General features: G+C 66.0%; 49 protein-coding genes and 1 riboswitch (2 of these 50 running past the window's edge). Of the genes, 24 read left to right on the top strand and 25 right to left on the bottom strand.

Translation table 11 applies throughout. From position 1 onward, the window contains the following. Positions 1 to 1,762 carry the 3' portion of a patatin-like phospholipase family protein gene (locus tag BMX85_RS25735; protein WP_090325578.1) on the top strand. The gene continues 518 nt to the left of window position 1, outside the view, so only the last 1,762 of its 2,280 coding nucleotides appear in the window; the start codon falls outside the window, past its left edge; it ends in the stop codon at positions 1,760 to 1,762. A gap of 40 nt (positions 1,763 to 1,802) precedes the next feature. Here BMX85_RS25735 and BMX85_RS31460 read toward each other — a convergent pair whose 3' ends face one another. The 12 genes from BMX85_RS31460 to BMX85_RS25795 all read right to left on the bottom strand — a co-directional run bounded on the left by BMX85_RS31460 (position 1,803) and on the right by BMX85_RS25795 (position 13,739). Next, positions 1,803 to 3,440, bottom strand: coding sequence for a methyl-accepting chemotaxis protein (locus tag BMX85_RS31460; RefSeq protein WP_090325581.1), 1,638 nt, complete (start codon positions 3,438 to 3,440; stop codon positions 1,803 to 1,805). Between the two features lie 48 nt (positions 3,441 to 3,488). Beyond that, positions 3,489 to 4,139 (bottom strand): hypothetical protein, encoded by a 651-nt coding sequence (locus BMX85_RS25745; protein WP_143068074.1) that lies wholly within the window; start codon positions 4,137 to 4,139, stop codon positions 3,489 to 3,491. Between the two features lie 362 nt (positions 4,140 to 4,501). Next, the gene (locus tag BMX85_RS25750; protein WP_090325585.1) at positions 4,502 to 5,248 is read right to left on the bottom strand and encodes a helix-turn-helix domain-containing protein; all 747 of its coding nucleotides are present in this window, start codon (positions 5,246 to 5,248) and stop codon (positions 4,502 to 4,504) included. 181 nt (positions 5,249 to 5,429) lie between these two features. Then, positions 5,430 to 5,636, bottom strand: a complete 207-nt coding sequence (locus BMX85_RS25755; protein WP_090325587.1) for a hypothetical protein — start codon at positions 5,634 to 5,636, stop codon at positions 5,430 to 5,432. A 14-nt stretch (positions 5,637 to 5,650) separates the two neighbouring features. Then, positions 5,651 to 6,991: an ATP-dependent protease ATPase subunit HslU gene (hslU, locus tag BMX85_RS25760; RefSeq protein ID WP_177196887.1), complete on the bottom strand. Its 1,341-nt coding sequence runs from the start codon at positions 6,989 to 6,991 to the stop codon at positions 5,651 to 5,653. Continuing rightward, positions 6,988 to 7,530 carry an ATP-dependent protease subunit HslV gene (hslV, locus tag BMX85_RS25765; protein WP_090325589.1) on the bottom strand — a complete coding sequence of 181 codons (543 nt, stop codon included), beginning with the start codon at positions 7,528 to 7,530 and terminating at the stop codon, positions 6,988 to 6,990. Before hslV ends, hslU begins: the two co-directional genes overlap by 4 nt. Positions 7,531 to 7,610: 80 nt before the next feature. Continuing rightward, complete coding sequence (locus BMX85_RS25770; RefSeq protein ID WP_090325591.1) at positions 7,611 to 8,927, bottom strand: STAS domain-containing protein; 1,317 nt, start codon at positions 8,925 to 8,927, stop codon at positions 7,611 to 7,613. A 177-nt stretch (positions 8,928 to 9,104) separates the two neighbouring features. Then, on the bottom strand, positions 9,105 to 9,551 hold the full coding sequence (gene dksA / locus BMX85_RS25775) for an RNA polymerase-binding protein DksA (protein WP_090325594.1): 447 nt from the start codon (positions 9,549 to 9,551) through the stop codon (positions 9,105 to 9,107). A gap of 113 nt (positions 9,552 to 9,664) precedes the next feature. Next, positions 9,665 to 10,744 carry a CobW family GTP-binding protein gene (locus BMX85_RS25780; RefSeq protein ID WP_090325596.1) on the bottom strand — a complete coding sequence of 360 codons (1,080 nt, stop codon included), beginning with the start codon at positions 10,742 to 10,744 and terminating at the stop codon, positions 9,665 to 9,667. 158 nt (positions 10,745 to 10,902) lie between these two features. Continuing rightward, complete coding sequence (xerC, locus tag BMX85_RS25785) at positions 10,903 to 11,838, bottom strand: tyrosine recombinase XerC (RefSeq protein ID WP_090325597.1); 936 nt, start codon at positions 11,836 to 11,838, stop codon at positions 10,903 to 10,905. Between the two features lie 11 nt (positions 11,839 to 11,849). Next, the gene (locus BMX85_RS25790; RefSeq protein WP_090325599.1) at positions 11,850 to 12,518 is read right to left on the bottom strand and encodes a DUF484 family protein; all 669 of its coding nucleotides are present in this window, start codon (positions 12,516 to 12,518) and stop codon (positions 11,850 to 11,852) included. A gap of 162 nt (positions 12,519 to 12,680) precedes the next feature. Then, positions 12,681 to 13,739: a porin gene (locus BMX85_RS25795; RefSeq protein WP_090326093.1), complete on the bottom strand. Its 1,059-nt coding sequence runs from the start codon at positions 13,737 to 13,739 to the stop codon at positions 12,681 to 12,683. Between the two features lie 461 nt (positions 13,740 to 14,200). Here BMX85_RS25795 and BMX85_RS25800 point away from each other — a divergent pair, with 461 nt between their 5' ends. After that, on the top strand, positions 14,201 to 15,787 hold the full coding sequence (locus tag BMX85_RS25800) for a tetratricopeptide repeat protein (RefSeq protein ID WP_090325601.1): 1,587 nt from the start codon (positions 14,201 to 14,203) through the stop codon (positions 15,785 to 15,787). A gap of 32 nt (positions 15,788 to 15,819) precedes the next feature. Here the strand turns inward: BMX85_RS25800 and dapF are convergent, their stop codons facing one another. From dapF to BMX85_RS25815, 3 genes are read right to left on the bottom strand one after another with little or no spacing between them, the layout of a single operon-like run. Further along, a complete protein-coding gene (dapF, locus tag BMX85_RS25805) occupies positions 15,820 to 16,683 on the bottom strand; it encodes a diaminopimelate epimerase (RefSeq protein ID WP_090325603.1) in 864 nt (287 codons plus the stop codon). 10 nt (positions 16,684 to 16,693) lie between these two features. Beyond that, positions 16,694 to 17,572 carry an LpxL/LpxP family acyltransferase gene (locus BMX85_RS25810; protein WP_090325605.1) on the bottom strand — a complete coding sequence of 293 codons (879 nt, stop codon included), beginning with the start codon at positions 17,570 to 17,572 and terminating at the stop codon, positions 16,694 to 16,696. Next, on the bottom strand, positions 17,569 to 18,423 hold the full coding sequence (locus BMX85_RS25815) for a lysophospholipid acyltransferase family protein (protein WP_090325607.1): 855 nt from the start codon (positions 18,421 to 18,423) through the stop codon (positions 17,569 to 17,571). The genes BMX85_RS25810 and BMX85_RS25815 overlap by 4 nt, the downstream gene beginning before the upstream one ends. 199 nt (positions 18,424 to 18,622) lie before the next feature. On the opposite strand from BMX85_RS25815, the gene metK reads away from it, so the two are divergent. The 4 genes from metK to metF all read left to right on the top strand — a co-directional run bounded on the left by metK (position 18,623) and on the right by metF (position 22,739). Beyond that, positions 18,623 to 19,789, top strand: coding sequence for a methionine adenosyltransferase (gene metK / locus BMX85_RS25820; RefSeq protein WP_090325609.1), 1,167 nt, complete (start codon positions 18,623 to 18,625; stop codon positions 19,787 to 19,789). A gap of 179 nt (positions 19,790 to 19,968) precedes the next feature. Then, a riboswitch (S-adenosyl-L-homocysteine riboswitch) is annotated at positions 19,969 to 20,037 on the top strand. A 26-nt stretch (positions 20,038 to 20,063) separates the two neighbouring features. Then, positions 20,064 to 21,491, top strand: coding sequence for an adenosylhomocysteinase (gene ahcY / locus BMX85_RS25825; RefSeq protein WP_090325611.1), 1,428 nt, complete (start codon positions 20,064 to 20,066; stop codon positions 21,489 to 21,491). A gap of 77 nt (positions 21,492 to 21,568) precedes the next feature. Then, positions 21,569 to 21,919, top strand: coding sequence for a phage holin family protein (locus BMX85_RS25830; RefSeq protein WP_090325614.1), 351 nt, complete (start codon positions 21,569 to 21,571; stop codon positions 21,917 to 21,919). Further along, on the top strand, positions 21,912 to 22,739 hold the full coding sequence (gene metF / locus BMX85_RS25835; RefSeq protein ID WP_090325616.1) for a methylenetetrahydrofolate reductase [NAD(P)H]: 828 nt from the start codon (positions 21,912 to 21,914) through the stop codon (positions 22,737 to 22,739). The genes BMX85_RS25830 and metF overlap by 8 nt, the downstream gene beginning before the upstream one ends. A 47-nt stretch (positions 22,740 to 22,786) precedes the next feature. Here the strand turns inward: metF and BMX85_RS25840 are convergent, their stop codons facing one another. Next, positions 22,787 to 23,329: a 5-formyltetrahydrofolate cyclo-ligase gene (locus BMX85_RS25840; protein WP_090325618.1), complete on the bottom strand. Its 543-nt coding sequence runs from the start codon at positions 23,327 to 23,329 to the stop codon at positions 22,787 to 22,789. A gap of 119 nt (positions 23,330 to 23,448) precedes the next feature. Between BMX85_RS25840 and BMX85_RS25845 the strand changes: the two genes are divergently transcribed. The 11 genes from BMX85_RS25845 (at position 23,449) to dsbD (ending at position 35,452) form a co-directional block, all read left to right on the top strand. Then, on the top strand, positions 23,449 to 25,443 hold the full coding sequence (locus tag BMX85_RS25845; RefSeq protein ID WP_090325620.1) for a lytic transglycosylase domain-containing protein: 1,995 nt from the start codon (positions 23,449 to 23,451) through the stop codon (positions 25,441 to 25,443). 34 nt (positions 25,444 to 25,477) lie between these two features. Beyond that, positions 25,478 to 26,194, top strand: a complete 717-nt coding sequence (locus BMX85_RS25850) for a glutathione S-transferase family protein (RefSeq protein WP_090325622.1) — start codon at positions 25,478 to 25,480, stop codon at positions 26,192 to 26,194. A 5-nt stretch (positions 26,195 to 26,199) separates the two neighbouring features. Next, entirely contained in the window at positions 26,200 to 27,435 is a 1,236-nt protein-coding gene (locus tag BMX85_RS25855) for a multifunctional CCA addition/repair protein (protein ID WP_090326097.1), read from the top strand. Beyond that, the gene (locus tag BMX85_RS25860) at positions 27,432 to 28,109 is read left to right on the top strand and encodes a GNAT family N-acetyltransferase (protein WP_090325625.1); all 678 of its coding nucleotides are present in this window, start codon (positions 27,432 to 27,434) and stop codon (positions 28,107 to 28,109) included. Before BMX85_RS25855 ends, BMX85_RS25860 begins: the two co-directional genes overlap by 4 nt. A 94-nt stretch (positions 28,110 to 28,203) precedes the next feature. Next, entirely contained in the window at positions 28,204 to 28,593 is a 390-nt protein-coding gene (gene mrtJ / locus BMX85_RS25865) for a JDVT-CTERM system glutamic-type intramembrane protease MrtJ (protein WP_229210669.1), read from the top strand. A 42-nt stretch (positions 28,594 to 28,635) separates the two neighbouring features. Then, positions 28,636 to 30,774, top strand: coding sequence for a choice-of-anchor D domain-containing protein (locus BMX85_RS25870; protein WP_090325629.1), 2,139 nt, complete (start codon positions 28,636 to 28,638; stop codon positions 30,772 to 30,774). A gap of 12 nt (positions 30,775 to 30,786) precedes the next feature. After that, the gene (locus tag BMX85_RS25875) at positions 30,787 to 31,281 is read left to right on the top strand and encodes a TlpA family protein disulfide reductase (RefSeq protein ID WP_090325631.1); all 495 of its coding nucleotides are present in this window, start codon (positions 30,787 to 30,789) and stop codon (positions 31,279 to 31,281) included. Beyond that, positions 31,278 to 31,493 carry a DUF4266 domain-containing protein gene (locus tag BMX85_RS25880; RefSeq protein ID WP_090325633.1) on the top strand — a complete coding sequence of 72 codons (216 nt, stop codon included), beginning with the start codon at positions 31,278 to 31,280 and terminating at the stop codon, positions 31,491 to 31,493. The genes BMX85_RS25875 and BMX85_RS25880 overlap by 4 nt, the downstream gene beginning before the upstream one ends. Positions 31,494 to 31,506: 13 nt before the next feature. Next, entirely contained in the window at positions 31,507 to 32,679 is a 1,173-nt protein-coding gene (locus BMX85_RS25885; RefSeq protein ID WP_229210670.1) for a DUF3570 domain-containing protein, read from the top strand. Beyond that, on the top strand, positions 32,673 to 33,572 hold the full coding sequence (locus BMX85_RS25890; protein WP_090325635.1) for an FAD:protein FMN transferase: 900 nt from the start codon (positions 32,673 to 32,675) through the stop codon (positions 33,570 to 33,572). The genes BMX85_RS25885 and BMX85_RS25890 overlap by 7 nt, the downstream gene beginning before the upstream one ends. Continuing rightward, entirely contained in the window at positions 33,569 to 35,452 is a 1,884-nt protein-coding gene (gene dsbD / locus BMX85_RS25895) for a protein-disulfide reductase DsbD (protein WP_090325638.1), read from the top strand. Before BMX85_RS25890 ends, dsbD begins: the two co-directional genes overlap by 4 nt. Here dsbD and BMX85_RS25900 read toward each other — a convergent pair. From BMX85_RS25900 to BMX85_RS25910, 3 genes are all read right to left on the bottom strand, one after another. After that, the gene (locus BMX85_RS25900; protein ID WP_090325640.1) at positions 35,449 to 35,688 is read right to left on the bottom strand and encodes a hypothetical protein; all 240 of its coding nucleotides are present in this window, start codon (positions 35,686 to 35,688) and stop codon (positions 35,449 to 35,451) included. The genes dsbD and BMX85_RS25900 overlap by 4 nt on opposite strands. Then, entirely contained in the window at positions 35,685 to 36,140 is a 456-nt protein-coding gene (locus BMX85_RS25905; RefSeq protein ID WP_143068075.1) for a DUF6932 family protein, read from the bottom strand. The genes BMX85_RS25900 and BMX85_RS25905 overlap by 4 nt, the downstream gene beginning before the upstream one ends. Before the next feature lie 157 nt (positions 36,141 to 36,297). Next, positions 36,298 to 36,819 carry an Lrp/AsnC family transcriptional regulator gene (locus BMX85_RS25910; RefSeq protein ID WP_090325644.1) on the bottom strand — a complete coding sequence of 174 codons (522 nt, stop codon included), beginning with the start codon at positions 36,817 to 36,819 and terminating at the stop codon, positions 36,298 to 36,300. 125 nt (positions 36,820 to 36,944) lie between these two features. On the opposite strand from BMX85_RS25910, the gene hppD reads away from it, so the two are divergent. Both hppD and BMX85_RS25920 read left to right on the top strand, forming a co-directional pair. Further along, complete coding sequence (hppD, locus tag BMX85_RS25915) at positions 36,945 to 38,075, top strand: 4-hydroxyphenylpyruvate dioxygenase (RefSeq protein ID WP_090325647.1); 1,131 nt, start codon at positions 36,945 to 36,947, stop codon at positions 38,073 to 38,075. 128 nt (positions 38,076 to 38,203) lie between these two features. Continuing rightward, positions 38,204 to 41,779: an indolepyruvate ferredoxin oxidoreductase family protein gene (locus tag BMX85_RS25920; RefSeq protein ID WP_090325649.1), complete on the top strand. Its 3,576-nt coding sequence runs from the start codon at positions 38,204 to 38,206 to the stop codon at positions 41,777 to 41,779. A 104-nt stretch (positions 41,780 to 41,883) separates the two neighbouring features. Here the strand turns inward: BMX85_RS25920 and BMX85_RS25925 are convergent, their stop codons facing one another. Beyond that, positions 41,884 to 44,517 carry a molybdopterin-containing oxidoreductase family protein gene (locus BMX85_RS25925; RefSeq protein ID WP_090325651.1) on the bottom strand — a complete coding sequence of 878 codons (2,634 nt, stop codon included), beginning with the start codon at positions 44,515 to 44,517 and terminating at the stop codon, positions 41,884 to 41,886. A gap of 1 nt (position 44,518) precedes the next feature. Next, complete coding sequence (locus BMX85_RS25930; protein WP_177196889.1) at positions 44,519 to 45,250, bottom strand: 4Fe-4S dicluster domain-containing protein; 732 nt, start codon at positions 45,248 to 45,250, stop codon at positions 44,519 to 44,521. 170 nt (positions 45,251 to 45,420) lie between these two features. Here BMX85_RS25930 and BMX85_RS25935 point away from each other — a divergent pair, with 170 nt between their 5' ends. Beyond that, complete coding sequence (locus tag BMX85_RS25935; protein ID WP_229210671.1) at positions 45,421 to 48,114, top strand: TonB-dependent receptor plug domain-containing protein; 2,694 nt, start codon at positions 45,421 to 45,423, stop codon at positions 48,112 to 48,114. A gap of 47 nt (positions 48,115 to 48,161) precedes the next feature. On the opposite strand, the gene BMX85_RS25940 is transcribed toward BMX85_RS25935, so the two are convergent. Further along, positions 48,162 to 49,373 (bottom strand): MFS transporter, encoded by a 1,212-nt coding sequence (locus BMX85_RS25940; RefSeq protein ID WP_090325657.1) that lies wholly within the window; start codon positions 49,371 to 49,373, stop codon positions 48,162 to 48,164. 104 nt (positions 49,374 to 49,477) lie between these two features. Here BMX85_RS25940 and BMX85_RS25945 point away from each other — a divergent pair, with 104 nt between their 5' ends. From BMX85_RS25945 to BMX85_RS25955, 3 genes are all read left to right on the top strand, one after another. Continuing rightward, a complete protein-coding gene (locus BMX85_RS25945) occupies positions 49,478 to 50,389 on the top strand; it encodes a LysR family transcriptional regulator (protein ID WP_090325659.1) in 912 nt (303 codons plus the stop codon). Between the two features lie 60 nt (positions 50,390 to 50,449). After that, the gene (locus BMX85_RS25950) at positions 50,450 to 51,958 is read left to right on the top strand and encodes a S41 family peptidase (RefSeq protein ID WP_090325661.1); all 1,509 of its coding nucleotides are present in this window, start codon (positions 50,450 to 50,452) and stop codon (positions 51,956 to 51,958) included. A gap of 82 nt (positions 51,959 to 52,040) precedes the next feature. Beyond that, positions 52,041 to 53,822, top strand: a complete 1,782-nt coding sequence (locus tag BMX85_RS25955) for a M14 family metallopeptidase (RefSeq protein ID WP_090325663.1) — start codon at positions 52,041 to 52,043, stop codon at positions 53,820 to 53,822. Between the two features lie 94 nt (positions 53,823 to 53,916). Here the strand turns inward: BMX85_RS25955 and ttcA are convergent, their stop codons facing one another. Genes ttcA through BMX85_RS25970 form a run of 3 tightly spaced genes read right to left on the bottom strand, consistent with a single transcriptional unit; the run spans position 53,917 to position 56,123 of the window. After that, on the bottom strand, positions 53,917 to 54,876 hold the full coding sequence (gene ttcA, locus BMX85_RS25960) for a tRNA 2-thiocytidine(32) synthetase TtcA (protein ID WP_090325665.1): 960 nt from the start codon (positions 54,874 to 54,876) through the stop codon (positions 53,917 to 53,919). Between the two features lies 1 nt (position 54,877). Further along, positions 54,878 to 55,276 carry a dihydroneopterin aldolase gene (locus BMX85_RS25965; RefSeq protein WP_090325667.1) on the bottom strand — a complete coding sequence of 133 codons (399 nt, stop codon included), beginning with the start codon at positions 55,274 to 55,276 and terminating at the stop codon, positions 54,878 to 54,880. Between the two features lie 43 nt (positions 55,277 to 55,319). Further along, the gene (locus BMX85_RS25970) at positions 55,320 to 56,123 is read right to left on the bottom strand and encodes an SDR family oxidoreductase (RefSeq protein WP_090325669.1); all 804 of its coding nucleotides are present in this window, start codon (positions 56,121 to 56,123) and stop codon (positions 55,320 to 55,322) included. A 61-nt stretch (positions 56,124 to 56,184) separates the two neighbouring features. Here BMX85_RS25970 and BMX85_RS25975 point away from each other — a divergent pair, with 61 nt between their 5' ends. Next, positions 56,185 to 57,299, top strand: the 5' portion of a protein-coding gene (locus tag BMX85_RS25975; protein ID WP_090325670.1) for a class I SAM-dependent methyltransferase. 37 nt of this gene lie beyond the right edge of the window; only the first 1,115 of its 1,152 coding nucleotides appear in the window; it begins with the start codon at positions 56,185 to 56,187; its stop codon lies off the right edge, out of view.

Below are 57,299 nucleotides of genomic sequence, written 5' to 3' on the forward strand. Positions count from 1 at the left end.
GACGCGGGTGCTGCCGCATGGCGCGCGCGACAAGCCGGTCGACCTGCTGCAGCTGCCGTTCCGCTCGGTCGCCTCGGACCTGGTCACCGGCGAGCTGGTGGAGTTGCGCGACACGCCGCTGTTCCTGGCGATGCGCGCCTCGCTGGCGGTGCCGGGCGTGTTCGCGCCGGTGCGCGTCAACCAGCGCCTGCTGGTCGACGGCGGCCTGGTGCGCAACCTGCCGGTCGACGTGGCGCGCGAGATGGGCGCCGACATCATCATCGCCGTCAACGTCGGCACCCCGCTGGCGCAGGAGAAGGAACTGGTCAGCGCGGTCAGCGTCGCGCAGCAGATGCTGCAAATCCTGACCGAGCAAAACGTGCAGCGCTCGCTCAAGGAGCTGCGCCCCGGCGACATTTTGCTGGCGCCGGACCTGGGCGGCATCGGCTTCCTCGATTTCGGCAGCCACGACCGCGCGATGAAGGAGGGCGAGGCGGCCGTGCGCACCATGAGCGACAGGCTGGTGCAACTGGCGCTGCCGGAGGCGCAGTACGCCGCGTATGAGACCAACCGCCTGTCGGCGCCGGTGCCGATCGACCAGCCGGTGCGGCTGGCCAAGCTGGAGGTGGCCCCGAGCGGACGCATCAACCCGGAGGCGCTGGCCGTGCAATCGGGGCTCAAGGTCGGGCAAATGATCACCAGCGAACAGGCGCAGCGCGCGGGCAACCAGCTGTTCGGACGCGGCGACCTGGCGCGCGTGGAGACCGAGATCCGCGACGACCAGGACGGCCGCAGCGTGCTGATCAAGCCGACCGAGGCCGACTGGGCGCGCAGCCGCCTGCGCATCGGCCTGGAATTGAACAGCGACTTCACCGACAACAACGCCTACGAGCTCAAGGTCATGCACGTGCTGTCCTCGCTCAACGACTGGGGCGCTGAACTGCGCACCGTGGCGCGCGTGGGCACCGAGCGCGTCATCGGCACGCAGTGGTGGCAGCCGCTGGGGGCGGGGTCGCAGTGGTATATCGCGCCCGAGTTGCAGTACGGCTCGTCGGCGTTCGACGTGTTCGATTCGTCCGGCTTCCGCCAGGCGCGCTTCGGCTACAACGCCAAGAGCGTGTCGGTGGCGCTGGGCCGCCAGCTGGGCAACTGGGGCGACGTGCGCTACACGGCGGTGCGCCAGACCGTCACGTCCCAGCGCACCATCCCGCACGACGCGACCGACGTGCGCGAGTCGCAAAACGTCGGGGTGTTGTCGTTCAATGTCGACAGCCTGGACACGGTGGCGTTCCCGACCCGCGGCACCTTGTTCAACGTCGAACTGCAGCGGCTGATGACGCGAGGGCGCGACGGTCCGGTGCCGGCGCGGCAGAGCGTGCAGGCGTTGAAGGCGTTCAGCTTCGGCAGCTGGGCCGGGCATGTGTATGGCGAGTGGGCGCGCAACCAGGGCGGCGCGGCGCAGTCGGCGCTGGGCGGCTTCCTGCGGCTGTCGGGCACCACAACCGATTCGATCCTGGGCAGCCGCACGGTCCTGGGGCGGGTGGTGATGGCCAAGCGCATCGGCGTCATGCCGACCGCGCTCGGCGGCGACGTGCGGCTGGGCTTTTCGCTCGAGACCGGCGCCGCCTACGGGCCGGACAATCCGCTCAAGGTGGGGTCGCTGAAGCACGCCGCCAGCGGCTTTGTCTCGGTCGACACGCGCTTCGGGCCGCTGTACTTCGGCTCCGGCGCCACCAAGGCCGGCGACAGCAGCATGTATCTGTTCCTGGGCCCGATCTGGTGACGGCCAGGGCCGGCTGAGCCGGCCCGGCAACGGCGCGCCCTTACGACAGCAGCGCCCGCTGTGGGATGGCGGGGGACGCCGGCCGCCGGCGGGCGCCACTATGGACCGCCGCGCCCGCGTGCAGCTTGAACGCGCCGACCACCTCGGACAGGGTGTTGGCCTGCTCCTGCAGCGAGCCGGCGGCGGCGGCCGCCTCCTCCACCAGCGCCGCGTTGGCCTGGGTTACGCCATCCATCTCGGAAATCGCGGTGTTGATCTGTTCGATGCCGGCCGTCTGCTCGACGCTGGCCGAGGCGATCTCGGACACGATGCCGGTGACCCGGGCGATCGAGTCGACGATGTCGGCCATCGTCGCGCCGGCCTGGTCGACCAGCCTGGCGCCGGCGTCGACCTGCTCGACCGAATCGCTGATCAGCGTCTTGATTTCCTTGGCCGCCGCCGCCGAGCGCTGCGCCAGGTTGCGCACTTCGGACGCCACGACCGCGAAGCCGCGCCCTTGCTCGCCGGCGCGCGCCGCTTCCACGGCGGCGTTGAGCGCCAGGATGTTGGTCTGGAAGGCGATGCCGTCGATGACGCCGATAATGTCGACGATCTTTTTGGACGCGGCGTTGATCGAGGCCATGGTGTCGACCACCTGCGCCACCACCGTGCCGCCCTGCACCGCGACACCCGACGCCGAGATCGCCAACTGGTTGGCCTGGCGCGCGCTGTCGGCGTTCTGCTTGACGGTGCTGGTGAGCTCCTCCATCGACGAGGCGGTTTCCTCCAGCGCGCTGGCTTGCTGTTCGGTGCGCGATGACAGGTCGAGGTTGCCGGTGGCGATCTCGGTCGCGCCGGCGTTGATCGAATCGGTACAGTCGCGCACCTGGCCGACCACCCGCACCAGGCTGTCGCGCATCGTTTTCATCGCGTACATCACGCTGGCGCCGTCGCCGGCCTGCACCCGCACATCGACCATCAAGTCGCAGTTGGCGATGCGGCCGGCGATATCGCTCACTTCGCCTGGTTCGCCGCCGAGTTGTTTGAGCAGGCCGCGCGTGATCCACACGGTCAGCGCGCCGGCCAGGGCGAGGGCGATCACCAGCATCGCCGTGATCGCCCGCACGCTGCCGGCGTGGCGCGCTTGTGCGAGCGCGTGCACATCACGGACCGCGCCATTGTTGTAGGCGGCCAGCGCGTCGATCTTCGTGCCCAACTCGTCGAAGGCCTTGCCGGACACGTCGCGCGCCTGGGTCGCGATGGCGGCGCCGCCCTGGCCGGGGCTGGCGCGGGCGGCCGCCAGGGTTTTGCCGTGTTCGGTGTAATACAGGCCGATTTGCCGGGTCAGGTCGGCAAACGCCGCGCGCTCCGTATCGTTATCGATACGGCGGGCATACTCCTGGACGTTTTTATCCACTTCCGCGCGGTATTGCTGGGCCGATTTCTCCTCGCCCTGCAATTGCTGCTCATTTTGCGCGAGAGTATAGTTGAGCTCGCTTTCACGCATATTATTCATGTCGTCATTAATATCGTTTATGATATTCATGCTCGGCAATGCGTCTTCCACCAGGCTGGTTTCCACATCGCTCATGTTGTTGAGCTGATAGATCGCGAAGCCGCCGAGGATCACACTTATGATGAGTCCGCTCCCGGCGATGATGCCGATACGCTTGCCGACAGATAAATTAATAATAGACATCGCGATGATCCTTTTTCCGCTTGATACGCATGAGTGGAGATTAATTTTTTAGAATGCAAGTTTCAGGCCGATGGTGGCTTGCCGGGTGTTGGCGCCGTTGAATTGCGCGCCGAGGGAGCCATCGACAAACAAGCGTTCCGGAATCAGTGCCCAGCGAGCGGCAAGTTGCGCCCACGGCGCGCCCCGGTCGTCGCCGAAGATCTCGCCCATCAGGTCGACCGGGCCGACGGCGCCGCGCCGCTCCAGCGCGAGCGCCCAGATCGTCTTGTCGCCATGGGAAGAGGTCGTGCCGACCCAGCCGACATTGGCGTGGACCAGCCATTGGTCGTGCGGAACGCTCAGCACGGCCTTGATTTCGGTCGCCTCGTGGCGCAGATGGTCGACATGCTTGCCGCCATACGCCGCGTAGGCGATGGCGATGCCGGCGCGCTCGTCGGTCAGCGTGCGCAGCGCGGTTTTGCCGCTCACCGCGGCCACCGTCGCATGGCCCGGGTAGGTCTTTTCCCTGCCGGCGCCGGCGTTTAGTTGGGTCTGAAAACCGGTGCCGCAGCCTAATTGCCCCCATATCAGGTTCAGATCGGGCCGTTTGAAACGTGCGATATAGCTTTCAATTTCGCAGGCGCCCGCGTCCAACACGCCGGCATCCTCGGTCACCAGCGGGCGACCGGCCCAAGCCGCCGGCAGGTGAAGAAAAAACACGGCGATGGCGGCCGCGCGCAAACCCCGGCGCGCCGATGGCATTAAGCGAAGTAATATCGGATCGATATTTTTAAACATATATCAAAAGGCTGGGATTTTATGCAATGTGGTCAAGCCATTAATAACGGCCTTATTACCATCTAATCTGCAAGTTAATGCCGTGAAGAGGCGTCTTCGAATAAAAGAAGGTACAGGATAGGATGCGGATTTTAAATAAGTTTCTATCGGGACTTATTTAATCGGTGTTGAAACGGCGGTTTTGTGTAGGTGTGGAGCAACATCGGGACGATGGGAGGGGGAGGGGACCGGCGGCGGCGGCCGGCCATGGTCGCGCGGTCGGCGACGGTAGGGCGGGGAGGGGGTCAGGGCCGGGCAGGCGCCCGACGCAGCGCCGTGAAGGCGGCAAATTCCCATGAGCGGAAGCCGACCAGCAGGGTAAAACCGTCGCGCTCCTGCGGCGCCAGCTTGCGGTCGCCCTGGTGCAAGCGCGCCAGTTCGCCGGCCAACTGCTGGATGCGGCCGACCAGCTCCTGCGCGCTCGGCAGCGACAGCCGCGCGGGCAGGCACAGCAGGGTTTCGCCGGCGCCGTCGAAGCTGCCGCCGAAGTAGTCGGCCACCGCGTGCTCGCGGAAAAATTGTTGTACCGGGCCGTCCGGCAGCCAGCGGAAGGCGTTCGATACGCGCAGGCGGTAGCGGTTCATCGGCTTGAGTTCGATCACGCCAAGACGGTCCAGCTCCGCCAGCAGCATGATGCATTCGGGTTCGGTCAGGTCGTAGGTTTCCAGCACCTGCTCCACGGTCCAGTGGCCGAGGCAGCAGATCGCCATCAGCAGCAAATGCGGCTGCGCCAGCAGCGATTTTTCCTGGGTCAGGGTCAGCGCGTCGGCCTGCGGCGTGGCGTCGGCGGCGCCGCGCAGCACGTCCTCCATCGCCACCCCGGCCGCCTTGCAGATCTGCGCCAGCCGCGACAGCGACATGTCCTGCTGGCCGAACATGCGCTTGACGCTGGACTCGCTCATGGCGATGCGCTCGGCGAGCATTTTGTAGGTGACGCCGGCGGTCCGCATCTGGGTCCGCAGCACCTGCAACAGCAATTCCGGTGAACTCATAGATACCTTGACAAATCGGCTAGACAGCACGGGAAAGGTATCGTAGCACGGTACTTGCCGTGCTGAAAAGTAGTTCTTGGAACAATCAATTAGTACATGGGCACGATGTGGAGGACGATGGGGTCATTGCCCGAGAGCGGGCGCCACCACAGGCGCCCGCCGACGGTATCACTGCGCTATTTCACAGATCTTCCGGGTCCGGCTTGAGCTTGGCCTTGGCCAGCAGGCGCTTGGCGGCCTGGCGCTCGGCCGCCGCCGGTTTGGCGTGCGGGCCGGCGCCGCCGGCGCGCGCCTTGGCCGCCAGCGCCACCGGGTTGCGCGGCGGCTTTTGCGACGGCTCGACGCGGATCGTCATCTTCTGCCGCGTCGACAAGGCCTTGTTCGCCATCGCCGGCCCCCTTGTTACAACACGTAGCGCGACAGGTCTTCGTTGACCGCCAGCGCGTCGAGCCGCTCGTTGACATAGGCCGCGTCGATCGTGATGACCTTGCCGCCGTCCTCGCTGGCGGTGAACGACAGTTCCTCCAGCAGCTTTTCCATCACCGTGTACAGGCGGCGCGCGCCGATGTTCTCGGTGCGCTCGTTGACCGAGTAGGCGATCTCCGCCAGCCGGGTGATGCCTTCCGGTGCAAACTCGATGGTGACGTTCTCGGTCGCCAGCAGCGCCTCGTACTGCTTGGTCAGGCAGGCGTCGGTGCTGGTGAGGATGCGCTCGAAATCGGCGATCGACAGCGACTCCAGTTCGACCCGGATCGGGAAGCGGCCCTGCAGCTCCGGGATCAGGTCGGACGGATTGGCCAGGTGGAACGCGCCCGACGCGATGAACAGGATGTGGTCGGTCTTGATCATGCCGTACTTGGTGTTGACGGTGGTGCCCTCGACCAGCGGCAGCAGGTCGCGCTGCACGCCGGCGCGCGAGACGTCGGCGCCGCCCACTTCCGAGCGCGAGGCGATCTTGTCGATCTCGTCGAGGAACACGATGCCGTTCTGCTCGACGTTCTGGATCGCCTTCTGCTTCATCTCGTCGTCGTTGACCAGCTTGGCGGCCTCCTCGTCGATGAGGAACTTCATCGCCTCCTTGATCTTGACCTTGCGCGCCTTCTTGCGCGCGCCGCCGATGCCGGAGAACATCGACTTGATCTGCTCGGTCATTTCCTCCATGCCGGGCGGGGCCATGATTTCCATCTGCGGCCCGGTCTCGGCCAGTTCGATCTCGATTTCCTTGTCGTCCAGCTCGCCCTGGCGCAGCCGCTTGCGGAAGGTCTGGCGGGTGGCGTCGCCGGCCGGGGGCGCGTCCGCCGGCGTGGCCTGGTGGAAGCCGAAGTCGCGCGCCGGCGGCAGCAGGATGTCGATCACGCGGTCCTCGGCGGCGTCCTCGGCGCGGGTGCGCACCTTGGCCATTTCGGCCGAACGGGTCTGCTTGATGCCGATGTCGATCAGGTCGCGGATGATGGTGTCGACGTCGCGCCCCACGTAGCCGACCTCGGTGAACTTGGTGGCCTCGATCTTGATGAACGGGGCGTCGGCCAGCTTGGCCAGGCGGCGCGCGATCTCGGTCTTGCCGACGCCGGTCGGGCCGATCATCAGGATGTTCTTGGGCGTGATCTCGTGGCGCAGCGGTTCCTCGACCTGCTGGCGGCGCCAGCGGTTGCGCAGCGCGATGGCGACCGCCTTCTTGGCCTTGCCCTGGCCGACCACGTGCTTGTCGAGTTCACCGACGATTTCATGGGGAGTCATGTTCATGCTGGTTCCAGTGTTTCAACGATGTGATTCAAGTTGGTGTAGATGCACAGCTGCCCCGCGATGGTCAGTGATTTTTTGACGATTTCGGCGGGCGACAGTTCCGTGTTTTCCACCAGGGCCTTGGCGGCGGACTGGGCATAGGTGCCGCCCGAACCGATGGCGCCGACGCCGTCCTCGGGCTCGAGCACGTCGCCGTTGCCGGTGATGACCAGGGTCGACTCGTGGTCGGCCACCAGCAGCATCGCCTCCAGGCGGCGCAGCACGCGGTCGGTGCGCCAGTCCTTGGCCAGCTCGACCGAAGCGCGCAGCAGGTTGCCCTGGTGTTTTTCCAGCTTGCCCTCGAAGCGGTCGAGCAGCGTGAAGGCGTCGGCGGTGCCGCCGGCGAAACCGACCAGCACCTTGCCCTGGTAGACCTTGCGCACCTTGCGGGCCGTGCCCTTCATGACGATGTTGCCCAGCGTGACCTGGCCGTCGCCGCCGAGGGCGACGTCTTTGCCGCGGCGCACGCACAGGATGGTGGTACCGTGAAATTGTTCCATATTGACCTCAGAGTGATGACGCGAACTGCTTCAAGACTGAAAAGTGGGGCTGGAAACCGGAATTGCAAGTTGGTACGAAATTAGTACTTGTGCGGGTAGAGCCGGGCGATGTCGGCGTAACCGAGTAATCTTAACAGGGCCGTGACCAGATGGTTCACGTCGCGGAATTCGATTTTCCGGCCGGCGGCGGCGAGCGGCTGCAGGCAGGCGTGCAGGCCGATCGCCGCGGGATAGTCGATGCGCAGCAGCCGCGAGCAATCGAACACGATGGTCCGGTACTGGCCGGCGTAGTGGTCGATGGCGGGCAGCAGGGCGCCGAGCTGGGTTTCCATGACGGCCGGCAGCATGAAGCGGTCGGGCGAGGCCGGCGCGTGCTGCGCCGGCGCCATCGCCACCTTGTGCGGGGCGGCGAACGACGGCGGCGACACCTCGAAGGTGACGCAATAGTCCATGCCGGTTTCCTCGAATTCCTTTTCGCGGTTGAGCAGTTGCAGCAGTTCGAGCAGCAGCAGCCACGGCCCCTCGGTATCGTCGGGGCGGCCGATGGCGATGCCGGCGCGGATCTGCGCGGCCAGCTCTGCCGCGCCGACCAGGATCAGTTCGCGCTGCTGCGCCTGCAGCCGGCGCAGCGCGTCGAGCAGCAGCCAGCAGGCCGGCGCCTCGATGTCGGTGACGCGCTGGAATTCAAGCCGCAGCACCGGGTGCCGGTCGGCCAGCCGCAGCAGGTCCTCGAGCCGGCCGGCGATGTGGTCGCCCAGCACGCCGCTGAACGTGGTGGTCGGCGTCACGCCGGCCCAGCCGGGCGCGCCGGCCGCCGGGCCGGCCGCCGCGCGCCACGACGGCGGCGAGGTTTCGAAGGTGCTGACGTAGTCGATCGACAGGTTGTCGAAGCGTTCCTGACGGCCATCGGCCTGGTACAGGTCGAACAGCATCCACCAGACGGTGCGGTCCTGGCCGGCGCCGGCGGCGATGCTGTCGGTCAGCATCTGCTCGGCCGCCGCGCTTTGGCCGTTGGCGTAGAGGATGGCGATTTCCTCGACCACCGGCGCGCTCTGCGCCGCCACCGCCGCCTGCGGCAGGTCGTCGTCGCGCAGCAGCAGGGTGGTGGGGAGCTCGCCCGGCGCATCGGCGTCGGCGCCGCCGGACCGGGCCGGGCGCTGGCGCTGGCTGCCCCAGGCCGGTTCGGGCTCGTTGAAGATGTCGAACGCCATCGCCGATTCGATGGCGTCGATCTTCATGGCGGTGGCGCGGGCGATCTCGCGCTGGCGCGCCTGCTGGTGCTGGCGCGCGGTTTCGCTGTTGGCGGCCAGCCGCGCGGCGTCGTCGTCGCCGAGCGGGTCGGGCGCCTGGTCCGGGCGCGGCTGGTCGGGTTTCTTGAATAGCGAAAACAGTCCCACGCTTTCCTCGTTGTCGTCGGCGCAGGCCGTGTCAGCGTAGTGTAGCGGAAGGGAAAGGGGATGCTCGTTACGGATGGGAAGGGTGTGCGGCCGGCACGCAAAAAAAGCGCGTAAAAAAGCACGCGGCGAGCGCGTGCTTTCTGGCGTGCCTACGCGGCCGGCCGGCCGGCGGGCGTGTCAGTCGCCGTACAGCTTCTGTTTCAGTTCGCGGCGCTGTTGCGCTTCCAGCGACAGGGTGGCGGTCGGACGGGCGATCAGGCGCGGGATGCCGATCGGCTCGCCGGTTTCCTCGCACCAGCCGTAGTCGCCGCCGTCGATGGCGACGATCGACTGCTGCACCTTCTTGAGCAGCTTGCGCTCGCGGTCGCGGGTGCGCAGTTCCAGCGCGTGTTCCTCTTCGATCGTGGCGCGGTCGGCCGGGTCCGGTACGAGCACGGTTTCGCGCAGGTGTTCGGTGGTTTCGCCGGCGTTTTTCAGCAGCTCTTTCTCAAGGGCTTGCAGCTTTGCTTTGAAAAATGCCATTTGCGCCGGATTCATGTAATCCTTTTCATCCATCTTCAGAATTTCTTCTTCGGTCAGGACGCGGTCGGCGGCGGCGGGGGTCGATTTATTAGTTTTGGTCATAACTTCGCTTACCTTCGATACGACAGAGTTTTCAAATTAATCAGCCCGGATTTCGTGGCACTTACCGTGGCATTTAAGTAGCAATTTAGCCATCCCCACAAAACCCGGATAGTTTATACCAGACATTGTTCCAAACCGCTAATAAAGATGTCTTTTGGCAGATTTTTACCTATAAACACCATTTTGCTGCCGCGAACGTCGTTTTCTCCCCATTTCGCCCCCAGATCGCTGCCCATGATCTGGTGCACGCCCTGGAACACCACCTTGCGGTCGGCGCCCTGCATCAACAATACGCCTTTGTAGCGCAGCATGCGAGGACCGTAGACATTTACCAGCCCGCCGAGGAATTCGTCCAGCTTGGCGGTGTCGAACGGGCGTGTGCTTTTGAACACAAAGGCGGCGATGTCGTCGCTGTGGTGGCCGTGGTGGTGATTGTGGTCGTGGCCGTCGTGAGCGTGGCCTTCATGGCCGTGATCGTGGCCGTGATCGTGGCCGCAGTGCTCGTCGTGCACGTGGTCGTCGTCGTGGACCTGGTCGGTCGCCAGGAAATCGGGGTCGAGCTCCAGCTTGTCGTTCAGGTTGAAACCCTTGAGGTCGAGCACGTCGGCCAGCGGGGCGCGGCCGAAATCGGCCTTGCCGATGGGCGCGCGCGGATTGATGCGCTTGAGGCGCGCGGTCAGCGCCGCCAGCTGCGCTTCGGTCACCAGGTCGGTCTTGGACAGCAGCATCTTGTCGGCGAACCCGACCTGGCGCTGCGCTTCCTCGTGCTGGTCTAGCTGGTCCATCGCGTGGCGGGCGTCGACCACCGTGACCACCGCGTCCAGCATATAGTGGGTGCCCACTTCCTCGTCGACGAAGAAGGTTTGCGCCACCGGGCCCGGATTGGCCAGCCCGGTGGTCTCGATGACCACGCGGTCGAACTGCAGCTCGCCGGCGGCGCGCTTTTGCGCCAGGCCGGTCAGCGCCACGATCAGGTCGCCGCGCACGGTGCAGCAGATGCAGCCGTTGTTCATTTCGACGATCTGTTCGCCGCTATCCTGGACCAGGATCTCATTGTCGATGTTTTCCTGCCCGAACTCGTTTTCGATGACGGCGATGCGCATGCCGTGCTGTTCTTGCAAGATGCGATTGAGCAACGTCGTCTTGCCGGCGCCGAGGAAGCCGGTCAGGATGGTGGTGGGGATCAATTCCATGTTCTAGCAGCCTGGGTCTGGTGGTCGGGAACCCCATATGGGGGTCCTCTGCAAAATTGCAATCGGCCGATTATGCCGGAATTTCAATTGTGCTAGCAATTGGTCCGATTGAGCGGTGTCAGTACGGCCTGGATTTACCGCCTGGCGTCGTGCCGCGCCTATTTGACCTTGGCGCGCGGATGGGCCTTGTCGTACACCTCGGCCAGATGCTGGAAATCGAGGGCGGTGTAGACCTGCGTCGAACTGATGCTCGAATGGCCCAGCATTTCCTGCACCGCCCGCAAGTCGCCCGACGATTGCAGCACGTGCGAGGCGAACGAATGGCGCAGCATGTGCGGGTGCACGTGCACCGGCGCGCCGCCGGCCACGCCGTGGGCCTGCAAGCGCTGCTGGATCACGCGCGGCGAGACGCGGCTGCCACGGGTGCTGACAAACAGCGCGTCGCCGCCGTCGGCCGGCGCCGGGCGCACGCCGAGCCATGCCCGCAGCGCGTCGAGCGCGGCGGCGCCGACCGGCACCACGCGGCGCTTGTTGCCCTTGCCGGTGACGATCACCTCGCGGTTGTCGAGGTCGACCCAGCCCAGCGCGTCCTTGCCGGCGGTCAGGTCCAGGCCGGCCAGCTCGGACACCCGCAGCCCGCTGGAATATAACAGTTCGAACATCGCGCGGTTGCACAGGTCGGCCGGTTCGGCGCCGGTGCCGGCGCGCGGCGTGGGCGGCGCCACCAGCCGCACGGCGTCGTCGACCGACAGCGCGCGCGGGAGGGTTTTGGCGCGCTTGGGCGCGCGCACCCCCTGGACCGGGTTGGCCGACAGCGCGACCCGTTCGCCGAGCCACCCGAAAAATCCGCGCCAGCTGGACAGTTTGCGCGCGATAGAGCGCGGATCGAGGTCTTTTGCGTGCAGTTTGGCGGTCAGCCGGCGGACCAGCGACTGGTCGATGCCTTGCCAGTCGTGGCCGTCCGACAGCGCGGCCAGTTCGCGCAGGTCGCGCGCGTAGGCGGCGGTGGTGTGCGCGGACAGCTTGCGCTCGGTGCGCAAATAGCCGAGGTAGGCGTCGATCCAGGCCAGTTTGCCGTCCGGTTCGGCGCCCATCGTGTCGCCCGTCAGGCCAGCAGCCAGGCCAGCGCGGTGCTGGAGGTTTCGCCGATGTGGACCAGGAAATCGGTCGCCATCAGCGAGGTGAAGCGGGTCGGATCGGCCGAGCCGAGGATCAGCAGGCCGAAGGCGTTCTTGTTGCCCGGCTTGCGCAGCGGGATGATCACGGTGGAGGTGATGCCGGAGGCGTCGTCGAGCCAGCGCACCGCTTCGAAGTCCTTGTTGGTGCCGCAATACGGTGCCATCAGGCTGTTGGCGAAGATGCGCGCGTCCTCCGACACGCCCTTGACGAACCATTCGCCGTCGTATTCGCGCTCGGTGTCCCAGATGCGCAACGTCACCTGCGGCACGTCGAACGCCGACTTCAGGCCGCTGACCACCGAGTGTGGCATGGACCCCACATCTTCGGCCTCCAGCAGCACCTTGGTCCAGCGGTGGAACTTGTTGGCGATGGCTTCGTTTTCGGAAGCCAGGCGCATCAGGTTGCTCATGCGCAGTTCCAGCGCCTTGTACTTGTCGCGCAACACTTCCATCTGCCGCTCCTGCAGCGAGACGGCGCGGCCGGTGATGGGGCTGGCCAGTTTGATTTCACCGAGTAAGTCGGCGTGTTCTTCGAAGAAGTGCGGGTGCTCTGTCAGGTATTGCGCGACAAGCGTGGAATCCAGTGGGACGGTCATGGGTACTCTATCTGCAAGGTTGGGGCTCGTCCCACATTTTAACCGACGCGCGGCTTTGTACTGAACGAAAACTGCACCACGCGCGGCGCGAAAAAAAACGGACAAGGTTGCCCTTGTCCGTATCCCCAACGTCACACCAGCGGTTCTTGTCGACCGCGAAGTTTAGAAGTTGTGATGTATGCCGAGACTGTAGAAATTAAACGTCGCGGCGGGGGTGATCTTTTTGCGGGCCGCGTCCACGTACAGATAGGTGCGCGCCGACAGGTTGTAGTCGTAGCCGATCGAGACTTGCTTGGTCTTGGCGATGTTCGGATTGTTGGCCTGGTTGTCCGGTTTTTTCTGGCCGTAGCCGGCGCGGATCATGCCTTGACCGATGTTGTAGTTGGCGCCGACCAGCCATGCCTTGGTTTCCGGATTGATCAACACGCTTTCTTCCTGGTCCTGCTTTTGATACGAGCCCATCAGCTTCAGCGCCGGGATCGGCTTGAACGACGCGCCGACCGACCACAGCTTGGTGTCGACGGCGTTGCGCTCATAGGCGCCGTAGGCGGCGAACGGGCCGGTGGTGGCGGTCGCGCTGAGCGAGTACGGCACCACGGCGGCCATGCTGTTGGCGGTGAACTGCGGCGCCAGCGCGGTGCCGCGGCCGATGATGACGGGGCCGTTGTTGGCGTCCTTGGAGGCCACGGTGGCGTTCAGCTGGAAGATGCCGCCGATCACCGGGGTGTTGTAGAACACGGCGTTCGAGAAGCGGTTGGCCGAGTTGCCCGGCGCGCTCAGCGGATCGCTGGTGTAGCCGGCCACTTGCAGGTCGGTCTGGTAGCCGGCGGTGGCCGGCATGCCGCTCCATGGCTCGAAGGCGGTGCTGGTTTCCTGGAACGCGGTCAGGCCGCGGCCGATGCGCACGGTGCCGAAGCCGCCCTGCAGGCCGACCCGGCTCTGGCCCTGGAACAGGGGGCGGGTGGTGTTTTCGATCACGCCGGTGTCCGGCTCATAGCGGATCTCCAGCTGGAACAAGGCCTTGAGGCCGTTGCCCAGGTCCTCGACGCCGCGGAAACCCAGTTTGTTGTTGTCGCGTTTGCCCACCATGGTGGAGGTGTTGCCGGAGTTGGTGCGCTTGGAAAGGCCTGCATCCAGAGTGCCATAAATGGCGACGGACGATTGCGCGGATGCAGCGCCGAACGCGCCCATGAGTGCCACGGTCACTAAAGATTTTTTGATCATTTGAGTTATTCCTTTTCAGAGAAAATCGTACAAAGGTCTAATGCTTTCCGGCCGCTTCGTGTTCCCCGGTTGGATCGAACCTTAATGGCTGACCGCAACAAATGCGCTGGAATGGTCGACTATGGCGGCTTGTTTGTGTCGAAAGCAGGTGAATCGCGGCTTCCTGTTGTATTTTCGAAACGCTTGATTGGCCGTTCACAAGCCGCTCCCTTGGCCTTGGCCGTCACAGGGTCTAACCTGCTATGGGTGCATTATTTCTTTTCATGAAAGCATCAAAACAGTTCCAGCGTACAGGGGCGGCAGGGGGTTCGAGCTTGTGGCAGATCAAGCGGCCGCGCATTATGTCTAGGATGTGGCGTCGATGGCACGCTACACTTGGAGGCTCATGGTGATCCGGCCCGCCTGGCGACGGTGCCGCTGCACCGCCCGCTTCGATAAATCACATTCATAGTGAGACGATGGCAAATCGAGAAGAGTTAGGGATCATACGGGGCGCCCGCGCGGGAGACGCGGTCTGCCAGTTAGCGTTGGGGAAGCTGTATCTGTTTGGCGGCGCCAGTCTTCCTTTGAGCTTGCCGACGGCCCTGCACTGGCTCAACCGCGCCGCGCTGCAGGACCAGGACGAAGCCTGGATGCTGATCGGTAGCTACGTCCCTTTCGAACACGCCCAACATTGCCTGCCCGCCGTGCTGTCGTGGTACGACCGCGCCTACGACGCCGGCGTCCAGCAGGCCGGTGTGGTGCTGGCGCAACTGGTGCTGAACCAGTCGGCGCGGCACGACGGCGCCGAAGTGCCCCACCATGCGCGGCTGCGCGACAAGGCGCTGCTGGCGCTCGACGCGGCCGCCCGCTCCGGCTCGGCGGAGGCGCAATGGCTGCTGGCCCAGCAGGGCGGCGCGCCGGCGGCCGCCGCGGCGCAGGCGTCGGCGCCACCGTCGGCGCGCGCCGGCCGCGGCGCGCGCGCGCCGGCCAACCGCGCCGCCCGCCACGCCTGGACGCACACGGCCGACCACGACATGGCGGCCCACTACGCGATGCTCGACGAAGTCTGGCACGGCGCGCGCGATGTGTTTTTACAACGGGCGCTGCCGCCGCTGCGCACGCTGCTGGCGGACGCGCCGTACGACGCCGAGGCGGCGCGGGCGGCGGATTGGCCGCTCGGCCCGCAACAGCTCACTTTGCTTTCACGCTGCGCCAGCCTGCTCGACAGCGCGCCCGAGTACGAAGCCGAACTGCGGCAATGCCGCGAACTGGCCGCGCATGGCGGCGAGCGCTGCGCGCAGCTGGCGCTGGGCCTGTGGTTCGCGCGCATGGACAGCGGCGGCAAGCGGCAAACCAACGGCATCGCCGCCGTCAACTTCAAGCGGGCGATCCGCTGGCTGACCCTGGCCGGCGAGCAGGGCCTGGCCGACGCCTGGTTCGCGTTGTCGCGCATTTACCTGAAGCCGGAGTTCTCGCAGCGCTGCGTGGCCGAAGCCTTATGCTATCTGGAGCGGGCGGCCGAAATGGGCCACTGCGGCGCCCAGCTCGAATGCGGCATGTACGCCTGGCGCAACCGCCGCAACGATGAAAACAGCGACGTGCGCGCGGTCTACTGGCTGCAAAAGGCGGCGGCGCAGGGCTGCGACGAGGCCGACGCGGCGTTGCAGCGGATCGCGCAATCGCCGAAGGAGTCCGGCTGGACCGGCAGCATCGCCGGCTGCGTCACGCGCGAGCTGACGGTCAGCCAGCCGTTGCTGGCGGCGCGGCTGGAGCTGGCCGAACTGTTTGGATTGAGCCGGGCCGAGGCGCTGCTGCTCGATGTCAAGGCGGCCGACCAGGGGCATTGCCTGGTGGTCGATATCCGCGCCAGTTACGGGCGCAGCAAGCGGCGCCTGATTTTGCTGCGCACCGCCCGCGAGCGCCAGGCGCTGGACCGCATCAGCCGCTTGTTCGACGCGCTCGACGGCGGCCCGGATGGGCCGGAGGGCAATTACCGCCAGCGCTTGTACCGCCTCAAGACGTGGTTGCCGGCGGCGGACGGCGACGACTTGTTGGCCGCGTAAGGGGCCGCGCCGCCCGATCGCCGGCCGCCCGGTTAAATTTCCATCTCGCCTTCGAACACCGTCACGGCCGGGCCGGTCAGCAGCACCGGCTGGCCTTCGCCCGCCCAGCTGATCGACAGTTGGCCGCCGCGGGCGTCGACCCGCACCGGGCTGTCGAGCAGGCCGCGCGCGATGCCGGCCACCACCGCCGCGCAGGCGCCGGTGCCGCAGGCCAAGGTCTCGCCGACGCCGCGCTCGAACACGCGCAGCTTGACGTGCCCGCGATCGACGATCTGCATGAAACCGGCGTTGACCCGGTTCGGGAAGCGCGGATGGTGCTCGATCAGCGGACCGGTCAGTTCCACCGGCGCGGCGTCGACGTCGTCGACTACCTGCACCGCGTGCGGATTGCCCATCGATACGGCCGAGATCAGCACGCTTTCCTTGGCGCCCGCCAGTTCCAGCACCAGCGGCCACAAGCTGGCGCCGCCCTGGCGTTCAGCTTGCAAGCCTTCGGCGTCGAACGGCACGCGCGCGGGATCGAGCACCGGCGGGCCCATGTCGACGGTGATGCTGCCGTCCGCCTCCAGCCGTGGCGCGATCACGCCGGCCTTGGTTTCGACGGTGATGCTGCGCCGGTCGGTCAAGCCTTTTTCCGAGACGAACTTGACGAAGGCGCGCGAACCGTTGCCGCACTGTTCCACCTCGCCGCCGTCGGCGTTGAAGATGCGGTAGCGGAAGTCGCAACCCGGCTGCGTCGGCTTTTCCACCAGCAGGATCTGGTCGGCGCCGACGCCGAAGCGGCGGTCGCCCAGCAGCTTCCATTGCGCCGCCGTCAGGTCGATCTGTTGGTTGATGCCGTCGATGACCACGAAGTCATTGCCGGCGCCGTGCATCTTGGTGAATTTGAGTTTCATCGTCTATCTTCTACCTGGAACGTTGGTACAGCGAGGGCTCGCCGTTGGGCCGCGTCTTGAAGCGCTTATGGGTCCAGAAATACTCGGACGGCGCTTCGCGCACCCTTTCCTCGATGAACTCGTTCATGCGGCGGGTGGCGGCGACCATGTCGGGACCCGGGTAATTGTCCCACACCGGATAGAACTTCACACGATAACCTTGATAGTCGGGCAGGAAGGTGGCGATCACCGGCATCACCTGGGCGCCGGTGGTGGCGGCGATGCGCGCCGTGGCCGTCAGGGTGGCCGCCTGGATGCCGAAGAACGGCACGAACTCGGCATCCTTCTCGCCGAAGTCCATGTCCGGCAGCATGAAGTAGGGCAGCTTGTCGCGCAAGGCGCGCAGGATGGGCTTGATGCCGTCCTGGCGGGTGAACAGCTTGACCGGCTTGAAGCGCGCGCGGCCGGCGCGCAGCACCTTGTCGAACACCAGGTTCTTTTGCTGCACATACATCGACGAGGCGCTGGCCACCATCGCGATCGACGCGCCGGCCACGTCCAGGCAGACGAAGTGCGGGCACAGCAGGATGGTCGGCTGGGCCGTCATCTCGGCCACCGGCACCGGGCCGGGCTCGACGCGGATCAGGCGCCGCAGGCGCGCCTCGGAGGCCCACCACAGGATGCCGCGCTCCCACACGCTGCGCGAGTACGCCTGGAAATGGCCGCGCGCGATGGCGACCCGTTCGGCCTCGGTCAACTCCGGCATGCACAGGCGCAGGTTGGTCAGCGCGATGTGGCGGCGCGAGCGCAGCGTCATGAACAACAGGCTGCCGGTGAGCTTGCCGACCCGGCCCAGCAGCGGCAGCGGCAGCCAGTGCAGCAGCCACATCAATCCCAGCAGCAGCTTCATGCCCGTCCTCCCGCCGCGACCGGCGCGGCGATGCCGGCCGGCACCTTGTAGCGGTTGTAGCTCCAATAATATTGCTCGGGGTTGCGGGCGATCAGCCGTTCCATGGCGGCGTTGATGGCGCGCGCCTGCTCGGCCGTGCTGCCGGCCAGCGAGCCGTCGAACGGCACGAAGCGCACCACGAAGCCTTTACCGCCGGGCAAGCGCTCGGCGTAGGTGACGATGATGGTGGCGTCGCCCATCTGCGCCAGCTTGGCCGGCAAGGTCATGGTGTAGGCGCTGCGGCCGAAGAAATCGGCCCACACGCCTTCGCCCTCCTGCGGCACCTGGTCGGGCAGCACGCCGATCGGCTTGCCCTTTTTCAGGAACTTGGCCAACATGCGCACGCCCGACATATTGGCCGGCGCCAGCAGCAGGTTCTTGCGCGCGCGCGCGCCCTCGACCAGCGGCTTGAGCGCCGCCTGTTTCGGCGGGCGGTACATCACCATCAGCTCGGTGCGCAGCGCGATTTCCTGCGCGACGATCTCGAAACAGCCCAAGTGTGGCGTCAGGAACACGATCCCGCGTCCGGCGTCCAGTTCGGTTTGCACCAGCTCCCAGTTCTCGGCGTGGGCCAGGCGCGACACCCGCGCGGGCGACGCACACCAGACAAAGGGCAGCTCGACGATGCTTTTTCCGGCCTCGGCGATGGCCGCCGACAGGTGTCCCGTATAGCCGGCCAGGGCCATGTTCTCGCGCATCCGCCGACGATGCGATGGAGAACACAGATAAACCAGCCAGCCGAGCGCGGCGCCCACCGCGTGCAGCAGCGGCAGCGGAAAGATCGATAAAAAGCGGAAAAGATAAACAAGCATGAAGTGAAATCGTCAATATCAAGGAACGTTCGGCTGCTGTTGCTATAGCCAAAATTTTTTTAAGAAGCGTAAAATACCACGTATGCAGTGCCCGCTGAGTTAACAGACAACTTGCGAAGCGGAATATAAATATCGCTAAAGCGTCGCAAGCCGTATTGGGTGAGCGACAACCATTCTCAACCAGTATCAGGAGCTTGCGATGTCAAACGATTATCTTTTCACTTCCGAATCCGTTTCGGAAGGCCATCCGGACAAGGTCGCCGACCAAATCTCGGACGCCATTCTGGACGCCATCCTCGAGCAGGACCCGAAAGCGCGCGTCGCCGCCGAAACGCTGTGCAACACCGGCCTGGTGGTGCTGGCCGGCGAAATCACCACGCACGCCAACGTTGATTATATTCAAGTCGCGCGCGAAACCATCAAGCGCATCGGCTACGACAACACCGACTACGGCATCGACTACCGCGGTTGCGCGGTGCTGGTGGCCTATGACAAGCAGTCGCCCGACATCGCGCAGGGCGTCGACGAGGGCGCCGGTATCGACCTCGACCAGGGCGCCGGCGACCAGGGCCTGATGTTCGGCTACGCCTGCGACGAAACGGCCGAGCTGATGCCGGCCGCCATCCACTACGCGCACCGCTTGGTCGAGCGCCAGTCGCAGCTGCGCAAGGACGGCCGCCTGCCGTGGCTGCGTCCGGATGCCAAATCGCAAGTCACGCTGCGCTACGTCAACGGCCGTCCGGTCGCGGTCGACACCGTCGTGCTGTCGACCCAGCATGCGCCGGAAATGCAGCACAAGCAGATCGAAGAGGCGGTGATCGAGGAGATCATCAAGCAGGTGCTGCCGCGCGAATGGCTGGTCGACACCAAGTACCTGGTCAACCCGACCGGCCGCTTCGTCATCGGCGGACCGCAGGGCGACTGCGGCCTGACCGGGCGCAAGATCATCGTCGACACCTACGGCGGCGCCAGCCCGCACGGCGGCGGCGCCTTCTCCGGCAAAGACCCGACGAAGGTGGACCGTTCGGCCGCCTACGCCGCGCGTTACGTCGCCAAGAACGTCGTCGCCGCCGGCCTGGCGCGCCAATGCCAGGTGCAGGTCAGCTACGCCATCGGCGTGGCGCGGCCGATCAACATCACGGTCTATACGGAAGGCACCGGCGTCATCCCCGACGACAAGATCGCCGCGCTGGTGATGGAGCACTTCGACCTGCGTCCGAAGGGCATCGTGCAAATGCTCGACCTGCTGCGTCCGATCTACGCCAAGACCGCCGCCTACGGCCACTTCGGCCGCGAAGAGCCGGAATTCACGTGGGAGCGCACCGACAAGGCCGCGGCCCTGCGCGCCGCCGCCGGCCTGAACTAACCCCCCCGCCGGGGTCAAGTCTGTCATTCGGACACAAGCTCGAGCGTGGAAGGTCTTCTGCGCTTGAGGCCGTGTCCGAATGACAGACTTGACCCCGGGGTTTGTTGCTTGAACATCCGTTGACCCGGCTTATTTCTCCCCGCGTGTGGCGATCCGCGCCGAGGTGGTGCTAAAATGCACCTTCCGAGGAGCGTTGCGACGAATTCCCCATTCGCCAGGCTCGGAATTTGCAACCGCGCTCACGTTACTTTTTTCTAACTGAAAGGAGGGCGTGATGAACGCCGTACTCAAATCCGCACAAGACTACCTGGTCGCCGATATTTCCCTGGCTTCCTGGGGTGACAAAGAAATCCGCATCGCCGAAACCGAAATGCCAGGCCTGATGGCGATCCGCGAGGAATTCGCCGCCGCCCAGCCGCTCAAGGGCGCGCGCATCACCGGTTCGCTGCACATGACCATCCAGACCGCCGTGCTGATCCAGACGCTCGAAGCGCTGGGCGCCAAGGTCCGCTGGGCGTCGTGCAACATCTACTCGACCCAGGACCACGCCGCCGCCGCCATCGCCGCCGCCGGCACCCCGGTGTTCGCCATCAAGGGCGAGACCCTGGACGAGTATTGGGACTACACCCACCGCATCTTCGAGTGGCCGGCCGACGCCGCCGGCAACGCCGTCTACTCGAACATGATCCTCGACGACGGCGGCGACGCCACGTTGCTGCTGCACCTGGGCGCGCGCGCCGAAAAAGATATCTCGGTGCTGGCCGCGCCCAGCTCGGAAGAGGAGATCTGCCTGTTCAACGCCATCAAGGCGCACCTGGCGATCGATCCGGCCTGGTACTCCAAGCGTCTGCCGCAGATCATGGGCGTGACCGAGGAAACCACCACCGGCGTGCACCGCCTGTACCAGATGCACAAGGACGGCAAGCTGGCCTTCCCGGCGATCAACGTCAACGATTCCGTCACCAAGTCGAAGTTCGACAACCTGTACGGTTGCCGCGAGTCGCTGGTCGACGGCATCAAGCGCGCCACCGACGTCATGATCGCCGGCAAGGTCGCCGTCATCGCCGGCTACGGCGACGTCGGCAAGGGCTCGGCCCAGGCCATGCGCGCGCTGTCGGCGCAGGTGTGGGTCACCGAAATCGATCCGATCTGCGCGCTGCAGGCGGCGATGGAAGGCTACCGCGTCGTGACGATGGACTACGCCGCCGAACACGGCGACATCTTCGTCACCTGCACCGGCAACTATCACATCCTGACCGAGCAGCACATGCTGGCCATGAAGGACCAGGCCATCGTCTGCAACATCGGCCACTTCGACAACGAGATCGACGTCGCCGCGCTGAAGAAGTACACCTGGGAAAATATCAAGCCGCAAGTCGACCACGTGATCTTCCCGTCGGGCAAGCGCATCATCCTGCTGGCCGAAGGCCGCCTGGTGAACCTGGGTTGCGGCACCGGCCATCCGTCGTACGTGATGAGCTCGTCGTTCGCGAACCAGACCATCGCCCAGATCGAGCTGTTCGCCAACACCGACAAGTACCCGGTCGGCGTCTACGTGCTGCCGAAGCACCTGGACGAGAAAGTGGCGCGCCTGCAGTTGAAGAAACTGAACGCGCAGCTGACCGTGCTGACCGAAGAGCAAGCGGCCTATATCGGCGTGACGCAGCAAGGTCCGTACAAACCTGACCACTACCGTTATTAATCCGGCGGCGTGAGGCGGGGCCGGCGTGTGCCGGCCCTGTTTTTTATTGAGCTAATTTTTTGCAGCGAGACTTAGTTATGCGTCTGGTCCTTACCTGGTTAATCAATGCGGTTGCCCTGCTGGCAATTCCCTACCTGATGCGTTCTGTCGATGTCACAAGCATAGGCGCAGCCCTCGTCGCGGCTTTCGTGCTGGCCCTTGTAAACACCCTGATCCGCCCCGTGCTGTTGCTGTTGACCCTGCCCGTGACGATGTTGTCGCTGGGACTGTTTATCTTCGTCATCAACGGCTTCATGTTCTGGCTGGTGGCGCAATTCGTCGACGGCTTCCACGTCGATAGCTTCCTGTCGGCGATCGGCGGCGCACTGCTGTACAGCGTGATTTCCTGGGCCCTGTCTACCCTACTTTTGAAGAACGCAGATGACTAGTCATAATTTCAGTATCGAATTCTTTCCGCCGAAGACGGCGGAAGGGGCGGAAAAGCTGCGCGCCACGCGCGCCAAGCTGTCCGAACTGAAACCCAAATATTTTTCCGTGACCTTCGGCGCCGGCGGCAGCACGCAGCGCGGCACCCTGGACACGGTGGTCGAAATCCTGGCCGCCGGCGAGGACGCCGCGCCGCACCTGTCGTGCGTGGGCGGCACGCGCGAGTCGATCCGCGCCATCCTGGCCGAATTCAAGTCGCACAACATCAAGCGCATCGTCGCGCTGCGCGGCGACCTGCCGAGCGGCTACGGCGCGGCCGGCGAATTCCGCTACGCCAACGAGCTGGTGGAGTTCATCCGCCAGGAGACCGGCGAGTGGTTCCACATCGAAGTGGCGGCCTATCCGGAGGTGCACCCGCAGGCCAAGTCGCCGCGGGACGACCTGCTGGCGTTCGAGCGCAAGGTCAAGGCCGGCGCCAACGCCGCCATCACGCAGTATTTCTACAACGCCGACGCCTACTTCCAGTTCGTCGACCAGACCCGCAAGCTGGGCATCGACGTGCCGATCGTGGCCGGCATCATGCCGATCACGAACTACACGCAGCTGATGCGTTTTTCCGACATGTGCGGCGCCGAGATCCCGCGCTGGGTGCGATTGAAACTGGCCAGCTACGGCGACGACACCGCGTCGATCAAGGCGTTCGGCCTCGATGTGGTGGCGCAGCTGGGCGAGCGCCTGCTGGCCGGCGGCGCCCCGGGCCTGCACTTCTACAGCATGAACCAGGCCGCGGCGACGACGGCTTTGTGGCAACGCCTGGTGTGACGGTGGGGTGGCGCTGAGGCGACGGCGATGCGGCCATCATGGCCGCGTCACCCGCCGCTCTCGGTGACGACGCGGTCCAGCGCCACATCGTGCGCGTCGCCGTCGAACTGCACTTCCAGGCAGCTGTACGCGATGCCCACCGTTTGCGGACGCGGCGCGCGCGCCAGGGTGCGGTCGTAAAACCCGCCGCCATAGCCCAGTCGATAACCTTGCGGGTTGTATCCCAGGCAAGGCACCAGCAACGCCGGCGGATACGCCGCCGCCAGCCGCAACTGCGCCGGCACCGCCACCCCCATCGCGTCCTTGACCATCGCCTCGCCGATGCGCCAGTCGGCGAATTCCAGCGCCGCGTGCTTTTCCACCACCACCGGCAGCAGCAGCCGCGCGCCCAGGCGCGCCAGTTCCGCGTAGGCCGGCTGCAGATCCGGCTCGTCGCGCAACGGCCAGTACACGCCCAGCGCCGCCGGCCGCGCCGCGCGCCACCACGCGATCACCCGCGCGCCGATGGCGTGGTCCCAGGCCGCCCGCGTGGCCGGATCGAGCGCGCGCCGCGCGGTCAGCAACCGCTTGCGCAAATCGGCCTTTCGCATGGCGGGCGGGGCTGTTCGTTCGCTCGCGGCACGTGGTATTCTAGGGTCGCTGGTCATGGATTCATCGCCGGTCATGGATTCGGTTGTCGCTTCGTACACTGCTTAAAGAGAGTTTCACATTGATTTCCGCTTCGAAATGGATTGCCGGCGTCGCCGTCGTGGCCTGGGTTGCGTTCAACCCTACTTATATGTCGGTGGCCCACGCCGAGGACATCGGCGCCGAGACCAAGCGCCAGGACGACGCCTTCCTGCTGATGCGCGACGCGGTGCGCCAGGACGACACGGCCAAGGTGGATTTCTACGCGGCGCGCCTCGCCAATTATTCGATTCCCTCGTATGTCGATTATTATCGGCTCAAATCGCGCCTGAAGGACGTCCCCTACGCGGAAATCCGCGATTTCATGAAGCGCTACGAAGGCCAGGCCATCGTCGACCGCCTGCGCAACGACTGGCTGCTGGACCTGGGCCGCAAGCGCGATTGGGCCACCTTCGACGAGCAGCTGCCGCTGTTCGTGCTCAACGATGACACCCAGGTCAAATGCTACGCGCTGCAATCGCGCGCGCTCAAAGGCCAGAAGGTGGCAGACGAGGCGCGCGCGCTGCTGACCTCCCCGGCGGTCTACGGCGAACCCTGCGCGGGCCTGATCGCCACCCTGTTCCAGACCGGCCAGTTCGACGCCAACGACCTGTATGAGCAACTGCGCCTGGCCGGCGAATTCAACGCCACCGGGCAGGCGCGCCGCATCGTCGCCCTGCTGGGCGGCCCGGAGAAAAAGGCGGTGCAGGCGGTCGACACGCCGGCGCTGGCGCTGGCCAAGGGGCCGGGCGGCGGCCGCACCGAACACGAGATCTTCGTGGTGGCCGTCGGCCGCATGGCCAAGACCAGCGTCAAGCTGGCGGCGCTGGCGCTGGACAAGGCCTCATCCCAACTGACGCCGCTGGAGCGGCAGGAAGGCTGGGCGGCGATCGCGCTGCAATCGTCCTATTCGCTCGACACCGACACGGCGGAGTACTGGCGCCGTTCGAACGGCGCCAGGCTGTCGATCGACCAGATCCAGTGGAAAACACGCATCGCGCTGCGCGCCGGCGACTGGCGCCAGGTCAAGGCCAGCATCCAGGCGATGCCGGCCTCGCTGCGCGACGATCCGGCCTGGATCTACTGGATGGGCCGCGCGCTGATGGCCGAAGCCGGCGTGACCAGCCATCCGGCCGGCGAGGCCGAGCGGCTGTTCCGCAGCATCTCCGACCAGCCCAATTTCTACGGCCAGCTGGCGTTGGAGGAAACCGGCAACCTGGTCACCATCCCGCTGCCGGGACTGCCGATCACGCCCGCCGAAACCGCGGCGATCGCCGCCAATCCCAACTTCCAGCGTTCGCTCAAGTTCTTCGGCATGCGCCTGCGCTTCGAGGGCACCCGCGAATGGAACTGGGGCCTGCGCGGGCTGGACGAACGCGGCTACCTGGCCGCCGCCGAATTCGCGCGCCAGCACGAGATCCTCGACCGCATGGTCAACACCTCGGACCGCACCCGCATCCAGGTCGATTACACGCAGCGCTTCCCGTCGCCGCACCACGACGTCATGCATCCGGCCACGCAGACCTTGGGTCTCGACAAGGCCTGGGTGTATGGCTTGATGCGGCAGGAGTCGCGCTTCATCCTCGGCGCGCAATCGCACGTGGGGGCGTCGGGCCTGATGCAGGTGATGCCGTCGACCGCGCGCTGGGTGGCCAAGAAGCTGGGCCTGACCGACTTCGCGCAGGACATGCTGACCGACGTGCGCACCAACATCATGCTGGGCACGAACTACCTGAACATGGTGCTCGGGAACATGGACGGCTCGGAGGTGCTGGCCACGGCGGCCTACAACGCCGGGCCGGGACGCTCGCGCCGCTGGCGCGCAACCCTCACCAAGCCGATCGACAGCGCCATCTTCATCGAGACCATCCCGTTCTACGAGACGCGCACCTACGTCAAGAACGTGATGTCGAACGCCACCTACTACGCGGCGTTGTTCGAGGGCCGTCCGCAATCGCTGAAGGCGCGCATCGGCACCGTCGCGCCGCGCTCCTACAGCGCCGAGGAAGAGCAGGAATCGAGCTACGGCTCGCGCTGACCAAACGCATTGACCACACCATTACGGACGCATCATGCAGACCACCAAACTTGATCCCAGCCTGTCGAACACCCTGGCCAGCGCGCGCGAGCCGGGCCTGACGCTCATCATCGGCAACAAGAATTATTCGTCCTGGTCGATGCGGCCGTGGGTGGCGATGACCGCGTTCGGCATCCCGTTCCAGGAGGTGCGCGTGCTGCTCGACCGGCCCGACACCGCCAACCGCATCTGCGGCTACTCGGCCAGCGGCCGGGTGCCGGTGCTGCTGGCCGGCGAGATGACGATCTGGGACAGCCTGGCGATCTGCGAGTATCTGGCCGAGCAGTTCCAGGAGCTGCATCTGTGGCCCCAGGACGTGGCCGCGCGCGCGATGGCCCGTTCGGTCTGCGCCGAGATGCACGCCGGCTTCGCCGACCTGCGCACGTCGATGTCGATGAACATCCGCGCCAGCTTTCCCGGCAAGGGCCGCACCAACGGCTCGCAGGCCGACATCGGCCGCATCAGCGAGATCTGGGAGGAGTGCCTGTCGCGCTTCGGCCACCACCAGTTCCTGTTCGGCGACTTCTCGATCGCCGACGCCTATTACGCGCCGGTGGTGATGCGCTTCCGCACCTACGGCGTGTCGCTGGCGCCGGCGCTGGACGCCTACTGCCAGCGCGTGCTGGCGCATCCGGCCGTCGCGCGCTGGGTGGCCGAGGCGCTGGCCGAAACCGAAACGGCGCCCAAGCACGACGCCGACATGCCGGACTGACGATGATGCGGATTTATGTAGTCGGCGGCGCCGTGCGCGACGAGCTGCTTGGCCTGCCGGTCAAGGACCACGACCACGTGGTGGTCGGCGCCACGCCGGACGACATGCTGGCCCGGGGCTTCCGCCCGGTCGGCAAGGATTTTCCCGTGTTCCTGCATCCGAAGACGCAGGAGGAGTACGCGCTGGCCCGCACCGAGCGCAAGACCGCGCCCGGCTACAAGGGCTTCGTGTTCCACACTTCCCCGGATGTCACGCTGGAGCAGGATTTGATCCGGCGCGACCTGACCATCAACGCCATCGCCCGCGCCGACGACGGCGCGCTGACCGATCCCTTCGGCGGCCGCCGCGATATCGAACAGCGCGTGTTCCGCCACGTCTCCGACGCCTTCGCCGAGGACCCGGTGCGCATCCTGCGCGTGGCCCGTTTCGCCGCCCGCTACAGCGACTTCCGCGTGGCGCCGGAAACCAACGCGCTGATGCGGCAAATGACGGAGCAGGGCGAGGTCGACGCGCTGGTGCCGGAACGCGTGTGGCAGGAACTGTCGCGCGGGCTGATGGAAGACAAGCCGTCGCGCATGCTGGAGGTGCTGCGCGATTGCGGCGCGCTGGCGCGCATCCTGCCGGAGCTCGACGCGCTGTGGGGCGTGCCGCAGCCGGAAAAGTGGCACCCGGAGATCGACACCGGCGTCCATATCCTGCAGGTGGTCGATTGCGCGGCGCGGGCGAAGCTGGAACTGCCGACGCGCTTCGCCTGCCTGATGCACGACCTGGGCAAGGGCGTGACGCCGTCGGCCACCTGGCCGGCGCACCATGGCCACGAGGAACTGGGCGTCAAACTGGTCGAGCAGGTGTGCAAGCGCCTCAAGGTGCCGACCGAGTGCCGCGACCTGGCCGTGATGACCGCGCGCGAACATGGCAACGTGGGCCGCGCGCTGCAACTGCGGCCCAACACCATCGTCAAGCTGCTCGAGCGCTGCGACGCCTTCCGCAAGCCGGCGCGCTTTTCGCAGATGCTGCTGGCGACCGAATGCGATTCGCGCGGGCGCATCGGCCCCACGGCCAGCTATCTCGAGGCGCCGTTCCCGCAGTTGGCGCACCTGGAGGCGGCGATGGCGGCCGCGCGCGGCGTCAACGCCGGCGAGATCGCCCAGGCCAGCGCCGACCATCCGCAACGGATACCGGAATTCGTGCACCGCGCGCGGGTGACGGCCGTGGCAACGGCGCTGAGGGTGGACGAATGAACTCCATCGACCTGTTCCAAAATCCGCTGCGCCGCTGGGGCAAGCACAAAGACGGCAAACAGCGGCCGACGGTGCTGGTCAAGGAGCTGCAGGAGCGCGACCGCCGGCGCATGGTCAAGCACTTCCTCGAACTGGAAAGCAGCGACCGGCTGCTGCGCTTCGGCACCATGCTGCCCGACGAGCGGGTCGAGAAATACGTCAACAGCATCGATTTTTCGCGCGACATGGTGTTCGGCGTGTACAACCGGCTGTTCAAGCTGGTGGCGGTCGGCCACCTGGCCTTCGCGCCGCGCGACGAGTCCAAGAGCGCCGTCACCGAGAAGGAGCGGGTGGCCGAATTCGGCGTCTCGGTCAGCAAGAGCGCGCGCGGCATGGGCGTCGGCTCCAAGCTGTTCGAGCGCGCCGCCATCCACTGCCGCAACAGCGACGTCGATACTTTATATATGCACTGCCTGTCGTCGAACAAGACGATGATGCACATCGCGAAAAAGGCCGGCATGGAGATCCATCGCGATTACGGCGAGGCGGACGCCTATCTCAAACTGACTCCGGCCAACCCGGCCAGCGTGCTGCAGGAAGCGCTCGACGAGCAATTCGCCACGCTGGACTACACCCTCAAGGCGAACAAGCGCTTCGCCACCAAATGGCTCGGTCGCCTGACCGGCCGAAAATAAACGCATTTTCCCCCACTTCAGTTAGAACCTTTACCGGCTGGCCTGGAATGAACGGTCAGACAAGATACGCAAACCGGTAACCAGGCTTCCCAACGTGCCGCTGATCTCCTTACTTCTGCCCATGCCATGGGCGGCGGACGCCTTGTGCGGCGCGCAGTTGCGGGCGCCCGATCCGGGTGTTTGCCTGCAGTTGCTGGTGCTGTCGCCGCTGCTGGAGGAGTGCGTGGTCCGCGCCGGCCTGCAGGAGTGGCTGATACGACGCTCGCCGCTGCCGCGCCAGGGATTCGGGTGGACCTGGCCCGTGCTGGTGTCGACGGCCGCTTTCGGGCTGCTGCACCTGGGCTCCGGCTGGCAGGCGGCCGTCGCGGTGCTGCCACCGGGACTGGCGCTGGCGCTGCTCTACCAGCGCACCCGCAACTGGTGGTGGTGCGCGCTGATGCACAGCGCGTTCAATGCCTTTGCTATCTCTGTCTGCGGTTTATAGATCTATTCGGATCAATTTCAAGATCAACTTCAGGAGAGTGGCATGACAGGTTTAACGTGGGAATTCCGGCTGCGGCACGCGGCGGCGGCGGCGCTGCTATTGGGACTGGCTTCGCAATCGGCGAGCGCGCAAGACGCGTTGAACGGGCGCTCCCTGTATCAGAACGGCCCCGTCGGCGGCGGCGGCACCTGCGTCGCCTGTCATGGCGCTAGTCCGGCCAACAATGTCAGTAACATCCAGCGCGCCGCCAATCAGCCGTCCGTCATCGCCGCCGCCATCGCCCGCAACGCTGGTGGCGGCATGGGCCAGTTCGCCGGCCGCTTCAGCTCCGCCGAACTGGCCGACATCGCGGCCTACATCGCCAATCCGACCGTGACGGCGTCGCCGGCGGCCTCGCTGGCGCCGGCCAGCCTGGCCTTCAGCGGCACCAGCATCGGCCAGACCAGCGCTCCTTTGAGCACGACCCTGAGCAGCACCGGCAGCGCCGCGCTCAATATCGGTAACATCACCCTGGGCGGCGCGGCGGCAGGCGACTATAGCCTGACCGGCGGCAGCTGCGCCAACGGCGCGGCCATCGCGGCCGGCGCCAACTGCACCGTGCAGGTCAGCTTCCGTCCGACGGCGGCCGGGGCGCGCGCCGCCACCCTGACCATCACCCACAACGCCACCGGCGGCAGCAGCGCCGTGGCCCTGAGCGGCACCGGCAACGCCACGCCGCAGGCGACCATCGCGCTGTCGGCGCCGAGCGTCAACTTCGGCGCGCAGCTGACCGGCGCCGCGTCGGGCGCCTCCACCATCACTGTCACCAACAGCGGCCAGGCGCCGCTGGCGTTCACCTCGATCGCCGTCGGCGGCGCCAATGCCAATATCTTCACGCTCGGCGGCAACTGCGCGGTGGCGACGCCATTGCCGGTCAACGCCAGCTGCAGCGTCACGGTACAGGCCACGCCAACCGCCGCCGGCGCCTTCGCCGGCAGCTTGACCCTGGCCTCCAACGCCAGCAACGGCGCCGCCACGGTGGCGCTGTCGGGCACCGCTTCGGCCGCCGCGCCGGCGCTGACGGCCTCGCCGTCCGCGCTGGCCTTCGGCCTGCGCACGATCAGCTCCCCGGCGACGTCGCAGACGGTGGTGCTGGCCAACACCGGCAACGTCGCCGTCGCCTTCACGCGCATCGCGCTGACCGGTTCGAGCAGCTTCACCATCGCCGCCGGCGACTGCGGCGCCACCCTGGCCGTCGGCGCCAGCTGCTCGGTACCGGTGCGCTTCGCGCCGACCGCCGACGGCGCGGTCACCTCCACCCTGGGCGTGACCTCGAACGCGGCGGCCGTGCAAGTGGCCATCACCGGCAGCGGCACCACGCAATCGGTCGGCGTCCCGGTGCTGTCCGAGACCGGGCCGATCGCCTTCGCCGATACGCAAGTCGGCGCCAGCGCGGCCGAGCACACGACGACCGTGGGCAACACCGGCAGCGCGGCGGTGCGCATCTCGACCCTGAGCCTGGGTGGCGCGCAAGCCGGCGACTTCGTCACCGGCGGCACCTGCGCTGCCAACGGCACCGTCAGCGCCGGCGCCAGCTGCACCATCACCACGGCCTTCCGTCCGACGGCCGCCGGCGCCCGCAGCGCAAGCCTGTTGCTGGTGACCGACGCCGGCGCGCAGTTCACGCTGCCATTGAGCGGCAACGGCGTGGCGGTCGCGGTCAGCGCGCCTTCGCTCGGCGTCAGCCCGCAAAGCTTCGATTTCGGCGCCGTCACCATCGGCGCCGCCGCGCCGACCCGCCGCTTCAGCTTGACCAACAGCGGTTCGACCGCGCTGACCCTGGCCAGCGCCGCCTTCAGCGGCCCGTTCGCCGCCGTCGCCGACAGCACCGGCTGCGCCGCCTTCCCGTTCACCTTGCAACCCGGCGCCACCTGCGACCTGGTGGTGCGCTACACGCCGGTCAACGCCGGCGGCAACAGCGGCAATGCCGTGATCCAGTCGAACGTGGCCGGCGGCAGCTGGACCATCGCCCTGAACGGCCAGGCCAACGCCGCCCCGTCCAACGCCACGCCGCAAAACCGCGGTGGCGGCGGCTGCTCGGCCTCGCAAAGCGTCAACGATCCGATGCTGGCGTTGCTGGCCATGCTGTCGCTCGGCGTGATCGTGTGGCGCCGCCGTCGCAACCGCGACGATCAAAACTAACCTGGAGCCACTATGAAAATCAAAGCTATATCGATCCTGCTGGCCGCCACGCTGGGCGCATCGTCGGCGTTCGCGCTGGAGAAGGGCGCACCCGCGCCGCAGTTCGACCTGCAGGGCATGGACGGCGCCGTCCAACTGGCGAAGTTGACCGGCAAGGTGGTGTACGTCGACTTCTGGGCCTCGTGGTGCGGCCCGTGCCGCCAGTCCTTCCCGTGGATGAACGAGATGCAGGCCAAGTACGGCCCGCGCGGCCTGCAAATCGTCGGCATCAACGTCGACGCCAAGAGCGAGGACGCCAAGACCTTCCTGGCGGCCACGCCGGCCAAGTTCACCATCGCCTTCGATCCGAAGGGCGCCACCCCGCGCCAGTACGGCATCAAGGGCATGCCGAGCAGCGTGTTGATCGGCGCCGACGGCAAGGTCCTGCTGGAGCATTCCGGCTTCCGCGACGCCGACCGCGCCGAACTGGAAGCGAAGATTCAATCCGCACTGGGAGCCGCCAAATGAAAACCCTGATCGCCCTGGCGCTGGCCGCCAGCCTGTCCGGCTGCGCCTCGTTCGGCAATGTCCAGCCTTGGGAAAAAGGCACGCTGGCCAAGCCCGAAATGACCTTCAACGACGGCGGTTTGTTCAGCCGTTACGACGACCATATCTACACCAGCCGCGAGTCCTCGTCGGGCGGCGCCGGTGTCGGTGGTGGCGGCTGCGGCTGCAACTGACATGGAATATCCTATGACCAGCAAAGAAATCACAGTTCCCGACGACGGCCAGCCGTCGATGTCGCCATCGTCGCTGGCCGGCTCGATCCTGGCGGCGGCGCTGCTGCTGCCGGGCGTGCAGGCGCGCGCCGAGGCGCCGCCGACCAATGGCGTGATCAGCATCGGCTATCTGGACTACCGCGAAAGCCAGTCCGACATGGACCGCATCCGCGTGCACGCGCCGTCGGTGTCGATCATGGCGCCGGTGGCGGGCGTCTGGAGCATCAGCGCCTCGGCGGTGACCGACGACGTGTCTGGCGCCTCGCCGCGCTACCATACGGCCGTCTCCGGCGCCTCGCGCATGAGCGACGACCGCAAGGCCGGCGACGTCTCGCTCAAGCGCTACCTCGATCGCGGCAGCGTGTCGGTCGGCGCCAGCTATTCGACCGAGCATGACTACGTGTCGCGCGCCTTCTCGCTGCAGGGCACCTTCGAGAGCGAAGACCGCAACACAACGTGGTCGGCGGGCTTCGGCCGCGCCAACGACGAGATCAATTCCACCGGCGGCGCCGTGGTCGGCGAGAAGAAGAACACCACCAACCTGCTGGTCGGCGTGACCCAGGTGCTGACCAAGAACGACGTGGTGCAACTGACCTTGGCGCACGACCGCGGCCGCGGCTTCTTCTCCGATCCGTACAAGGCCTTCGACAACCGACCGCGCAGCCGCAACGAGAACACCGTGCTGCTGCGTTGGAACCACCATGTCGAATCGACCGGTGGCATCAGCCGCAGCTCCTACCGCTACTACCGCGACAGCTTCGGCGTGCGCGGGCACACGCTGTCGCAGGAATACGTGCAGCCGCTGTCGCAGGGCTGGACCGTGACGCCGGAAGTGCGCCTCTACACGCAAAGCGCGGCGGACTTCTACTACGACCCGGTCTACGATCCGGTGTTCGGCACGCCGTTCCCGCCCGGCTTCAACGCCGCCAATCCGGGCCTGTCGTCTGCCGACCAGCGCCTGTCCGGTTTTGGCGCGGTGACCGTGGGGCTCAAGGTCAGCAAGCAGATCGACAAGCTGTGGTCGGTGGACGTCAAGGCCTCCGCCTATCAGCAGCGCGGCAGCTGGCGCGCGTTCCACTCCGGCAGCCCCGGGCTCGAGCCGCTGCGCGCGCAGACCTTCCAGATCGCGGTCAACCGGCAATGGTAGAGGCGATCCACCGCACCGCGTTCGACGCCATGGCCAGCCGCTGCGAGATCCGGCTGGCCGCGCCCGACGCCCACACGGCCGAACTGCTGTCGCGGCAGGCCGTGGCGGAGGTACGCAGGATCGAGGAGAAGTACTCGCGCTACCGGCCGGAGAGCATCGTCTCGCGGGTCAACGCGGCGGCGGGCAGGGAGCCGGTCGCCTGCGACAAGGAGACCATGGCGCTGATGTCCTACGCCGCCGCGCTGTACGGCGCCAGCGAGGGGCTGTTCGACATCACCTCCGGCGTGCTGCGCAAAGCCTGGGATTTCCGCCGGCCGAGCGTGCCGAAGGCGCAGGTGCTGGAGCCCTTGCTGGCGCTGGTCGGCTGGGACAAGGTGGTGTGCGACGGTGAGGATGTGTCTCTGCGCGAAGCGGGCATGGAGATCGACTTCGGCGGCTTCGGCAAGGAGTACGCGGCCGACCGCGCGGCCGGCCTGCTGATCGAGGCCGGCGTGCGGCACGGCTATGTGAACCTGGGCGGCGACATGCGCTTCATCGGCCCGCGCCTGGACGGGCGACCGTGGAGCATCGGCATACAGGACCCGCGCGATCCCGGCGCGGTGGTCGCCAGTATTCCGATCAGCCAGGGCGCGCTGGCCACCAGCGGCGACTATGAGCGTTATTTTGAACTGGATGGGCAGCGTTACTGCCACATCCTCGATCCGCGCACCGGCATGCCGGTGCGGCACTGGCGCTCGGTGAGCGTGATGGCGCCGATGGCGATAGCGGCTGGTAGTTGTTCGACGATCGCCATGCTCAAGCAGCAGGGCGGGCTCAATTTTCTGAACGCCTCCGACATGGGTTATTTGACCATCGATGATCAGGGGCAGATGTTGTATAGGGATATCTCATGAAACGACAAAAATGGATGGTGCGTCTGCAGATGCTGGCGACGATGCTGGTGGCGCTGATCGCGCTGTTTGCGGGCAGCCAGGTGCGGGCGGGCGACTTTCTCGAGCCGGAGCAGGCCTTCAAGCTGACCGCCGAGGCGCTCGACGCCAAGACCGTGCGGCTGACGTGGAAGATCGCCAAGGACTACCACTTGTACCGCGATCGTCTGAGCTTCAACGCCGCCGACGGCGCGCAGGTGGCGGCGCCGGTGCTGCCGAACGGCATACGCAAGTTCGACACCAATTTCAACAAGGAGATGGAAACCTACCAGGACACGCTGGTGATCGATCTCCCGGTGGCGGCCAAGCAGCCGTACACGCTGCTGGTCGGTTACCAGGGCTGCGCGGACGCCGGCCTGTGTTATTCGCCGGCGGAGCAGAGCTACCGCGTCGACCCGAGGAAGCCCGGCAAGCTGACGCCGATCGACCCGGCCGCGCCGGCCGCGACGAACGCAGCTTCCGCCGCCGCCCCGGCATCGGTCGCGGCCACCGGCGCGGCATCCACTCCGGCCGCCGCGCCGGAGGATGACAGCTCGCTGGCCCAGCGCACGCTGCAAAGCGGCAGCGCCTGGCGCATCGGCCTGGCCTTCCTGGTCTTCGGCCTGCTGCTGTCGTTCACGCCGTGCGTACTGCCGATGGTGCCGATCCTGTCGTCGATCATCGTCGGTGAAGGCAATGTCTCGCGCGGCCGTGGCTTCATGCTGGCGCTGGCCTACAGCCTTGGCATGGCGCTGGTCTACACCTCGCTCGGCGTCGGCGCCGGCCTGGCCGGCGAAGGCCTGGCCGCCGCGCTGCAAAAGCCGTGGGTGCTGCTGACGTTCGGCGCCTTGCTGTTCATCCTGTCGCTGTCGATGTTCGACGTCTATCAGCTGCAGCTGCCTAGCAGCCTGCAAAGCCGCCTAAGCTCCACCAGCGGCAATATGGGCGGCGGCAAATTCGCCGGCGTGTTCGTCATGGGCGCCCTGTCGGCGCTGATCGTCGGTCCGTGCGTGGCCGGTCCGCTGGCCGGCGCGCTGCTCTACATCAGCCAGACGCGCAACGTCTGGACCGGCGGCTGGGCGCTGTTCTCGATGGCGGTCGGGATGAGCGTGCCGCTGCTGTTGACGGGCCTGTCGGCCGGCAGCCTGCTGCCGCGCGCTGGCGCCTGGATGAACGGCGTCAAGAAGGTCTTCGGCCTGTTGCTGATCGCGGTCGCCATCTGGATGGTCACGCCGGTGTTCTCGGTCACCGTAATGATGGTCATGTGGGGCGTGTTCGCGCTGCTGTGCGCCATGTTCCTGCACGTGTTCGACGGTATTCCGAAGGGCGCGGGCTTGGGCGCCTATGTCGGCAAGACCTTGGGGCTGGCCTTTCTGCTGGTCGGCCTGTTCGAGTTGACCGGCGCCGCCAGCGCCGGGCGCGACGTGCTGCAGCCGCTGGGGCATTTGACGATCGCCCGCGCCGAGGGTGGCGCCGGCGGCGCCGGTGGAGGCGCGGCGGACGGCGGCGAGGCGCACTTCACGCGCATCAAGACGGTGGCCGAGCTGGATCGGGTCCTGGCCACCAGCGCCAAGCCGGTGATGCTGGACTTCTACGCCGACTGGTGCGTGGCGTGCAAGGAGATGGAGCGTTTCACGTTCTCCACGCCGGCCGTCAACGGCAAGATGAAGGAGGTGACGCTGCTGCAGGTGGACGTCACCGCCAACAACGCCGACGACAAGGCGCTGATGAAGCGTTTCGGCCTGTTCGGCCCACCGGGCCTGATCTTCTTCAACGGCGGCAAGGAGATTCCGAACAGCCGCGTCATCGGCTTCATGAAGGCCGAGCCGTTCCTCGAGCACCTGAATCGCCAGTTTGCGAGTTAGTCGAGTCTCTCTGTGTCGACAAGCTGGCGCTTGAACGGTTCCTGCTTGTCGATCTCACCGGTTTCCCGGGCGCGGGCGGCGGCAAGGGCCTGTATTGCGTCCTCGGCGGCTTGCTGTTGGTTCTTCGCGGCGATCTGCAGCCAGAAGTCCTCGGGAGACAGTGCCGCGCGCGCGGTGGTGGCCGCCGCAAATTCGCTAAGCACCCGAGCATGGTTCCTGAGAAATTCGATGCTCATATCGTTAACTCCACAAATCCCTTCGGTGTCTTGCCGTCATGCTGAAAGCCAAACAGTCCCTTGAAATATGCCTGGCGATGTAACATTTCGCCGGGGCATGGGGCTTCCATATAAAAATCCACGTGGAAGCGCCTCCCAACCGTGTTGCGGTCGGTCAACGCGCGAACGTTTAGCTTTTGCTCGTCCGTTAGATCAATCCCGGCGCTTGGGTTCCACATGATGCAGTCGATATCATCCGGGCCGTATTTAGCGGTCAGAAACGAGCCGTCTATCCAAAGTATAGCGTGTACGTGTAAGGATTGAAGTTTTTGAATCCACTGTTTGAACGAAGCAAATATTATCGCCCGGCGCGCATCGGCCAGGAATGGCGTGACGGCGACCGCTTGGAGTTCGTCCAGCGTCACGGCGTGGATGCCGGGCGGCCAGAGTGGAGGGAAGTCTGCCTTTTTCATTGCGATGACCATCCGCGCGGGTTCTCGTTGCTGGATTACAGCGTGCCGAGCGCACGGAGAGTATATGAGTCATCGTGCCGCCCGATGGCATGAGAGATCGGGCGAGCGGAATAAATCCGGGTCTATCGGGATATATTCATTTTTGCCGCTGTGACGACTATACGAGCGGCAGGGCGGTCGTGTCCTTGATGCGCTGCAGGGCGAAGCTCGATTTCACGTCCAGCACCGCCGGGTGGCGCAACAACGTCGCCATCATGAAGCGCGAGAAGTGGTCCATGTCCTCGACGTGCACGCGCAGCAGGTAATCCATCTCCCCCGTCATCGCGTAGCAGGCCACCACCTCCGGCCACTGCTCGACCGACACCGCGAAATCGGCGCGCGGCGAGGCCGGCGCGTTCTGCGCGCCCAGCGCGCGCGCGTTGCTGTGCGCGGCCGCGTCGCTGTGCTTTTCCAGCCGCACGTTCACATACGCCAGCAACCCCAGGCCGATCTTGTCCGGGTCCAGCAGCGCCACGTACTGGCGGATCACGCCCGCTTCCTCGAGCCGCTTGATGCGGCGCAGGCACGGCGACGGCGACAGCGCGACCAGCTCGGCCACGTCCTGGTTCGACAGCCGGCCGTCGGCCTGCAAGATGGACAGAATCTTACGGTCGGTTTTATCCAGCGCAATTTTGGTCATAAATCCCTCGATAATTCAGTGTTGAGGCAATATTATTGCTCAAAATGGCTGCGGGCGCGAATTGTTTGCAATTTAATGCCCGGAGGGCGGGACTATACTGGCGCTATTCTAACGAGGAGACACGCATGCAATTCCAGCCTTGGGACAACCCGATGGGAACCGACGGTTTCGAGTTTGTCGAATACGCCGCCCCCGATCCGAAAGCGCTCGGCGCGCTGTTCGAACGCATGGGCTTCACCGCCATCGCCCGCCACCGGCACAAAGACGTGACGTTGTACCGCCAGGGCGGCATCAACTTCATCATCAACGCCGAGCAGGATTCGTTCGCCCAACGCTTTGCGCGCCACCACGGCCCGTCCGTGTGCGCGATCGCCATCCGCGTGCAGGACGCGGCGGCCGCCTACAAGCGCGCGCTCGACCTGGGCGCCTGGGGCTTCGACAACAAGACCGGCCCGATGGAGCTCAACATCCCCGCCATCAAGGGCGTGGGCGACTCGCTGATCTATCTGGTCGACCGCTGGCGCGGCAAAAACAGCGGCGATAACGGGGCCGAACCCGGTTCCATCGGCGACATCAGCATCTACGACGTCGATTTCGTCGCCATCCCGGGCGCCGACGCCAACCCGGTCGGCAACGGCCTGACCTACATCGACCACCTGACCAACAACGTCCATCGCGGCCGCATGAAGGAATGGGCGGACTTCTACGAGAAGATGTTCAACTTCCGCGAGGTGCGCTACTTCGACATCGAGGGCAAGCTGACCGGCCTGAAGTCGAAGGCGATGACCTCCCCGTGCGGCAAGGTGCGCATCCCGATCAACGAATCGTCGGACGACAAATCGCAGATCGCCGAGTACCTCGACGAATACCACGGCGAGGGCATCCAGCACATCGCGCTGGGCACCGACGACATCTACACGTCGATCGAGAAGATGAAGACGACCGGCATCGCCTTCCAGGACACCATCGAGACTTACTATGAGCTGGTCAACCGCCGCCTGCCGGGCCATGGCGAGCGCCTGGAAGACCTGCGCCGCCTGCGCATCCTGATCGATGGCCACAGCAACGAGAACGAGCGCGAACTGCTGCTGCAGATCTTCACGCAGAACGTCATCGGCCCGATCTTCTTCGAGATCATCCAGCGCAAGGGCGACCAGGGCTTCGGCGAGGGCAATTTCCGGGCGTTGTTCGAATCGATCGAATTGGATCAGATCAAGCGCGGCGTGCTGCAAGACCCGAGCAAAACGCCCGCATAAGGCCTATAGTAGTCGAAACGTAGCAAAAACCGCCGGTAGCACCGCATAGAACGGAGCACCGGCAATCGCGCGGCAGGGCCTATCCGGTCCTGCCGCGTTCAGTATTTCAGAGAATATTGGAGACATTAATGAACGCACCTCACAAGGGTACGCTGCTGGACCCGGGCGCCCACTCGGACGAAATTTCGCTGGACGACAAATGGACGCTGGAGCGCGGCCGCGCCTTCATGACCGGCACCCAGGCGCTGATCCGCCTGCCGATGATGCAGCGCGAACGCGACCTCAAGGCGGGCCTCAACACCGCCGGCTATATCACCGGCTATCGCGGCTCGCCCGTCACCAGCGTCGACATGACGGCGATGAAGGCCAAGAAGTACCTCGACGCCCACCACGTCAAATTCCATCCCGGGATGAACGAAGACCTGGCCGCGACGGCGGTGTGGGGCACGCAGCAGACCAACCTTTTCAAGGACGCCAAATACGACGGCGTCTTCTCCATGTGGTACGGCAAAGGCCCCGGCGTCGACCGCTGCGGCGACGTCTTCAAACACGCCAACAACGCCGGCTCGGCGCGGCACGGCGGCGTGCTGGTACTGGCCGGCGACGACCATGCGGCCAAATCCTCGTCCACCGCCCACCAGTCGGACCACATTCTCAACGCCTGCGGCATTCCGGTGCTGTATCCGTCGTCGGTGCAGGAGTACATCGACTACGGCCTGCACGCCTGGGCCATGAGCCGCTACACCGGCCTGTGGGTGTCGATGAAGTGCGTGACCGACATCATCGAGTCCGGCGCCGTGGTGGACTTCGACCCGGACCGCGTGCAGATCGAACTGCCGACCGACTTCGAACTACCGGCCGGCGGCCTCAATATCCGCTGGCCCGACACCGTGCTCGATATGGAAGTGCGGATGAACAGCTACAAGTGGTACGCCGCGCTGGCCTATGCGCGCGCCAACAAGCTCAATAAAATCATCTGGGACAGCCCGAAGCCGAAGATCGGCATCATCACCGCCGGCAAATCCTACCTGGACACGCGCCAGGCGCTGGCCGACCTGGGCATCGACGAGCAGGCCGCCGCCGACATCGGCATCCGCCTGTACAAGATCGGCATGACCTGGCCGCTGGAGGCCGACGGCGTGCACGAATTCGCCAAGGGCCTCGACGAGATCCTGGTGGTGGAGGAGAAGCGCCAGATCCTCGAGTATGCGCTCAAGGAGGAGCTCTACAACTTGCCCGACGGCCAGCGTCCGCGCGTGGTCGGCAAGTTCGACGACACCGGCGAATGGAGCAACAAGGGCAAGACCGGCCACGGCGACTGGCTGCTGCCGGCCACCTATGAACTCAATCCGGCGCAGATCGCGCGCGCGATCGCCTCGCGCATCGCCCACTACTGCGACGGCCATCCGGTCGCCGAGCGCGTCAAGCAGCGCGTCGCCTTCCTCGAGGCCAAGGAGCTGGCGCTCAAGACGCTGCCGACCAAGGCCAATCCGGACACCGACCGCACGCCGTACTTCTGCTCCGGCTGCCCGCACAATTCGTCGACCAAGGTGCCGGAAGGCTCGCGCGCGCTGGCCGGCATCGGCTGCCACTACATGGTGCTGTGGATGGACCGCGAAACGTCGACCTTCACGCACATGGGCGCCGAGGGCGTGACGTGGGTCGGCCAGGCGCCGTTCACCAACGAGAAGCACGTCTTCACCAACCTGGGCGACGGCACCTACTTCCACTCCGGGATCTTGGCGATCCGCGCGGCGGTGGCGGCCAAGGTCAACATCACCTACAAGATCCTGTTCAACGACGCCGTCGCCATGACCGGTGGCCAGGCCTTCGACGGACCGCTCGATCCGGGCATGATCTCGCGCCAGATCGCGGCCGAAGGCGTGACGCCGATCATCGTCGTCACCGACGAGCCGGAGAAATACCCGTCCGATTACAAATGGGCGGAAGGCGTCACCGTGCGCCACCGCAGCGAATTGATGGACGTGCAGCGCGAACTGCGCGACAAGCCGGGCGTGTCGGCGATGATCTACGACCAGACCTGCGCCTCCGAGAAGCGCCGCCGCCGGAAGCGCAACGAGTATCCGGATCCGGCCAAGCGCGCCGTCATCAACGAGGCCGTGTGCGAAGGCTGCGGCGATTGCTCGGTGCAGTCGAACTGCCTGTCGGTCGAGCCGCTGGAGACGGAGCTGGGGCGCAAGCGCCAGATCAACCAGTCGTCGTGCAACAAGGACTTCTCGTGCACCACAGGCTTCTGTCCGAGTTTCGTGACGGTCGAAGGCGGGGCGCTGAAGAAGCCGAAGAAGGCGGCCACCGGCGACGCTCCTGCCGCCGTGCTGCCGATGCCGTCGCTGCCGTCGACCGACACGCCGTACGGCATCCTGATCACCGGTATCGGCGGCACCGGCGTGGTCACCGTCGGCCAGATCCTGGCCGTGGCGGCGCACATCGAAGGCAAGGGCGCCATCGTGCTGGACATGAGCGGACTGGCGCAAAAGGGCGGTCCGGTAATGTCGCACGTGCGCCTGGCCGACAACCAGGCCGATTTGCACTCCACCCGCGTCGGCACCGGCAGCGCCGACCTGGTGATCGGCTGCGACTTGATCGTCACCGCCAGCCGCGACGCCCTGTCGCGCATGGGCGAGGGCCGCACGCACGCGATGATCAACTCCACCGGTTCGTCGACCGCCGCCTTCGTCAAGAATCCGGACTGGCAGTTCCCGGACGCCGGCTCGCGCGGCGAGATCGTGCGCGCCTGCGGCGGCGACCACGTGGACTTCGTCGACGCCGGCCAGATCGCCACCGCGCTGATGGGGGACTCGATCGCCACCAATATGTTCATGCTGGGCTACGCGTTCCAGAAGGGCCATGTGCCGTTGAGCGAAGCGTCGATCATCAAGGCGATCGAATTGAACGCGATCTCGGTCAACTTCAACAAGGCCGCCTTCCACTGGGGCCGCACGGCCGCGCATGATCTGGGTTCGGTCACCAAACTGACCACGCCGGCGAAGGTGATCGAGTTCAAACGCATCCAGACCGTGGACGATATCGTCAACCGCCGCGTCGAGCTCCTGACCGCGTACCAGAACGCCGATTATGCGCAACAGTACAAGGCGTTCGTCGACCAGGTGCGCGCCGAGGAAGCAAAGCTGGGCAAGTCGACGCGCCTGAGCGAGGCCGTGGCGCGCTACTACTACAAGCTGATGGCGTACAAGGACGAGTATGAAGTCGCGCGCCTTTACACCGACGGCGCGTTCCAGCAGAAGATCGCCGGCATGTTCGACGGCGACATCAAGCTCAAGTTCCACCTGGCGCCGCCGCTGATGGCCAAGCACGACGCGCAGGGCCGCTTGATCAAGCAGGAATTCGGTCCGTGGATGATGAAGGCGTTCGGCGTGCTGGCCAAGTTCAAAGGCTTGCGCGGCACGGCGCTGGACGTCTTCGGTTACACGGCCGAACGCAAGATGGAGCGCGCGTTGATCGGCGAGTACCGCCAGACGGTGGCCTCGCTGCTGCCGAAGCTGACGGCGGAGAACCTGGCGCAGGCGGTGGCCATCGCCAGCATCCCGGAGGATATCCGCGGGTACGGCCATGTGAAGGAGCGCCACCTGAAGTCGGCCAAGCAGAAGGAGGCGACGTTGTTGGCCGCTTTCGGCCAGCCGGTCGCGCCGCTGCCTGTCGAGGGCCGCACGCACGCCGCCTGACGCGCCGTTTGAATTGCTAAAACACGTTTAAAAGCGTCTGAAACACGTATGGCCGATTACGGCATCCCGCCTAATCTGCCCTACGTGGATCACGTGTCATGCAGCTATACCTTCCGCAACGAGCAAACGGTATCGAACCACGCCTGCATGCCCACCAGCGGCTGCGGATTGATCGGCAGCAGCGCGTTGATGTTGACGCCGTTTCCCTTGCCGCCGTTCTTCTCGTCCCACCACACTCCCGCATTCAGATCGTCCAGCGCCGGCGCAGGGCCGTAGCCCTTGGCCGCGTCGGGTGCGATGCCGCGCGCGGCCACCTCGACCCGGCGCCCGCTGCGCCCTTCGCTGGCGCGTCCACCGCTGATCCAGCCCACCGAATTCGATACCGCCACCACGCGCGGGTGGATGCCGCGCGTGACGAACACACGCATCCGCGCCGATCCGATCTTTTCGCCGGTCCCCTTGTACGCCTGCTGGTCCGCCTGGTCGGCCGGCCCGGAACGCGGCCTGTAGGTGGTCAGCTCCACCATGTCACCGCTTTTCAGGCCCAGCTTCCTGGCCGTGACGGCGTTGATCCACATCGGATTGTCGTGCACGATCTCGGTCAGGTATTTTTGCGACGCGGTGCGCGCCTGCGTATGCACATTCCACTTGAACGAGGTCAGGATGAAGCGGTCCGCCGGCAGGTTGCGGTGGGATGGAATCTGCGCGAACGTCGGCAGCCCGTCGTCGACGATGCCCAGCGTTTTGGCCACCTGCGTGATTTCGGGCGCGTGCACCTCGAACTTGCGCGATGGGGTGGTGAAGCCGCGCACCGCCGCGTCGCTGATCCGCACGCCCACGGCGACCTCCTTGCCTTTGTCGTTGGCCCGGTAGATCACGCCGGTGCCGGCATCGGTGCGACTGCCGTCCAGCTGCTTCTCATTCAGCGGCTTTTGGTAGACCTGGTAAGGCTTCGGTTGCGAACGGTCGACGTAGACGCCATAGTGCTTCATATACTCGAAGCCGTCCTTGAATTGCCGGCCGTCCGGCCCAGTCGTCGGCAGCTTGGCGCACTGCGCGCGCACGAAGTCCTCGTGGCCGCCGAACTGGAAGTACTTGGCTTGCTCGGGAGCGAGCCGGCGGCCGATCTCGAACAGCACGTCGGCGAAGCTGCGCGCCTCGCCCGGCGGTGGCGTCAGCGGCTGGCGCAGCGCGACGTAGTGCGTCAGTTCCAGGTTGTTGCGGATATCTATGCCCCAGCGTTCCAGGTAGGTGGCGTCGGGCAGGATCAGGTCCGCATAGTGCGCCATCTCCGAATAGACCACGTCCGAGCAGGCGTGGAACGGGATCAGCTTCTCGTCGAGCAGCACTTCGACGGTGGTGCTGCGGCCCTCGGGCCAGGTCATCGGCGAGCCCAGTGTATAGCTGATGTAGACGTCCAGCTTTGCGCGGCCCTGGCGCAGGTAGTCGTAGACGATCTGGCCGACCTTCATCTTCTGCCAGCGGTTCGCCAGCGGCCATTCCGGCGGGTCCTCCAGGTCGGTGCGGATCTTCGGCGCCGGTGGCACCGGTTGCGGTTGCGGGTAGCGCGCGGCCGACAGTTTTTCATCGAGCCCATAGCAATAGCCGCCCGGCTTGGCGATCGAGCCGACCAGCGCGTTGAGCATCACCACTGCGCGTTCGGCGTTGAAGCCGTTGTAGTGGGCGCCGGTGCCACGGTTGGTGAAGGCGGCGACGGCCGGCCGCTGGCGCGCGAACTCCAGTGCCAGGCGCTCGATGTCGCGCGCGGCGATGCCGGACAGCTTGGCCGCCCACGCCGGCGTGCAGGTGGCCAGCCAGGCGCGCATCGTTTCTAGCCCGGGCTGGACGAATTTGGCGACGAAGTCGTGGTCGATTTCATTTTCGCGGATGATCACGTGCGCCATCGCCAGCGCGACGGCACCCTCGGTGCCGGGGAAGGGCTGGTGCCATTCGTCGCTGCGGCCGGCCGTATTGGACAGGCGCACGTCGAAGGTGACCAGCTTGGCGCCGTGGTCGAAGCGCGCCTTGACCACCCGGCTGACCAGATGCAGGCCGCCCTGGTGGGCCTCGTAGAAATTGGCGCCGAAGTTGAGGAAGTATTTGCAGCGTTCGGCGTCGATCGATTCCCAGTCGGTCTCGCCGAGCGAGACGTAGTTGGCGGCGCGCTTGTTGGACGAGCACAGCGCCCGGTGGTTCAACTGCACCGGCGTGCCGATCGCGCCCAGGAAGCGGTTGATTTCGGCGTCGATGCGCGAACGGCCCTGGTGCAGCGCGACCCGCTCCGGATGGCCGCCGGCGATGCTGGCCTTGATCCGCTCGGCCACTTCGGTGTAGGCCTGCTCCCAGCTGATGCGCTGCCATTTGCCCTCGCCGCGCGCGCCCACCCGCTTCAACGGGTAGAGCAGCCGCTCCGGATAGTCGTTGATCGTCGGTCCCGACTGGCCCTTGGCGCAGGTCATGTGGCTGCCCATGTTCGGGTCGAGCGGATTGCCGCGAATTTTGATCACCTTGCCGTCCTGGACGAAGGCTTCGATGCCGCACACCGTCGAGCAGTTCAGGCATACGCTGGTGATGCGCTTGGCGCTGCGGTAGTCGTTCTTGATCTTGCGCCGGCCGCCGTCGGCCACGGGCCGGTAGTTCATGGCGCTGGCGGCGTTGGGCGTGAGCAGGATGGTCTCGCCCAAGCCCAGTGTGGCCATCGAGCCGATACCGCTTTTGATGAATCCACGACGGTCCATGTCAGCCTCCCCTTGGCTTGTTGGCGCGCGGCGCGGCCGGCGGGAACTCGGACTTGAGCTGGTCCCAGGTCTCTACCTCGTACGAGAACGGGTCGTGGCTGCGGCCTTTTGGGATCTTGCGTTCCATCGCGCGCGGCACCACGCCGCCCAGCCCCCGGTACTGCACCAGCGGCCGGGTTTTTTCCTCCGGCTTGAGGGGCGCCGTCTGCGCGCGGTGTCTGGCGTGGAACAGACTGACCTTGCTGGCCGGGTCGTTCAGGTCGCCGAACGCGAAGACCTCGGCCGGACAAACTTCCACGCAGGCCGGCTCCATGTCGGCGGCCAGCCGGTGCGAACAGAAATCGCACTTGTCGGCCACTTCGGCGACCGGGTCGATGTGGATCGCGCCGTACGGGCAGGCCTTGATGCAGTCGCGGCTACGGTCGCAGACCGCGTCGTCGATGCGCACGATGCCATCGTCGCCGCGCGTGATCGCGTCGGTGGGGCAGGCGTCCAGGCAGGGCGCGTCCTCGCACTGCATGCACAGCGTCGGCAGGAAGGCGCGCTTGGTCGTGGGCTGCTGGTTGTAAGGATTGAGCGCGGCGAAATCGTAGTAATACACCTTGGTGCGGAAGTGGCCGAGCGAGACGGAGTTCTCGACCTTGCAGGCGACCGAACAGGCGTGGCAGCCGATGCAGCGTTCGAGATCGATGGCCATGCCCCATTTGGGGCCGGCGCTGGCGGATGTGGTCATGAATGTCTCCGGTGGGATGCGCTGGGCGCAATAGGCACGATTGTAGAACAGTGGCGCGGCGGTTACGGCGCATGCACCAAAATAACGCATAAGCTTGCGCGGATTCGTTCGTTCATTTCCGGTCCGGTGGTTGATAGGATGGCATCCCCATCTCTTACCGGATCACTTCAGTGCAAACACAATTTAAATTGAATCCGCTGGCGGCAGGCGCTATCGCGCTGCTGTGCGGCGCTGCCGGCTCGTCGAGCGCGCAGGTGGCGGGCTCGGAAACCCTGAGCCCGCCCGCAGTCGTTGTCACCGGTTCGCGCATTCCGCGCGCCAGCCTGGAAGGGCCGTCATCGGTCACCGTCATCACCGGCGACGACATCACCAAGCAGGGTTACCGCAACGTCTTCGACGCCTTGAGCAACCAGGCGCAAAACAGCGGCTTCACGCAGGGCGCCGACTACGGCAACACTTTCACGCCGTCGGCCAACACCATCAGCCTGCGCGGCCTGGGGCCGAACCACACGCTGGTGCTGCTCAACGGCCGCCGCATGGCGGACTTCCCGATCGCCTATGAAGGCACGGTCAACTTCACCAACCTGGCCAACATCCCGTCGAGCGTCGTCGACCGCATCGAGATCCTCAGCGGCGGCGCGTCGGCCGTCTACGGCTCGGACGCGATCGCGGGGGTGGTCAACATCATCCTGAAAAAACAGGCGGAAGGTTACGACATCAACCTGAAGGCCGGCGGCACCTCGCGCGGCGGCGGCGGCGGCCAGCGCCTGCAGTTCACCGGCGGCCATACCTTCGACAAGCTCAATACGCTGTTCAGCGTCGAACTGCTCGAGCGCGATCCGCTGTGGAGCCGCGACCGCGATTTCATGAGCACCCGCACGGGCGTGGCGCCGACCTCGATCCTGGGCCGGCGCAACGTCAGCAGCGGGCGCTATGTCGATCTGGGCGACGCCTGCGCCGGCCTGGGCGACGTCTTCAACGGCAGCGCCGTCAAGTACACCGCCAGGACCGGCAGCTACTGCGCCAGTCCCAACGTCGGTCCCACCTACTGGACCACGCAGACCAAAAACAGCAGCCAGAACGTCTTCGGCAGCGCCAACTACGAGCTCTCGCCCACCACCACGTTGTTCATCGAGGGACTGTATGGCCAGAACCGCAGCTCCAACAACACGCGCGGTCCGTCGTGGACCTCGCGCTCGCTCACCGACGCCTATTTCGTCAACCAGAACACCGGCAACTACGAGGCGTGGAACAAATACATCTCGCCGGAGGAGATGGGCGGCGTCGATCGCTACAACCGCACCTGGGACGACCAGGCCAGTTCGTTGTCGTTCGGCGCCAAGGGGCAGCTCGCCGGCAACTGGCAGTACGAGGCGGCCTACACGGCGTCGCTCTACAAGAGCCAGGCCAAGGCGCCGCGCGCGCTGGCCAATATCGACAGCTTCTTCCTCGGCCCGCAACTGGGCGTCGACGCCGACGGCGTTGCGATCTTCGCGCCCGACCAGTCGCGCCTGACGCGCCGTTTGACGCCGGCCGAATTCGACAGCATCACCGGCTTCACGCACAGCGACGACAAGTCATGGACCAATACCCTGAGCTTGTCCGCCAACGGCGAGGCGTTCGCGCTGCCGGCCGGCCCGGTCAGGCTGGCGACGGTGGCGGAGGTGGGCAAGCAGGGCTTCTCCAACCGTCCCGATGAACGCATCAACCAGGGCTACTTCAACCTGGCGCCGCCGGCCGACGTCACCGCCGGCACCCGCAAGCGCTACGCGCTGGGCGTGGAGGCCAACGTGCCGCTGCTGCAGCAGTTGTCGGCCACGCTGGCCGGCCGCTACGACCATTACAGCTACGCCGGCCGGGGCGAGGGCAAGGCCACCTATAACGGCGGCCTGGAATGGCGTCCCGCCAAGCAGGTGCTGGTGCGCGGTAACTACGCCACCAGCTTCCGCGCGCCGGACATGAACTATATCTTCAAGGCGCGCGGCACCGGCTACTACTCGTCGACCACCGACTACTACCGCTGCGCGAAGGCCGGCCAGCCGGTGGCCGATTGCGAGTTCGCCAACGTCTCGCCGGGATCGGACTATGTGCAGAACGGCAGCAAGGATCTGCGCGCGGAGCGGGGCCGTTCGACGGGCCTCGGCCTGGTATGGTCGCCGAGCGCCGACTTCGACGTGTCGCTCGACTACTGGAACATCAAGATCGACGATCTGGTGACCAACCTGAGCGCCGACAAGCTGCTGCGCGACGAATCGGATTGCCGCATGGCCGGCGACCTGACCTCGCCGACGTGCGCCGATGCCATCGCCCGCATCGAACGCAATCCGGTCACGGCGCTCAACAAGCCGGGCGAGATCCGCCAGATCACGGTCAATCCGATCAACGCCTCATCCACCAGCGTGAACGGCATCGATGTCAGCGTCAAGCATGTGCTGCGCACTGCGGGCTGGGGGGTGTTGGTCTCGAAGCTGAATTATTCGAAGACGCTGGACAAGAAATCGCGCCAGTTCTCCGGCGATCCGCTGAACGACGATCTGCATGATTTGACCAACCCCGATTGGCGCGACAAGCTCAATGCCAGCGTGACGTGGAATCTTGAAAAGTGGTCGAACACGCTGTTCCTGCAGCGCTACAGCAAGGTGCCCAATGGCGCGGGGGAGGCGTACCTGACGCCGACGACGTTGGTCAATGCCAGCGTGGTGTATCGTTTGAATCCGCAGACCACCGTGTCGGTGGCGGTCAACAACCTGTTCAACAAGGTCAAGAGCGACACCAGCGGCGGTTGGCCGTATTATCCGGTCGGCAGTTACAGCCCGGTCGGACGTCAGGGATGGGTGGAACTGAACTACCACTTCGGTTCCTGACGCATGGGCGGCGCAGCCTAAGCCACGGTGCGCCGCCCCACCCCTCATTAAGCCGCCTTGCGCTGTTCGGCGCCATGCCCCGCATACTCCGTCACCCAGTACCCCAGCGCCAGGACCGGGAAGGCCATGCCGGTCAGCAACGCCGCGTGCCAGCCGTGCGTGGCGAACATCCAGCCGCCCAGCGCCGAACCGAGCGCGCCACCGGCGAAAAACAGCGCGAAATACACGCCGTTCAAACGGCTGCGCACCTCCGCGCCCAAGGTGAAGATGGCGCGCTGGCCGAGCACCAGGTTGGCCGCCACGCCCATATCGAGCACGATCGAGGCCACCACCAGCATCGCCAGGCCGGCGTTGCGCGATTCCGGCGCGATCATCGGCAGCGCGAAACCCACCACCCCCAGCGCCAGCGCGGCGGCCGTCGCCATCAGGGTATGTCCGGCGTCGGCCAGCCGCCCGGCGATCGGCGAGGCCACCGCGCCGGCCATGCCGACCAGCGCGAAGATGGCGATGCCGGTTTGCGACAGGTGGAACTGCGGGCCGGCCAGCATCAGCGGCGTGACGGTCCAGAATAAACTGAACGATCCAAACAGGCCGGCGTGGTACGCGGCGCGGCGGCGCAGCAGCGGCGTGCGCAGGAACAGGTGCCACAGGGACGCCATCAGCGCCGGATAGGTGATGTTCGACGCCGGCACGCGCAGCGGCAGTTCGGCGCGCAGCACCAGCGCCACGGCCAGCACGACCAGCGCGGCGCCGCCGAAGACCACGTGCCAGTTGCTGGCGTCGGCCACCAGGCTGGCGACCGGGCGCGCCAGCATGATCCCCAGCAGCAGGCCGCTGACCACCTTGCCCACCGTGTGGCCGCGCGTCGATTCTTTCGACAGGTGCGCGGCGAATGGCACGATGATCTGCGCGGCCACCGATCCCAGGCCGATGCCCAGCGCGGCCGTCAAAAACATCCACGCGCTGGTGCTGAACGCGGCCAGCACCAGCATCGCCGATGTGAACAGCAGGCCGCTGAAGATCAGGCGGCGGTTTTCCAGCAGGTCGCCCAGAGGAACGACGAACAGCAGGCCGATGGTGTAGCCGATCTGCGTCAGCGTCACGACCAGGCCGGCCGCCTGCGCCGACAGGCCGGTGGCGGCGCTGATCGGGCCGACCAGCGTTTGCGCGTAATACAGGTTGGCGACGATCAGGCCCGTGGCGGCGGCCAGTAACAGCACCATGCCGGGGCTGATGTCGTGTTCCGAAGGTTTGTTCATGATGGCTCCATCAGTGGAATGTCGATGAGCCCAGTGTAGGCAAAACGCGGCCTAAGATAATTAGGGCATAATGCCCTCATACTTTTCACTTTATATGAACAATCATGGATCGTTTGAAGGCCATGCAGGTGTTTGTGCGCATCGTCGAGGCCAATAGCTACACCAAGGCGGCCGAAACGCTGGACCTGCCGCGCGCCGCGCTGACGGCGACGATCAACAAACTGGAGGCGTTTCTCGGCACCCGGCTGCTGCAGCGGACCACGCGCCGCCTGTCGCTCACGCCCGATGGCGCCGACTATTTCAAGAAATGCCTCGACATCCTGCAGGCGGTGGACGACGCCGAGGGCGCCTTCCGGGGCCAGAGCGCCGCCAGGCCCAAAGGCCGGCTGCGGGTGGAACTGCCCGGCGCCGTCGGCCGCCATCTGGTGATGCCGCATGTGGGCGATTTTTGCCGCGACTATCCGGACATCGATCTGGTCATCTCGCTGAGCGAACAAGTGAAGGATTTGACGCGCGAAGGGCTCGATTGCTCGCTGCGCGTGGGCGACCTGCAGGATTCGTCGATGATCGGCCGGCGCATCGGCAGCATGGCGTTCCTGACGTGCGCCTCGCCGGCCTACCTGGCCGCCCACGGCGTGCCGCATACGTTGGAGGACCTGCACGCGCATCGCGGCGTGACGCATTTTTCCGGCCGCACCGGCCGTCCGTTCGACTGGGATTTCGTCGCCGACGGCCGCGTGGTGACGATACCGGTGCGCGGCGCCATCGCCGTCAACGATCCGGACGCCTACATCATCTGCGCGCTGCAGGACATGGGCCTGATCCAGGCGGCGCGCTACCAGGTGCGCCACCACCTGGCCAGCGGCGCGCTGGTCGAGGTGCTGCACGGGATGCCGCCGACGCCGATGCCGATCTCGCTGCTGTATCCGCAGGGGCGCATGGCGTCGCCGCGCCTGGGCGTGTTCGCGGCCTGGATCGCGGCGCTGTTCCGCGACGATCCGGATCTGCAAGCCTGAGTTGCAAAAAAAGGTAGCCATTATCGCTACCTTCATCGCGGCCGCGACTATAATACGCGGATGAAAAAATACCACCCACTGTCTGCCGCCCCTCTGTTGTTGCTCGCTTTGCTCTCCGGCTGCGGTGGTGGTGGTGGCGGTGGTGGCGCCGCCGCCGCCGCGCCGGCGGCGGGAGTCACGCCGGCCACCCCGGCCACGCCGCCGGTGTCCACCGCTTCCGACTGGACCGTGCTGGCCAACCGCTGCGAGAATCCGCGGCCCGGCACCGTCGATGTGCGGGGATCCTTGATGGACGAACTGAATTGGCTGCGGTCCTTCTACGGCGAGACCTATCTGTGGTACCGCGAATTGCCAACCAACCTGCGGCTGGAAAACTACACGCGCGCCGTCGATTTCTTCGCCGTCTATAAAACCTCCGCCGTGACCAACTCCGGCCTGCCGAAAGATCGCTTCCACTTCACCTATCCAACGGAAGTGTGGGACGCGTCATCCACCTCCGGTTCGGAAGTCGGCTACGGCATCTCGTGGGTGGTGAACGACAGCGGGTCCGATTGGCGCGTGGCGACGGTCGCGCCGGCATCGCCGGCGGCGCTGGCCGGCGTGCAGCGCGGCGACACGCTGTGGTCCGTCGACGGCGTGCCCCTGACCGACAACAGCGGCGCCGCCGTCAACCGCATCAACGCCGGGCTATTCCCCGCCACCGTGGGCCAGCACCACCAGCTGACGTTGACGCGCCCCGCCGGGGGCCTCGCGATCAGCCTGACGGCGCAACAGGTGACCAGCCCACCGGTCCAAAACGTCAAGACCATCGACACGCCGACCGGCAAGGTCGGCTACCTGCAGTTCGACGACCACAACCAGGTCTCCGAGAGCGAGCTGGCGAAGGCGTTCACCACCCTGAAGTCGGCCGGCGTTGTCGATCTGGTGCTCGACATGCGCTACAACGGCGGCGGCTACCTGGCCGTGGCCAGCGAGTTGGCATACATGATCGCCGGGCCGGAAGCGTCAAGCGGCAAGGCCTTCGAACGGCTGCAATTCAATGACAAAACGCCGCCGCAGGCGCCGCAGCCTTTCCTCGACAAGGCGTTCGGCTTCAAGGGCTCGGAGCTGGCCGGCGGCGCCGCGCTGCCGTATCTGGGCCTGAAGCGCGTCACCATCCTGACCACGCCGGGCACCTGCTCGGCCAGCGAATCGCTGATCAACGGCCTGCGCGGCATCGACGTCGAGGTCAACCTGATCGGCGGCGAGACCTGCGGCAAACCCTATGGCTTTGTGCCGGCGGATAACTGCGGCACCACCTACTTCGCGATCCAGCTGCAGGGCGCCAACCACAAGGGCTTCGGCGACTACGCCGACGGTTTCCAGCCGACCTGCCGGGTGGGCGACGATTTCGGTCGCGCCCTGGGCGACAGCTCCGAGCGGCTGCTGTCGACGGCGCTGAGCTACCGCGCCAACGGCATTTGCCCGGCGCAGCCACTGATGAGCCGTGCGCGCTCGGCCAGCGTTGGCTCCGGCGCCATGAAGCTGGTCCGCCCCCGGGCCAAGGAAATAGCGATCCGCGATCGCTAGCGCGCAAAGCCGACTATAATTTCCAGCGTATCCGGTGCCGGCGCAGGCACCGGTCGATCAACCCCACGCTGGAAGTTCGTCCATGATCCGTTCCGCCATACTGTTTGCCTTTGCCGCCACCACCGTCACCACCACCGGCGCCGCGCCGGCCGCCACGCCTTCGTCTCCCCTGAGCACCATCGCCGAGCGATCCGGCTTCCAGAACACCGGCCGTTACGACGAGGTGGCCGCGCTGTGCGCGCGCTTCCAGAAGGCGTATCCGAAGCAGGTGCGGTGCTTCGAATTCGGCCGCACGCCGGAAGGGCGCCCGATGCTGGCGCTGGCCGTCTCGCGCACCGGCGCGTTGACCGCCGAGCAGGCGAAAAAGCGCGGCCTGCCGGTGCTGCTGGTGCAGGGCGGCATCCACGCCGGCGAGATCGACGGCAAGGACGCGGGCTTCCTGGCGCTGCGCGAGGCGCTGGAGAACAAGGCCGCGCCGGGCGCGCTGGACAAGCAGGTGCTGTTGTTCGTCCCCGTGTTCAACGTCGACGGCCATGAGCGCTTCGGCAAGTGGAACCGGCCGAACCAGCGCGGCCCGGTCGAAATGGGCTGGCGCACCACGGCGCAGAATTACAACCTCAATCGCGACTACGTCAAGGCCGACGCGCCGGAGATGCAGTCGATGCTGGCGCTGGTGAACGCCTGGGACCCGCTGGCCTACATCGACCTGCACGTGACCGACGGCGCCAAGTTCCAGCCGGACGTCTCGATCCAGGTCGAGCCGGTGCACGGCGGCGACGAGGAGTTGAAGCAGGCCGGCCTGGCGCTGCGCACCGCCGTGATGGCGGACCTCGCGGCGCAGGGCTCGGACCCCAAGCCGTACTACATCTCGTTCGCGGTCAACGACGATCCGACGTCCGGCTTTGTCGACAGCATGCCGGCGCCGCGTTTTTCGACCGGCTATTTCCCGATGCGTAACCGCTTCGCGATGCTGGTCGAGACGCATTCGTGGAAGGACTATCCGACCCGCGTGCGCATCACGCGCAACACCATCGTCTCGCTGCTGTCGCAGGTCGGCGCGAATGGCCAGCAGTGGCTTAAGGCGGCGCGCGAGGCGGACGCGCGCGCGGTGGCCCTGGGCGGCGCCGAGGTGCCGCTCAGCTACCGCACCACCTACAACAGCAAAACCATCCAGTTCCCCGGCTACGAATACACGCGCGCCCATTCGGAGGTGTCGGGCGGGCTGATGACGCACTACGACGAAAGCAAGCCGCAGGTGTGGACCCTGCCGCTGCGCGACGAGATCGTGCCCGACCTGCGGGTGGCCGCGCCGAGGGGCGGCTACCTGGTGCCGCTGGCCGACGCGCCGAGGGTGGCGGCCAAGCTGAAACAGCACGGCATCGCCTTCAAGGTGCTGGGCGCGGACCAGATGGCGGCGGAGGTGGAGACCTTCCGCGCCAGCAAAACCAAATTCGGCGCGCAGTCGTTCGAAGGCCGGCAATCGCTGGCGGTGGAAGGCGACTGGGGCCGCGAGCGCCGCAGCGTGGCCAAGGGCTCGCTGTTCGTGCCGATCGCGCAGCCCAAGGCGCGCCTGGTGATGACGATGCTCGAGCCGCGCGGCGCCGATTCGCTGCTGGCCTGGGGCGAGTTCAATAACGCCTTCGAGCGCAAGGAGTACATGGAGGAGTATGTGGCCGAGGATGTCGCGCGCGAGCAGCTCGAAGCCGATCCGGCGCTGCGCGCCGAGTTCCAGAAAAAGCTCGACACCGACGCGGAGTTCAACAAGAGCCAACAGGCGCGCCTGGAGTTCTTCGCGCGCCGCCATTCGTCGTGGGACGAGCGCTTCAACCTGTACCCGGTGATGCGCACGGCGCAGAAGTTTTAAGCAGGGAGGGGGCGGTAGGCGGGAGACCGGCGAAAGAGACGAGTTCCCGCCCGTAGGGACTTGGGCTCGCGCCTCGCAGGCGCAGCCCATCAGTTTATTGTGCGCGCTTGAGCACTTCGCTCTGGATCGCGAACGCGCCGTTGACGCCGTCGAGCGTGATGCTCTCGTCCTTGTCGAACAGGATGTCGCCGGTGAAGGCGCCTTCGGCTTCGCGCATCTCGTTTTTGCTGAAGTCGAACAAGCCGCGGTCCATCATGTGCGACGGCTTGATGTTGCCCATCGCGGTGAACATGCTCTTGATCCACAGCGGGTTTTTCTGCTGCCAGGTCGCCAGCATTTCCTTCATCGCCTGCCGCTGCAAATTCGGCTGCGAGCCGCACAGGTTGCACGGGATGATGGGGAAGCCCATCTTGCCGGCGTATTTTTCGATGTCCTGCTCGCGGCAGTAGGCCAGCGGGCGGATCACCACGTTCTCGCCGTCGTCGGCGGTCAGCCTGGCCGGCATGGTCTTGATGGTCCCGCCGTAGAACATATTGAGCAGGAAGGTCTCGAGGATGTCGCCCTGGTGGTGGCCCAGCGCGATCTTGGTCGCGCCCAGCTCCTTGGCGGTGCGGTACAGGATGCCCCGGCGCAGGCGCGAACACAGCGAGCAGGTGGTCTTGCCCGGCTCGATCTTCTCGGTGACGATGCTGTAGGTGTCCTGTTCGACGATCTTGTACGGCACGCCGATCTTCTGGAAGTACTCCGGCAGCACGTGCTCCGGGAAGCCCGGCTGCTTTTGATCGAGGTTGACCGCGATCAGGTCGAACTTGACCGGCGCGATTTTACGCAGGTGCATCAGGATGTCGAGCATCGCGTAGCTGTCCTTGCCGCCGGACATGCACACCATCACCAGGTCGCCCTCGGTGATCATGTCGAAGTCGACGATCGCCTTGCCGGTTTGCGTGCGCAGCTTCTTTTGCAGCAGCTCGAAGCGGCGCGAGTCGGTCGGATCGCGCTCCGGCGCCGCGGCCGGGGCCTGGTCTTGTTGCGGAAGATGTAGTGGAGCGTTCATATCAGACGTTGTCCTTGATCTTGAATACTTCGACGCCGACGCCTTCGCAGTCCGGGTACACGTCCGGCTTCATCGTCGAGACGCGGGCGGCGCGCACGCGCGGGTGGTCCAGCATCGCGCGCACGATGTCGTCGCACAGGCTTTCCTGCAGCTGCACGTGGCCGCGCGCCATCAGCTTGGCGATGGTGTCGCGGATGAAGTCATAGTCGACCACTTCGTCGAGCTGGTCGTGGGTCGGCGTCGACACCGCCAGCGGGATGTACAGGTCGACGTTGATCAGCAGCCGCTGCTCGCCCTTTTTCTCGAATTCATACACGCCGATGTTGATCAGCACTTCGTAATTGCGCAGGAACAGGCGGCGGCAGTCGGTCAGACTCGGGTGGGACAGGGCGGACAACATGGGATTACCTTCTTTCGATTTAAATGCTACTTATTTAGCCGGCTCATTTCGCCAGGAACATCACGTCGCGCGGCAGCGGCACCAGGTGCTGGCCGCCGTCGACCAGCAAGGTGGTGCCGGTCATGGCGCGCGCCGAGGCGGCGTAGACGACGCTGTCGGCGATGTCCTCGGGGGTGCTGGAGCGGCCCAGCGGGGTTTGCTGGTGCGCGTTGGCGAAACCGGCTTCGGTCTGGTCGCCGGACACCATCGTGATGCCGGGCGCGATGCCGACCACCCGCACCGCCGGCGCCAGCTGCTGCGCCAGCATCGTGGTGGCGGTGTGCAGCGCGGCCTTGGACAGGGTGTACGACAAAAAATCAGGATTGAGATTGTACAGTTTTTGGTCGAGCAGATTGATGACGGCGGCCGGCTCGCCGCCGCCGTCGAGCGTGGCCGCGTGCAGCGCCTGCGACAGCAGGATGGGCGCGGCGACGTTGGCGCGCATGTGGGCGTCGAGCCGGGCGGCGGTGAAATCGGCGGCGCTGTCGTAGTCGAACAGCGAGGCGTTGTTGACCACGCAGCGCACCGGCCCGAGGGCGGCGATGGCGCGCGGCAGCAGCTCACGCACGGCCGCTTCGTCCGACAGGTCGCACCGCAGCGCGACGGCGCGCCGGCCCAGCGCGACGATGTCGGCCACCACCTGGCGCGCCTCGCCCTCCGAGGCGCGGTAGTGCACCGCCACGTCCCAGCCGGCGCGCGCCAGCCCGAGCGCGATGGCGCGGCCGATGCGGCGCCCGGCGCCGGTCACGAGGGCGACGCGGACCGTCGCCGGCGCGGCTGGAGTGGGTGGGTGCTGCGTTGTGGTCATAGTCGCTGTTCAAAAATAGTGTGAGTGTCACGTCGGCGCGCCGATTCGCTACAATGCCGGTATGTCCCTACCCGTACCTTCTAGCGACGCGCTGGCCGCGTCCCACGCCCTGCAAAACCTGATCGCCGCCGACGTCGAACGCAATGACGGCGCCATTTCCTTCGCCCGCTTCATGGAACTGGCGCTGTACGCGCCCGATTTGGGCTATTACAGCGGCGGCTCCGCCAAGCTTGGCAAAGATGGCGATTTTACAACCGCGCCGGAAATGACGCCGCTGTTCGGCGCCGCCCTGGCGCGCGTCGCAGCCGCTATTATCGCCCAAAGCGCGCCGCGCATCCTCGAATTCGGCGCCGGCACCGGCAAGCTGGCGTTCGACATCCTGAGCGCGATGGCCGCCGACGGCGTCGCCGTCGAGCGTTATTTCATCGTCGAGCTGTCGGGCGAACTGCGCGCGCGCCAGCGCGAGCGGCTGCGCGATTTCCCGCAAGTGGAGTGGCTCGACGCGCTGCCGGACGCCTTCGACGGCGTCGTCTTCGGCAACGAGGTGCTCGACGCCATGCCGGTGCACCTGGTCACCAAGCATCCGCGGGGCTGGCACGAGCTGCGCGTGACGGTGCGCGACGGCCGCTTCGACTGGCTCGAGGCGCCGGCCGACGCCGCGCTGCTGGCGCAAATCGAACGCCAGATCGCCGACCACGCCGCGCTGCCGGTCGGCTACGTCACCGAGGTGCACGGCGTGGCCTGCGGCTTCATGGCCACCTTGGGGCGCATGCTGCGCGACGGCGGCGCCAACGCCGCCTTCCTGTTCGACTACGGCTTCCCGGCGCACGAATACTATCTGGGCCTGCGCGCCACCGGCACCCTGATGTGCCACTACCGCCACCACGCGCATCCGGACCCGTTCTATTATCCGGGCCTGCAGGACATCACCGCCCACGTCGACTTCACGGCGATGGCGCTGGCGGCGCAGGACGCCGGCGCCGGCGTGCTGGCGTACCTGAACCAGGCCGGCTTCCTGATCGGCGCCGGCATCGGCGAGCTGCTGCTGCGCACCGACCCGGCCGACACGCTCAATTACCTGCCGCGGGCGGGCGCCGTGCAAAAACTGCTGTCGCCGGCGGAGATGGGCGAATTGTTTAAAGTCTTGGTGGTAGGAAAGAACGTGACGTTGCCCGA

The sequence above is a fragment of the Duganella sp. CF517 genome (assembly GCF_900110275.1).
Taxonomy (GTDB): Bacteria; Pseudomonadota; Gammaproteobacteria; order Burkholderiales; family Burkholderiaceae_D; genus Rugamonas.

Excerpts from the sequence above, each read along its gene's own strand:
- BMX85_RS31460 (WP_090325581.1), bottom strand. The coding sequence starts at position 3,440 with ATGTCTATTATTAATTTATCTGTCGGCAAGCGTATCGGCATCATCGCC.
- BMX85_RS25750 (WP_090325585.1), bottom strand. The coding sequence starts at position 5,248 with ATGAGTTCACCGGAATTGCTGTTGCAGGTGCTGCGGACCCAGATGCGG.
- BMX85_RS25755 (WP_090325587.1), bottom strand. The coding sequence starts at position 5,636 with ATGGCGAACAAGGCCTTGTCGACGCGGCAGAAGATGACGATCCGCGTC.
- hslU (WP_177196887.1), bottom strand. The coding sequence starts at position 6,991 with ATGAACATGACTCCCCATGAAATCGTCGGTGAACTCGACAAGCACGTG.
- hslV (WP_090325589.1), bottom strand. The coding sequence starts at position 7,530 with ATGGAACAATTTCACGGTACCACCATCCTGTGCGTGCGCCGCGGCAAA.
- dksA (WP_090325594.1), bottom strand. The coding sequence starts at position 9,551 with ATGACCAAAACTAATAAATCGACCCCCGCCGCCGCCGACCGCGTCCTG.
- BMX85_RS25780 (WP_090325596.1), bottom strand. The coding sequence starts at position 10,744 with ATGGAATTGATCCCCACCACCATCCTGACCGGCTTCCTCGGCGCCGGC.
- xerC (WP_090325597.1), bottom strand. The coding sequence starts at position 11,838 with ATGGGCGCCGAACCGGACGGCAAACTGGCCTGGATCGACGCCTACCTC.
- BMX85_RS25790 (WP_090325599.1), bottom strand. The coding sequence starts at position 12,518 with ATGACCGTCCCACTGGATTCCACGCTTGTCGCGCAATACCTGACAGAG.
- BMX85_RS25800 (WP_090325601.1), top strand. The coding sequence starts at position 14,201 with ATGGCAAATCGAGAAGAGTTAGGGATCATACGGGGCGCCCGCGCGGGA.
- dapF (WP_090325603.1), bottom strand. The coding sequence starts at position 16,683 with ATGAAACTCAAATTCACCAAGATGCACGGCGCCGGCAATGACTTCGTG.
- BMX85_RS25810 (WP_090325605.1), bottom strand. The coding sequence starts at position 17,572 with ATGAAGCTGCTGCTGGGATTGATGTGGCTGCTGCACTGGCTGCCGCTG.
- BMX85_RS25815 (WP_090325607.1), bottom strand. The coding sequence starts at position 18,423 with ATGCTTGTTTATCTTTTCCGCTTTTTATCGATCTTTCCGCTGCCGCTG.
- metK (WP_090325609.1), top strand. The coding sequence starts at position 18,623 with ATGTCAAACGATTATCTTTTCACTTCCGAATCCGTTTCGGAAGGCCAT.
- ahcY (WP_090325611.1), top strand. The coding sequence starts at position 20,064 with ATGAACGCCGTACTCAAATCCGCACAAGACTACCTGGTCGCCGATATT.
- BMX85_RS25830 (WP_090325614.1), top strand. The coding sequence starts at position 21,569 with ATGCGTCTGGTCCTTACCTGGTTAATCAATGCGGTTGCCCTGCTGGCA.
- metF (WP_090325616.1), top strand. The coding sequence starts at position 21,912 with ATGACTAGTCATAATTTCAGTATCGAATTCTTTCCGCCGAAGACGGCG.
- BMX85_RS25840 (WP_090325618.1), bottom strand. The coding sequence starts at position 23,329 with ATGCGAAAGGCCGATTTGCGCAAGCGGTTGCTGACCGCGCGGCGCGCG.
- BMX85_RS25850 (WP_090325622.1), top strand. The coding sequence starts at position 25,478 with ATGCAGACCACCAAACTTGATCCCAGCCTGTCGAACACCCTGGCCAGC.
- BMX85_RS25855 (WP_090326097.1), top strand. The coding sequence starts at position 26,200 with ATGCGGATTTATGTAGTCGGCGGCGCCGTGCGCGACGAGCTGCTTGGC.
- BMX85_RS25860 (WP_090325625.1), top strand. The coding sequence starts at position 27,432 with ATGAACTCCATCGACCTGTTCCAAAATCCGCTGCGCCGCTGGGGCAAG.
- BMX85_RS25870 (WP_090325629.1), top strand. The coding sequence starts at position 28,636 with ATGACAGGTTTAACGTGGGAATTCCGGCTGCGGCACGCGGCGGCGGCG.
- BMX85_RS25875 (WP_090325631.1), top strand. The coding sequence starts at position 30,787 with ATGAAAATCAAAGCTATATCGATCCTGCTGGCCGCCACGCTGGGCGCA.
- BMX85_RS25880 (WP_090325633.1), top strand. The coding sequence starts at position 31,278 with ATGAAAACCCTGATCGCCCTGGCGCTGGCCGCCAGCCTGTCCGGCTGC.
- BMX85_RS25885 (WP_229210670.1), top strand. The coding sequence starts at position 31,507 with ATGACCAGCAAAGAAATCACAGTTCCCGACGACGGCCAGCCGTCGATG.
- BMX85_RS25890 (WP_090325635.1), top strand. The coding sequence starts at position 32,673 with ATGGTAGAGGCGATCCACCGCACCGCGTTCGACGCCATGGCCAGCCGC.
- dsbD (WP_090325638.1), top strand. The coding sequence starts at position 33,569 with ATGAAACGACAAAAATGGATGGTGCGTCTGCAGATGCTGGCGACGATG.
- BMX85_RS25900 (WP_090325640.1), bottom strand. The coding sequence starts at position 35,688 with ATGAGCATCGAATTTCTCAGGAACCATGCTCGGGTGCTTAGCGAATTT.
- BMX85_RS25905 (WP_143068075.1), bottom strand. The coding sequence starts at position 36,140 with ATGAAAAAGGCAGACTTCCCTCCACTCTGGCCGCCCGGCATCCACGCC.
- BMX85_RS25910 (WP_090325644.1), bottom strand. The coding sequence starts at position 36,819 with ATGACCAAAATTGCGCTGGATAAAACCGACCGTAAGATTCTGTCCATC.
- hppD (WP_090325647.1), top strand. The coding sequence starts at position 36,945 with ATGCAATTCCAGCCTTGGGACAACCCGATGGGAACCGACGGTTTCGAG.
- BMX85_RS25920 (WP_090325649.1), top strand. The coding sequence starts at position 38,204 with ATGAACGCACCTCACAAGGGTACGCTGCTGGACCCGGGCGCCCACTCG.
- BMX85_RS25925 (WP_090325651.1), bottom strand. The coding sequence starts at position 44,517 with ATGGACCGTCGTGGATTCATCAAAAGCGGTATCGGCTCGATGGCCACA.
- BMX85_RS25930 (WP_177196889.1), bottom strand. The coding sequence starts at position 45,250 with ATGACCACATCCGCCAGCGCCGGCCCCAAATGGGGCATGGCCATCGAT.
- BMX85_RS25940 (WP_090325657.1), bottom strand. The coding sequence starts at position 49,373 with ATGAACAAACCTTCGGAACACGACATCAGCCCCGGCATGGTGCTGTTA.
- BMX85_RS25945 (WP_090325659.1), top strand. The coding sequence starts at position 49,478 with ATGGATCGTTTGAAGGCCATGCAGGTGTTTGTGCGCATCGTCGAGGCC.
- BMX85_RS25950 (WP_090325661.1), top strand. The coding sequence starts at position 50,450 with ATGAAAAAATACCACCCACTGTCTGCCGCCCCTCTGTTGTTGCTCGCT.
- BMX85_RS25955 (WP_090325663.1), top strand. The coding sequence starts at position 52,041 with ATGATCCGTTCCGCCATACTGTTTGCCTTTGCCGCCACCACCGTCACC.
- ttcA (WP_090325665.1), bottom strand. The coding sequence starts at position 54,876 with ATGAACGCTCCACTACATCTTCCGCAACAAGACCAGGCCCCGGCCGCG.
- BMX85_RS25965 (WP_090325667.1), bottom strand. The coding sequence starts at position 55,276 with ATGTTGTCCGCCCTGTCCCACCCGAGTCTGACCGACTGCCGCCGCCTG.
- BMX85_RS25970 (WP_090325669.1), bottom strand. The coding sequence starts at position 56,123 with ATGACCACAACGCAGCACCCACCCACTCCAGCCGCGCCGGCGACGGTC.